The sequence below is a fragment of the Streptomyces sp. NPDC037126 genome (assembly GCF_055605965.1).
The window spans coordinates 1,016,760-1,071,564 of sequence record NZ_JBVJTD010000001.1; the positions used below are offsets into that span (position 1 = coordinate 1,016,760).

56 protein-coding genes, 1 pseudogene and 1 riboswitch (2 of these 58 only partly in view) are annotated in these 54,805 nt (G+C 73.1%); of the genes and pseudogenes, 30 read left to right on the forward strand and 27 right to left on the reverse strand.

The window, feature by feature from the left end; translation table 11 throughout:
* The 5 genes from ACZ7FF_RS04665 to ACZ7FF_RS04685 form a co-directional block, all read right to left on the reverse strand.
* A protein-coding gene (locus ACZ7FF_RS04665) for a cobyric acid synthase (RefSeq protein WP_470809434.1) crosses the window boundary here: on the reverse strand, window positions 1-992 show its 5' portion. It extends 517 nt beyond the left edge of the window; only the first 992 of its 1,509 coding nucleotides appear in the window; its start codon is at window positions 990-992; its stop codon lies off the left edge, out of view.
* Window positions 989-1,927 carry a cobalamin biosynthesis protein gene (locus ACZ7FF_RS04670; RefSeq protein WP_470809436.1) on the reverse strand — a complete coding sequence of 313 codons (939 nt, stop codon included), beginning with the start codon at window positions 1,925-1,927 and terminating at the stop codon, window positions 989-991. Before ACZ7FF_RS04670 ends, ACZ7FF_RS04665 begins: the two co-directional genes overlap by 4 nt.
* A 98-nt stretch (window positions 1,928-2,025) precedes the next feature.
* A riboswitch (cobalamin riboswitch) is annotated at window positions 2,026-2,167 on the reverse strand.
* A gap of 145 nt (window positions 2,168-2,312) precedes the next feature.
* On the reverse strand, window positions 2,313-2,540 hold the full coding sequence (locus tag ACZ7FF_RS04675) for a hypothetical protein (protein ID WP_470809438.1): 228 nt from the start codon (window positions 2,538-2,540) through the stop codon (window positions 2,313-2,315).
* 36 nt (window positions 2,541-2,576) lie between these two features.
* Window positions 2,577-3,836 carry an inorganic phosphate transporter gene (locus tag ACZ7FF_RS04680; RefSeq protein WP_470809440.1) on the reverse strand — a complete coding sequence of 420 codons (1,260 nt, stop codon included), beginning with the start codon at window positions 3,834-3,836 and terminating at the stop codon, window positions 2,577-2,579.
* 144 nt (window positions 3,837-3,980) lie between these two features.
* Window positions 3,981-4,745 (reverse strand): lysozyme, encoded by a 765-nt coding sequence (locus ACZ7FF_RS04685; RefSeq protein WP_470809441.1) that lies wholly within the window; start codon window positions 4,743-4,745, stop codon window positions 3,981-3,983.
* A gap of 195 nt (window positions 4,746-4,940) precedes the next feature.
* Here ACZ7FF_RS04685 and ACZ7FF_RS04690 point away from each other — a divergent pair, with 195 nt between their 5' ends.
* The 3 genes from ACZ7FF_RS04690 (at window position 4,941) to ACZ7FF_RS04700 (ending at window position 8,531) form a co-directional block, all read left to right on the forward strand.
* Window positions 4,941-5,609, forward strand: coding sequence for a class II aldolase/adducin family protein (locus ACZ7FF_RS04690; protein ID WP_470809443.1), 669 nt, complete (start codon window positions 4,941-4,943; stop codon window positions 5,607-5,609).
* Between the two features lie 229 nt (window positions 5,610-5,838).
* The gene (locus ACZ7FF_RS04695) at window positions 5,839-6,966 is read left to right on the forward strand and encodes an alpha/beta hydrolase (RefSeq protein WP_470809595.1); all 1,128 of its coding nucleotides are present in this window, start codon (window positions 5,839-5,841) and stop codon (window positions 6,964-6,966) included.
* Between the two features lie 158 nt (window positions 6,967-7,124).
* The gene (locus tag ACZ7FF_RS04700; RefSeq protein ID WP_470809444.1) at window positions 7,125-8,531 is read left to right on the forward strand and encodes a hypothetical protein; all 1,407 of its coding nucleotides are present in this window, start codon (window positions 7,125-7,127) and stop codon (window positions 8,529-8,531) included.
* Between the two features lie 16 nt (window positions 8,532-8,547).
* On the opposite strand, the gene ACZ7FF_RS04705 is transcribed toward ACZ7FF_RS04700, so the two are convergent.
* Window positions 8,548-8,961 carry a VOC family protein gene (locus ACZ7FF_RS04705; protein WP_470809446.1) on the reverse strand — a complete coding sequence of 138 codons (414 nt, stop codon included), beginning with the start codon at window positions 8,959-8,961 and terminating at the stop codon, window positions 8,548-8,550.
* Between the two features lie 249 nt (window positions 8,962-9,210).
* On the opposite strand from ACZ7FF_RS04705, the gene ACZ7FF_RS04710 reads away from it, so the two are divergent.
* The 3 genes from ACZ7FF_RS04710 (at window position 9,211) to ACZ7FF_RS04720 (ending at window position 12,298) form a co-directional block, all read left to right on the forward strand.
* Complete coding sequence (locus ACZ7FF_RS04710) at window positions 9,211-10,809, forward strand: ABC-F family ATP-binding cassette domain-containing protein (protein WP_470809448.1); 1,599 nt, start codon at window positions 9,211-9,213, stop codon at window positions 10,807-10,809.
* 335 nt (window positions 10,810-11,144) lie between these two features.
* Window positions 11,145-11,366 (forward strand): helix-turn-helix domain-containing protein, encoded by a 222-nt coding sequence (locus ACZ7FF_RS04715; protein WP_004002281.1) that lies wholly within the window; start codon window positions 11,145-11,147, stop codon window positions 11,364-11,366.
* Between the two features lie 128 nt (window positions 11,367-11,494).
* Entirely contained in the window at window positions 11,495-12,298 is an 804-nt protein-coding gene (locus tag ACZ7FF_RS04720; RefSeq protein WP_470809450.1) for an enoyl-CoA hydratase/isomerase family protein, read from the forward strand.
* A 24-nt stretch (window positions 12,299-12,322) separates the two neighbouring features.
* On the opposite strand, the gene ACZ7FF_RS04725 is transcribed toward ACZ7FF_RS04720, so the two are convergent.
* A complete protein-coding gene (locus ACZ7FF_RS04725) occupies window positions 12,323-13,048 on the reverse strand; it encodes a nucleopolyhedrovirus P10 family protein (RefSeq protein ID WP_470809452.1) in 726 nt (241 codons plus the stop codon).
* 87 nt (window positions 13,049-13,135) lie between these two features.
* Here ACZ7FF_RS04725 and ACZ7FF_RS04730 point away from each other — a divergent pair, with 87 nt between their 5' ends.
* Genes ACZ7FF_RS04730 through amaP form a run of 5 tightly spaced genes read left to right on the forward strand, consistent with a single transcriptional unit; the run spans window position 13,136 to window position 15,399 of the window.
* Window positions 13,136-13,606 carry an Asp23/Gls24 family envelope stress response protein gene (locus ACZ7FF_RS04730; protein ID WP_470809454.1) on the forward strand — a complete coding sequence of 157 codons (471 nt, stop codon included), beginning with the start codon at window positions 13,136-13,138 and terminating at the stop codon, window positions 13,604-13,606.
* Between the two features lie 38 nt (window positions 13,607-13,644).
* Window positions 13,645-13,839, forward strand: a complete 195-nt coding sequence (locus ACZ7FF_RS04735) for a hypothetical protein (RefSeq protein WP_470809456.1) — start codon at window positions 13,645-13,647, stop codon at window positions 13,837-13,839.
* A 4-nt stretch (window positions 13,840-13,843) separates the two neighbouring features.
* Window positions 13,844-14,203, forward strand: a complete 360-nt coding sequence (locus ACZ7FF_RS04740; RefSeq protein WP_470809457.1) for an Asp23/Gls24 family envelope stress response protein — start codon at window positions 13,844-13,846, stop codon at window positions 14,201-14,203.
* Entirely contained in the window at window positions 14,203-14,811 is a 609-nt protein-coding gene (locus tag ACZ7FF_RS04745) for a DUF6286 domain-containing protein (protein ID WP_470809459.1), read from the forward strand. Before ACZ7FF_RS04740 ends, ACZ7FF_RS04745 begins: the two co-directional genes overlap by 1 nt.
* 6 nt (window positions 14,812-14,817) lie before the next feature.
* Entirely contained in the window at window positions 14,818-15,399 is a 582-nt protein-coding gene (amaP, locus tag ACZ7FF_RS04750) for an alkaline shock response membrane anchor protein AmaP (RefSeq protein WP_470809460.1), read from the forward strand.
* A 5-nt stretch (window positions 15,400-15,404) separates the two neighbouring features.
* On the opposite strand, the gene ACZ7FF_RS04755 is transcribed toward amaP, so the two are convergent.
* The 7 genes and pseudogenes from ACZ7FF_RS04755 to ACZ7FF_RS04785 all read right to left on the reverse strand — a co-directional run bounded on the left by ACZ7FF_RS04755 (window position 15,405) and on the right by ACZ7FF_RS04785 (window position 20,700).
* Entirely contained in the window at window positions 15,405-16,160 is a 756-nt protein-coding gene (locus ACZ7FF_RS04755; protein ID WP_470809462.1) for an SDR family oxidoreductase, read from the reverse strand.
* A gap of 5 nt (window positions 16,161-16,165) precedes the next feature.
* Window positions 16,166-17,261, reverse strand: a pseudogene (locus ACZ7FF_RS04760) (glycoside hydrolase family 15 protein).
* Between the two features lie 80 nt (window positions 17,262-17,341).
* The gene (locus ACZ7FF_RS04765) at window positions 17,342-18,118 is read right to left on the reverse strand and encodes an SURF1 family cytochrome oxidase biogenesis protein (RefSeq protein ID WP_470809596.1); all 777 of its coding nucleotides are present in this window, start codon (window positions 18,116-18,118) and stop codon (window positions 17,342-17,344) included.
* Between the two features lie 70 nt (window positions 18,119-18,188).
* Entirely contained in the window at window positions 18,189-18,422 is a 234-nt protein-coding gene (locus tag ACZ7FF_RS04770) for a hypothetical protein (protein WP_452971716.1), read from the reverse strand.
* A 79-nt stretch (window positions 18,423-18,501) separates the two neighbouring features.
* Entirely contained in the window at window positions 18,502-19,485 is a 984-nt protein-coding gene (locus ACZ7FF_RS04775) for a DEDDh family exonuclease (RefSeq protein WP_470809463.1), read from the reverse strand.
* A gap of 150 nt (window positions 19,486-19,635) precedes the next feature.
* Entirely contained in the window at window positions 19,636-19,992 is a 357-nt protein-coding gene (locus tag ACZ7FF_RS04780; RefSeq protein ID WP_470809465.1) for a hypothetical protein, read from the reverse strand.
* Window positions 19,993-20,064: 72 nt separating this feature from the next.
* Complete coding sequence (locus ACZ7FF_RS04785; protein ID WP_470809467.1) at window positions 20,065-20,700, reverse strand: TetR/AcrR family transcriptional regulator; 636 nt, start codon at window positions 20,698-20,700, stop codon at window positions 20,065-20,067.
* A 102-nt stretch (window positions 20,701-20,802) separates the two neighbouring features.
* Between ACZ7FF_RS04785 and ACZ7FF_RS04790 the strand changes: the two genes are divergently transcribed.
* The 6 genes from ACZ7FF_RS04790 to ACZ7FF_RS04815 all read left to right on the forward strand — a co-directional run bounded on the left by ACZ7FF_RS04790 (window position 20,803) and on the right by ACZ7FF_RS04815 (window position 27,037).
* On the forward strand, window positions 20,803-21,606 hold the full coding sequence (locus ACZ7FF_RS04790; protein ID WP_470809469.1) for an acetoacetate decarboxylase family protein: 804 nt from the start codon (window positions 20,803-20,805) through the stop codon (window positions 21,604-21,606).
* Window positions 21,606-22,490, forward strand: coding sequence for an SDR family NAD(P)-dependent oxidoreductase (locus tag ACZ7FF_RS04795; protein WP_470809471.1), 885 nt, complete (start codon window positions 21,606-21,608; stop codon window positions 22,488-22,490). Before ACZ7FF_RS04790 ends, ACZ7FF_RS04795 begins: the two co-directional genes overlap by 1 nt.
* 12 nt (window positions 22,491-22,502) lie before the next feature.
* A complete protein-coding gene (locus ACZ7FF_RS04800; RefSeq protein ID WP_470809472.1) occupies window positions 22,503-23,786 on the forward strand; it encodes an amidohydrolase family protein in 1,284 nt (427 codons plus the stop codon).
* Entirely contained in the window at window positions 23,783-25,012 is a 1,230-nt protein-coding gene (locus ACZ7FF_RS04805) for an amidohydrolase family protein (RefSeq protein ID WP_470809474.1), read from the forward strand. Before ACZ7FF_RS04800 ends, ACZ7FF_RS04805 begins: the two co-directional genes overlap by 4 nt.
* A gap of 73 nt (window positions 25,013-25,085) precedes the next feature.
* A complete protein-coding gene (locus tag ACZ7FF_RS04810) occupies window positions 25,086-25,796 on the forward strand; it encodes a VIT1/CCC1 transporter family protein (RefSeq protein WP_470809476.1) in 711 nt (236 codons plus the stop codon).
* 191 nt (window positions 25,797-25,987) lie between these two features.
* Window positions 25,988-27,037, forward strand: a complete 1,050-nt coding sequence (locus ACZ7FF_RS04815) for a zinc-dependent alcohol dehydrogenase family protein (RefSeq protein ID WP_470809477.1) — start codon at window positions 25,988-25,990, stop codon at window positions 27,035-27,037.
* A 109-nt stretch (window positions 27,038-27,146) separates the two neighbouring features.
* Here ACZ7FF_RS04815 and ACZ7FF_RS04820 read toward each other — a convergent pair whose 3' ends face one another.
* Window positions 27,147-28,550, reverse strand: coding sequence for a CoA transferase (locus ACZ7FF_RS04820; RefSeq protein ID WP_470809479.1), 1,404 nt, complete (start codon window positions 28,548-28,550; stop codon window positions 27,147-27,149).
* A gap of 158 nt (window positions 28,551-28,708) precedes the next feature.
* Window positions 28,709-30,235, reverse strand: coding sequence for a S8 family peptidase (locus ACZ7FF_RS04825; RefSeq protein ID WP_470809481.1), 1,527 nt, complete (start codon window positions 30,233-30,235; stop codon window positions 28,709-28,711).
* 261 nt (window positions 30,236-30,496) lie between these two features.
* On the opposite strand from ACZ7FF_RS04825, the gene ACZ7FF_RS04830 reads away from it, so the two are divergent.
* The 3 genes from ACZ7FF_RS04830 (at window position 30,497) to moaA (ending at window position 33,622) form a co-directional block, all read left to right on the forward strand.
* Window positions 30,497-30,853: a DUF485 domain-containing protein gene (locus ACZ7FF_RS04830; protein ID WP_470809483.1), complete on the forward strand. Its 357-nt coding sequence runs from the start codon at window positions 30,497-30,499 to the stop codon at window positions 30,851-30,853.
* On the forward strand, window positions 30,850-32,475 hold the full coding sequence (locus ACZ7FF_RS04835) for a solute symporter family protein (RefSeq protein WP_470809485.1): 1,626 nt from the start codon (window positions 30,850-30,852) through the stop codon (window positions 32,473-32,475). Before ACZ7FF_RS04830 ends, ACZ7FF_RS04835 begins: the two co-directional genes overlap by 4 nt.
* A 157-nt stretch (window positions 32,476-32,632) precedes the next feature.
* On the forward strand, window positions 32,633-33,622 hold the full coding sequence (gene moaA, locus ACZ7FF_RS04840; RefSeq protein ID WP_470809487.1) for a GTP 3',8-cyclase MoaA: 990 nt from the start codon (window positions 32,633-32,635) through the stop codon (window positions 33,620-33,622).
* 24 nt (window positions 33,623-33,646) lie between these two features.
* On the opposite strand, the gene ACZ7FF_RS04845 is transcribed toward moaA, so the two are convergent.
* Together ACZ7FF_RS04845 and ACZ7FF_RS04850 are read right to left on the reverse strand one after the other, a co-directional pair.
* Window positions 33,647-33,874, reverse strand: coding sequence for a hypothetical protein (locus tag ACZ7FF_RS04845; RefSeq protein ID WP_470809489.1), 228 nt, complete (start codon window positions 33,872-33,874; stop codon window positions 33,647-33,649).
* A 228-nt stretch (window positions 33,875-34,102) separates the two neighbouring features.
* The gene (locus ACZ7FF_RS04850) at window positions 34,103-34,492 is read right to left on the reverse strand and encodes a DUF3099 domain-containing protein (protein WP_470809491.1); all 390 of its coding nucleotides are present in this window, start codon (window positions 34,490-34,492) and stop codon (window positions 34,103-34,105) included.
* 244 nt (window positions 34,493-34,736) lie between these two features.
* Here ACZ7FF_RS04850 and ACZ7FF_RS04855 point away from each other — a divergent pair, with 244 nt between their 5' ends.
* The gene (locus tag ACZ7FF_RS04855) at window positions 34,737-35,018 is read left to right on the forward strand and encodes a GlsB/YeaQ/YmgE family stress response membrane protein (RefSeq protein ID WP_470809492.1); all 282 of its coding nucleotides are present in this window, start codon (window positions 34,737-34,739) and stop codon (window positions 35,016-35,018) included.
* Window positions 35,019-35,110: 92 nt separating this feature from the next.
* Here ACZ7FF_RS04855 and tyrS read toward each other — a convergent pair whose 3' ends face one another.
* The 3 genes from tyrS to ACZ7FF_RS04870 are packed head-to-tail and all read right to left on the reverse strand — an operon-like array spanning window position 35,111 to window position 39,350.
* Window positions 35,111-36,379: a tyrosine--tRNA ligase gene (gene tyrS / locus ACZ7FF_RS04860; protein ID WP_470809494.1), complete on the reverse strand. Its 1,269-nt coding sequence runs from the start codon at window positions 36,377-36,379 to the stop codon at window positions 35,111-35,113.
* Between the two features lie 56 nt (window positions 36,380-36,435).
* The gene (locus tag ACZ7FF_RS04865; RefSeq protein WP_470809495.1) at window positions 36,436-37,830 is read right to left on the reverse strand and encodes a metallopeptidase TldD-related protein; all 1,395 of its coding nucleotides are present in this window, start codon (window positions 37,828-37,830) and stop codon (window positions 36,436-36,438) included.
* Window positions 37,827-39,350 (reverse strand): TldD/PmbA family protein, encoded by a 1,524-nt coding sequence (locus ACZ7FF_RS04870; RefSeq protein WP_470809496.1) that lies wholly within the window; start codon window positions 39,348-39,350, stop codon window positions 37,827-37,829. The genes ACZ7FF_RS04865 and ACZ7FF_RS04870 overlap by 4 nt, the downstream gene beginning before the upstream one ends.
* A gap of 249 nt (window positions 39,351-39,599) precedes the next feature.
* On the opposite strand from ACZ7FF_RS04870, the gene fabG reads away from it, so the two are divergent.
* The 3 genes from fabG to ACZ7FF_RS04885 all read left to right on the forward strand — a co-directional run bounded on the left by fabG (window position 39,600) and on the right by ACZ7FF_RS04885 (window position 41,633).
* Window positions 39,600-40,304, forward strand: a complete 705-nt coding sequence (gene fabG / locus ACZ7FF_RS04875; RefSeq protein WP_470809498.1) for a 3-oxoacyl-[acyl-carrier-protein] reductase — start codon at window positions 39,600-39,602, stop codon at window positions 40,302-40,304.
* Window positions 40,305-40,309: 5 nt separating this feature from the next.
* Window positions 40,310-41,077 carry an enoyl-ACP reductase FabI gene (gene fabI, locus ACZ7FF_RS04880; protein WP_470809499.1) on the forward strand — a complete coding sequence of 256 codons (768 nt, stop codon included), beginning with the start codon at window positions 40,310-40,312 and terminating at the stop codon, window positions 41,075-41,077.
* A 205-nt stretch (window positions 41,078-41,282) separates the two neighbouring features.
* Window positions 41,283-41,633: a hypothetical protein gene (locus ACZ7FF_RS04885; RefSeq protein ID WP_470809501.1), complete on the forward strand. Its 351-nt coding sequence runs from the start codon at window positions 41,283-41,285 to the stop codon at window positions 41,631-41,633.
* Here the strand turns inward: ACZ7FF_RS04885 and ACZ7FF_RS04890 are convergent.
* Window positions 41,611-42,303, reverse strand: coding sequence for a FadR/GntR family transcriptional regulator (locus tag ACZ7FF_RS04890; protein WP_470809503.1), 693 nt, complete (start codon window positions 42,301-42,303; stop codon window positions 41,611-41,613). The two genes, ACZ7FF_RS04885 and ACZ7FF_RS04890, sit on opposite strands and share 23 nt — an antisense overlap.
* 124 nt (window positions 42,304-42,427) lie before the next feature.
* Between ACZ7FF_RS04890 and ACZ7FF_RS04895 the strand changes: the two genes are divergently transcribed.
* The 4 genes from ACZ7FF_RS04895 to ACZ7FF_RS04910 all read left to right on the forward strand — a co-directional run bounded on the left by ACZ7FF_RS04895 (window position 42,428) and on the right by ACZ7FF_RS04910 (window position 44,867).
* On the forward strand, window positions 42,428-43,729 hold the full coding sequence (locus ACZ7FF_RS04895; RefSeq protein WP_470809598.1) for a CynX/NimT family MFS transporter: 1,302 nt from the start codon (window positions 42,428-42,430) through the stop codon (window positions 43,727-43,729).
* Between the two features lie 44 nt (window positions 43,730-43,773).
* Entirely contained in the window at window positions 43,774-43,893 is a 120-nt protein-coding gene (locus ACZ7FF_RS04900) for an SGM_5486 family transporter-associated protein (protein ID WP_453172273.1), read from the forward strand.
* 170 nt (window positions 43,894-44,063) lie between these two features.
* Window positions 44,064-44,270, forward strand: a complete 207-nt coding sequence (locus tag ACZ7FF_RS04905) for a hypothetical protein (protein WP_470809504.1) — start codon at window positions 44,064-44,066, stop codon at window positions 44,268-44,270.
* Window positions 44,271-44,348: 78 nt separating this feature from the next.
* Window positions 44,349-44,867: a SixA phosphatase family protein gene (locus tag ACZ7FF_RS04910; protein WP_470809506.1), complete on the forward strand. Its 519-nt coding sequence runs from the start codon at window positions 44,349-44,351 to the stop codon at window positions 44,865-44,867.
* A gap of 96 nt (window positions 44,868-44,963) precedes the next feature.
* Here ACZ7FF_RS04910 and serB read toward each other — a convergent pair whose 3' ends face one another.
* Both serB and ACZ7FF_RS04920 read right to left on the reverse strand, forming a co-directional pair.
* Entirely contained in the window at window positions 44,964-46,172 is a 1,209-nt protein-coding gene (gene serB, locus ACZ7FF_RS04915) for a phosphoserine phosphatase SerB (RefSeq protein ID WP_470809508.1), read from the reverse strand.
* Between the two features lie 419 nt (window positions 46,173-46,591).
* Window positions 46,592-48,424 carry a streptophobe family protein gene (locus ACZ7FF_RS04920; RefSeq protein WP_470809510.1) on the reverse strand — a complete coding sequence of 611 codons (1,833 nt, stop codon included), beginning with the start codon at window positions 48,422-48,424 and terminating at the stop codon, window positions 46,592-46,594.
* Window positions 48,425-48,665: 241 nt separating this feature from the next.
* Here ACZ7FF_RS04920 and ACZ7FF_RS04925 point away from each other — a divergent pair, with 241 nt between their 5' ends.
* The gene (locus ACZ7FF_RS04925; RefSeq protein ID WP_470809512.1) at window positions 48,666-51,221 is read left to right on the forward strand and encodes an ABC transporter ATP-binding protein/permease; all 2,556 of its coding nucleotides are present in this window, start codon (window positions 48,666-48,668) and stop codon (window positions 51,219-51,221) included.
* Between the two features lie 84 nt (window positions 51,222-51,305).
* Here ACZ7FF_RS04925 and ACZ7FF_RS04930 read toward each other — a convergent pair whose 3' ends face one another.
* From ACZ7FF_RS04930 to ACZ7FF_RS04940, 3 genes are all read right to left on the reverse strand, one after another.
* The gene (locus ACZ7FF_RS04930; RefSeq protein WP_470809514.1) at window positions 51,306-52,049 is read right to left on the reverse strand and encodes a transglycosylase SLT domain-containing protein; all 744 of its coding nucleotides are present in this window, start codon (window positions 52,047-52,049) and stop codon (window positions 51,306-51,308) included.
* A 325-nt stretch (window positions 52,050-52,374) separates the two neighbouring features.
* Window positions 52,375-53,433, reverse strand: coding sequence for an S-adenosylmethionine:tRNA ribosyltransferase-isomerase (locus ACZ7FF_RS04935; RefSeq protein ID WP_470809516.1), 1,059 nt, complete (start codon window positions 53,431-53,433; stop codon window positions 52,375-52,377).
* Window positions 53,430-54,125, reverse strand: coding sequence for an SDR family NAD(P)-dependent oxidoreductase (locus ACZ7FF_RS04940; RefSeq protein ID WP_470809518.1), 696 nt, complete (start codon window positions 54,123-54,125; stop codon window positions 53,430-53,432). Before ACZ7FF_RS04940 ends, ACZ7FF_RS04935 begins: the two co-directional genes overlap by 4 nt.
* Before the next feature lie 226 nt (window positions 54,126-54,351).
* Here ACZ7FF_RS04940 and ACZ7FF_RS04945 point away from each other — a divergent pair, with 226 nt between their 5' ends.
* A protein-coding gene (locus ACZ7FF_RS04945; RefSeq protein WP_470809519.1) for a GAF domain-containing sensor histidine kinase crosses the window boundary here: on the forward strand, window positions 54,352-54,805 show its 5' end (the start). The gene runs 692 nt beyond the window's last position; the window shows 454 of its 1,146 coding nt (coding positions 1-454); its start codon is at window positions 54,352-54,354; its stop codon lies off the right edge, out of view.

Consider the following 54,805-nt stretch of genomic DNA (forward strand, 5'->3'; position numbering starts at 1 on the left):
GCCCTGCGCACGAGGGCGTCCGCGAGCCCGCGCTCCCTCAGCCACTGCAGCGCCCGGACCGTGCCCCGGGTCCCCGGAACGACGACCAGGTCCGCGTCGGCCAGCTCCTCCGGCCGGTCCACGAAGCGCACCACGACGCCCGGTTCGGCGGCCAGCGCGTCGACGTCGGTGAAGTTGGACATCAGCGGGATCGCGCACACGGCGACCCGCAGCACGTCCTCGCCGAGCGGGGGAGCGACCGTGGACTCCCGGACGGTGCCGCGCAGCGACACCCGCAGCCCGTCCTCCTCGTCGATGCCGAGCCCGTGCCGGAACGGCAGTACGCCGTACGCCGGGCGCCCGGTGAGGCCCTTCAGCATCTCCAACCCGGGCTCCAGCAGGGAGACGTCACCCCGGAACTTGTTCACCAGGAACCCGGCGACCAGCTCCTGGTCCTCGGGCGAGAGCAGGGCGACCGTGCCGAAGAAGGACGCGAAGACGCCCCCGCGGTCGATGTCCCCGACCACGAGGACGGGCAACCGCGCGCCCCGCGCGATCCCCATGTTCACGATGTCGGTCCGGCGCAGGTTGATCTCCGCCGGGCTGCCCGCCCCCTCACAGATCACCGCGTCATACGTGCCCCGCAACTCGGCCAGGCAGTCCAGGACCGTGCCCAGCAGCCGCTGCTGGCGCCCCCCGTGGTAGCCGCGCGCGCTCAGCTCGCCCACGGGTCTGCCCAGCAGCACCACCTGGCTGCTCTGTTCACCGCCGGGCTTGAGCAGCACCGGGTTCATCTGCGCGGTCGGCTCGATCCGGCACGCCTGGGCCTGCATGGCCTGGGCCCGCCCGATCTCCGCCCCCTCGCGGGTCACGAAGGAGTTGAGGGACATGTTCTGCGCCTTGAACGGCGCGACCTTCACACCCTGGCGCACCAGCCACCGGCAGATCCCGGCCGTCACGACGCTCTTGCCGGCGTCGGAGGTGGTGCCGGCGACGAGGAGACCACCGCTCACTTCGCACGTCCCTTCACGAGTCGGCGCGCGGCGACCGTGGCGCCGAGCGCGAGCAGGCCGACGCGGCGGGAGAGCCGTACGGCCCGGTCGATGTCGGTGACCCGGACGGCCCGTCCGCCGCCCAGCACGGGGCGGTGTTCGACACGGCCGCCGTAGGAGAGGGTCCCGCCGAGGCGTACGCCGAGGGCGCCCGCGAAGGAGGCCTCGACGGGCCCGGCGTTGGGGCTCGGGTGCTTCGCCGCGTCGGCCCGCCACGCCCGTACGGCGCCGCGCGGGTCGGGTCCGGCCAGCGCGGCGAGTACGGCGGTCAGCCGGGCCCCCGGCCAGCCGGCGACGTCGTCGAGGCGGGCCGAGGCCCAGCCGTAGCGGCGGTGGCGCGGGGACCTGTGACCGACCATCGCGTCGAGGGTGTTGACCGCGCGGAACCCGAGCAGCCCGGGCACCCCGGCCACGGCGCCCCACACCAGGGCGCCCACGACGGCGTCGGAGGTGTTCTCGGCGACGGACTCGACCACGGCCCGGGCGATGCCGTCGGCGTCCAGGGCCTGGGGATCCCGGCCGCACAGGTGGGGCAGTCGGGCCCGGGCCGCCTCGACGTCCCCCGCCTCCAGGGCGCGCCCGACGGCGCGCGCCTCCCGGGCGAGGGAGGTGCCGCCGACGACGGCCCAGGTGGCGGCGGCGGTCAGCGCGACGCCGGCGAGGGGGGAGGGGCGTACGGCGCGCGCGGCGACCGTGCCGAGGGCTACGGCGCCGCCGGCGCACACGACGGTGTGCAGCGCGCCCCAGCCGCGGTGGTCGTGCCACAGCGCGCCTTCCACGGCGGCGGCCGCCCGTCCGAACACGGCGACCGGATGCCCGCGGCGGGGGTCGCCGAGGAGCAGGTCACCGAGAAGGCCGGCGGCGGCGCCGTACGCGTAAATGCGATCGGCACCCATCGGCTCAGCCGGCCGTGGGCGCGGAAGCGGTCCTGGTACTGGTCCTCGGGCAGCCGAGCATCGCGATACGTGTCCTCACTCAGGGTGTCCGCGCCCTGGTACGGCGAGATCCGGCGGCGAGAGTTCCTGGCTCCCGGGGGTTCTTCCCCGGTGACAGTGGCGGGACCGCGCCGGATTCGCACCGGCTTCCTCTTCTGCCGCCGTAGATGGCCTGGGCAGTCCACCACGCACCCGGAACGGCCGTCAACTTGCCGTTGACCTGCGAGGGGAGAGTGTGCCGATCCCCACACCGCGGTGCCTGCGGGTACGAAAGAGGCTCCCCGCCACACCAGGTGGAGGGGAGCCTCTCGGGACTGCTCGGTCGTGCCTCGGGCCTGATGCCCGGTCAGGCCTTGACCACGATCAGGTAGAAGCCGTACGCCACCGCCGCCGCGCAGGCCGCGAAGCAGACGTAGGCGCCGGTGACGGCGAGGGCCGCGGAGTCGCCCTGGGACGAGGCGCGTTCGCGCCGGGCCAGGCCCCTGATGCCGAGGGTGAACAGGGCCACCAGGCCCACGGTGGCCACGAGGCTGACGCCGAAGACGGAGCCGATGGCCGCCCAGTCGATCTTCATGGGGATGCTTCCTTAGTAACCGGAGGAGTGACCGGGTCAGACGGTGGCGGCCGGGGGAGCGGCCGGGGCGGCGGTGGCCGGTTCGGCGGCCGGGGAGGGGATCGTGGCCGTCAGGCCCTCGGCGACCGTGCCCACGGGGGGCGGGGTCACCGCGGCGATGGCGGTGGTCACCACGCCGGCCGGCTCCGCGGTCCCGTCGACGGCGTTGACGTTCGTGTGGTCGATGACCTCGCGGCGGGAGAGCTTCCAGATGGTGGCGCTCGCGGCGACCAGGAAGACGGCGACGACGGCGGTGCCCCAGCCGCCCAGGCCGGTGACGGTCTCGGCGCCCGCGCCGACCAGGGCGGCGGCCGGCAGGGTGAGCACCCAGGCGACGGCCATGCGGGTCGCGGTGGACCAGCGGACCACACCGCCCTTGCGGCCCAGGCCCGCGCCCATCACCGAGCCGGAGACGACATGGGTGGTGGAGAGGGAGAAGCCGAGGTGGGAGGAGGCCAGGATGGCGGTCGCGGCGCTGGTCTGGGCGGCGAAGCCCTGGCGCGGCTCCAGGTCGGTCAGGCCCTTGCCCATGGTGCGGATGATGCGCCAGCCGCCGATGTAGGTGCCGAGCGCGATGGCCAGGCCCGCGGAGAGGATCACCCAGGTGGGAGGGTTGGAACCGGGGGCGATGGCGCCGCCCGTGATCAGCGCGAGGGTGATGACGCCCATCGTCTTCTGCGCGTCGTTGGTGCCGTGCGCGAGGGAGACCAGGCCGGCGGAGGCGATCTGGCCGGCGCGGTAGCCCTTGCGGGTGGCCTCGCCCTCGTCCTTGCCGCCGACACCGTAGGAGAACCGGGTGGCCAGCATCGAGGCGATGCCCGCCACCACCGGCGCGGCGACCGCCGGGAGCAGCACCTTGGTGACCAGCACGTCACCATGGACGGCGCCGAGGCCCGCGGAGGCGACGGTGGCGCCGATCAGACCGCCCATCAGGGCGTGGGAGGAGCTGGAGGGCAGCCCCACCAGCCAGGTCACCAGGTTCCAGAGGATCGCGCCGACGAGCGCGGCGAAGATGACCTCGGGACGGATGCCGGTCTCGTCGACGAGACCTTTGGAGATCGTGTTCGCGACCTCCACGGAGAGGAATGCGCCCACCAGATTGAGGGCGGCGGACATGGTCACCGCGATCCTGGGCTTCAGGGCGCCTGTCGAGATGGTGGTGGCCATCGCGTTCGCGGTGTCGTGGAAACCGTTCGTGAAATCAAACGCGAGTGCGGTTACCACCACAATCGCGAGGATCAGCGAGAAGCTTTCCATTTACCCAGGCAATCGTTCGAGGTCGTTGGCTGGACGAACGTAGGCAACCTGGGTGAACGGAAGATGAACTGAGTCGGGCATCGGGGTGTCCATGACGGGCGATCGGGATTCCGCTTGCGGATGCGGGTCCAGGCGCCCCTTGGGCTACCAACCCCGCGCGAACGCCCGCAGGCTGCTCGCCGGGCCGTTGAAGAGATTCTGGTCACCCGGCAGCCCGCCGCCGGTGCCGTACTGCCAGATCGTCCAGTAACGCCAGCCGCCCGGCAGCGTCCCGGGATCCGAGCTGCCGTGCCGCGCGATCCACAGCGCGTGGCGGGAGGCGAAGGCGCTGCTGTCGCCGGTGCACAGCTTCCACCACTCGGCCGTGGTGTAGATGACCGGGCGGCGGCCGGTCTCCCGCTCGATCTCGTCACTGAACGACCAGATCCAGCGGATCATCCGCTCCCTGCTCAGCCCGTAGCACTTCTGCTGTTCGTTGTACGGGTTGTACTCGATGTCCAGCGCCGGCGGCAGCGTCCAGCCGTCCGCCCGCCAGTCCCCGCCGTTGCGCACGAAGAACTCGGCCTGCCGGGCGCCGGAGGACCTGTCCGGCAGCGCGAAGTGGTACGCGCCCCGGAGCAGGCCCGCCTCGCGCGCGCCGTCGTACTGCGCGTCGAAGTAGGGGTTGCGGTAGTCGGTGGACTCGGTCGCCTTGACGTAGACGAACCGCGCGCCGTCGTCCTGCGCGGCCGGCCAGTCCACCTGCTTCTGGTGGGACGACACGTCGTGCCCGCGGGGCAGGCCGTCGGCCCACCCGGCGGGCCCGGCCGGGTGGGCCGAGGCGGTCGTGGCGCTCGCGAGGGCGAGCCCCACCGCGGCCGCCACGAGCACACCGGCGCGGCGGCGGAGGAAGGTGCGTTCACGGGCCATGTGCCGTCTCTCCCGGGGTGGCGGACGACCCGGTCGTCCGGCGGGCAAGAGGGATCATTGAAGGCCCGCCGATCACCGCGGCGGCACTGTATTTCTGGCGTTTCGCGGTGAGATCCCCCGTTCGGGGGCACGGCTTCGCACGACCGAAGCGCCCGTACGCCCGCCCGCCGACGGGCCGGCTGGCAGGATCGCCGCATGACCGAACAGCGGCGGGACGCGGACGAGGAAGCGGCGCACCTGTGGGCGGCACTGGTCGCGACGGCACGCCGGAGCGTCGCCGACGGACTGGTCGTCGGCACCTCCGGCAACGTCTCCGCGCGCCTCGGGGACCTGGTGCTGGTCACCCCCTCGGGCGTGCCCTACGACCGGCTCACCCCGGACGACATCACCGGGTGCGACCTCACCGGGCGCCAGGTGCTCGGCACGCTGGTGCCGACCAGCGAACTGCCCATGCACCTCGCCGTCTACCGCACCACCGACGCCCGCGCGGTCGTCCACACCCACGCCGTGCACGCCACCGCGGTCTCCACGCTCGTGCCCGAACTCCCCCCGGCCCACTACATGACCGGCGCCCTCGGCGGCCCCGTCCGCGTCGCCCCCTACGCCACCTACGGCACCGACGAGCTCGCCGGGAACATGCTGCGCGCCCTCGCCGGCCGCTCCGGCTGCCTGCTGCAGAACCACGGCACCGTCACCTACGGCGCCACCCTCGACCAGGCCTATGACCGCACCGCCCAGCTGGAGTGGATGTGCCGGCTGTGGCTGACGGCGTCCTGCGTGCCGGGCCTGAGCCCGTCCCTGTTGTCGGAGGCACAACTGGCCGAGGCCGGGGAACGTTTGAAGGGATACGGCCAACGGAGGTGACCCCTTGTCGCGCAATCCCCTCTTCCGCTCCCTCCCCGCGCTCCGCGGGACCACGGGTCCGCTCGCCGCGCTCCGCGGCACCACCGGCCCGCTCGCCGCGTTCCGCGGCAACGGCGCCCGCCCGCGACGTGCCGCGCCCCTGCCGCCGAAGCGGCCCGCACCACTGCGGCTGTCGCCCGGCCCGGCCCTCCGGCTGGCCGCCCGCGGCGACGCCCACGACACTGGACCCGTGCGCACCGTCAAAGCGACCGCCGCCGCGCTCACCGCGGTCCTGGCCGCCGGCGCGGCATCCGTCGCCGCCGGCAGGCTCGCCAGCGACGCCGCGCTGAAGGCCGCCCCGGGCCGGCCGCTGCCCACCGAACCCCGCCTCACCGTGCACGGCACGACCGCCGGCCAGATCACGCTCACCCGCGACCTGGCCTCCCTGCGCCCCGGCACCTACGGCCTCGCGGGCGACGGCTCCCACGCCGTCGTCGGGCCCGTCCTGGAGGCGGCCCCGCACAGCGCCGACACCGTCGTGCGCCGCCTCGACCGGGTCACGCACGGCACCTTCGCCCCCGGCGACACCGTCTGGCTCACCCCGAACCTGTACGTCGGCAACCCGGGCGCCGCCCTCGGCCTCGACCACGCCGACGTCGACGTGCCCGGCGAACTCGGCGCCCTGCCGGCCTGGTTCCTGCCCGGCCAACGGGACACCTGGGTGATCGCGGTGCACGGCCTCGGCACCACCCGCGAGCACGCCATGAACGTCATGGGCGCGCTGCACAGGGGCCGCCTGCCCGTCCTCGCGCTCGCCTACCGCGGCGACCTCGGCGCCCCGCGCCCGCCGGACGGCCTGAACCACCTCGGCGAGACCGAGTGGCGGGACGTGGACGCGGCGATCCGCTACGCCGTCCGCTACGGCGCCCGCCGCGTGGTGCTGCTCGGCTGGTCCACCGGCGCCACCATGGCCCTGCGCGCCGCCGAGCACTCCCCGGTCCGCGAGCGCATCGCCGGGCTGATCCTCGACTCGCCGGTGCTCAGCTGGGAGGCCACGCTGCGCGCCCTCGCCCACGCCCGCCACACCCCGCAGCCGCTGCTGCCGCTCGCGGTCCGGGCCGCACAGGGCAGGGCCGGGCTGCACGCCGACCGGGTCGCCGAGATCACCGACCCCGACCGGCTCACCGTACCGACGCTGATCATCCACGGTCCCGGCGACCAGGTGGCCCCCTTCGAGTACTCCCGCCGCCTCGCCGCCCGCCGCCCCGACCGGGTGACCCTGCACACCGTGCGGAACGCTCCGCACGCGGCGATGTGGAACCCGGACCCGAAGGAGTACGAGGAGCGCCTGCGCCGCTTCCTGACGCCGCTGGTGTGAGGCCCGCCTGCCCCGGTGCCGGACATTCCGTTTAAGGCTGTACGACCGGCCGGATCCCGTCCACCCGGGGCGCGTCGGACCCGGTGCGTTGGCCAGCCCCGTCGCCCGCCGTGACATTCCGTTTGGGTTTTCTGACCGTCAACCGGAAGACTGCACTCGTGACGTCCCGTATCCCGCGCGACTCCAGGCTCCGACTCGTCCGACCGCGACCCCTGGCCGCCGCCCCCAGAGCTGTGAACCAGCGGCGCCCGCGCCGCCCCGCACCCCGGCCGCCGGAGGGCACCCCGGCCCCGGCGGAACTGGCCGGAATGGCCCGCACCGGGCTGGCCGGCGCGGTCCGTGTCGCCCGCTGGGCCGACGCCGCCCTCGGCCCCGGCCGCGACGACGCCACCGACGACGGCAAGGCCACCCTCTCCGACACCACCGCCGAGCGCGCCGCCGCCGACCTCGGCCTGAGCGCCGGCCGGATCCGCGCCGACTGGGACACCGCACGCCTCGCCGGACTCGTCGAGGTGCACGGCGACAGCGCGCGCCCCGGCTGGCGCCTGCGCGCATGGGACCGTGACGACAGCGCCGTGCTGCGCGGCTGGGTCGCCCTCTTCGACGCCTGGTCGCTCGCCCGCCCCGAGCCCGAGGGACACGAGCCGGCCGCCGTCGCCGAGGTCGTCTCGGCCATGCCCCAGGTGCTCTCCTTCCTCCAGCTGTCCGCCGGGCCCGTCCCGGTCGAGCAGCTCCTGGACCTGCTCCAGCAGCGCGTCACCGAGCTGCGCACCGAGCGCTGCGAGATCTCCTACGGGCCCGGCGCCGAGCAGCCCGCGGCGGCCGACCCCGCGCCCGCCGCGGACGCCCCCCTCGCCCCCCTCCTCGACTGGGCGCTGGGGGCCCTCGGCTCGGTCGGCGCCCTCACCTGCGGCGACGGCCAGGCCACCCTCACCCCGCTGGGCAGCTGGGCGGTCTGGGTCAAGCTCGAGCAGATCTGCGTGGCCGCGCAGAGCCCCGCCGGCAACATCGAGCAGTCCGCCGAGGACATGCTCCGCGGCTGCGCCCAGCTCCGCCCCAACGCGGCCCGCGCCGAGTACCGCGCCTGGCTCGCCGCCCGCACCGTGGGCAGCGCCGTCACCGAGCTGCTCGACGCCGCCCGGGGCGAGGACGCCCTGCTGCGCGGCCTGGCCTTCGAGGCGCTGCGGGTGGTCGGCGCTCCCGCCGAGCCCGACGTGCACTCCGTCGTGGACGAGCCGGCCCTGCGGCCGTACGCCCTGCTGTGGCTCGCCGAGCACGACGGCGTCGACCCCGAGGACGCCCACGAGGTCCTCACCCGCGAGGAGGCCACCTGGCTATGGGTGGACACCGCCGCGGCCGTCGCCGATCACGGTGAGGCGCCGATGCTGGTCCGGCACCTGGAGTCCGCGGTGCAGCCCACCGTCCCCCAGCTGCTCGACGAGGTCCGCGCCGTCGGTCACCCGCGCACCGTGCAGGTCCTGGTCGCCCTCGCCGCCGCCCACCCCGACCCGGCGCTGGCCAAGGCCGTGCGCCGGGCCGCGTTCCAGGTGCACACCGGGGGATGAGCGGGGCGGGGGAGGCTCAGACGCCGACCTCGGGGGCGTACGTCCCGAAGCTCCAGATGTTGCCCTCGGTGTCCCGGGCCATGTAGTCCCGCGAGCCGTAGTCCTGGTCCGTCGGGGGCATCAGGATCTCCACGCCGTGCTCCACGGCCCGCTGGTGGTGGGCGTCCACGTCGTCCACCACGACGTACACCCCGGCGGGACCCGCGTCCTTCATCGCCGCGTCGAACAGTCCGCCGCGGCCCTTGGAGCCGAGCATCACCGCGCCGTTTCCCTGGACCAGCTCAGCGTGCATCACCGTGCCGTCCTCCGTCTCGTACACCGAGAGCTCGGTGAAGCCGAGGGCCTCCGTGAGCTGCCTGATCGCCGCCTTCGCGTCCGCGTACAGCAGCGTGGGACAGATACTCGGCCGTCCACCACCCGTGCCTGCCATGCCGATCACCCCTTCGCGCGTCGGTTCCGTGGCCTGCAACCGAGTCTCGCAGCCGCCACCGACAACGGCCCCGGCCGCGCGTCCACCCGGTGACGATCTTCCGGTGCGCGGCCCGAACGTGCGGACGTAGAAAAACAGCTTGCACGGCCCCGTTAGACTTGTCCGCATGGCCATTCTCCTCGCGCATTAGACAGCGGGAACGTCCTCAGCCGCCCACCCGCCAATCCCTGTACGCCCTGGAGTCTGTCCGTGATCTCCGCCTCCGGTATCGAGCTGCGCGCCGGTGCGCGCGTCCTCATCGAGAACGCAACCTTCCGAGTCGCCAAGGGCGACCGCATCGGCCTCGTCGGCCGCAACGGCGCAGGCAAGACCACCCTCACCAAGTGCCTGGCCGGCGAGGGCATCCCCGCCGGCGGCACCATCACCCGCTCCGGCGAGGTCGGCTACCTGCCGCAGGACCCCCGCACCGGCGACCTCGACGTCCTCGCCCGCGACCGTGTCCTCTCCGCCCGCGGCCTGGACGTGCTGATCCGCAAGATGCGCGAGAACGAGCAGCGCATCGCCAACGGCCAGGGCGCCACCCGCGAGAAGGCGCTCAGGCAGTACGAGCGCCAGGAGACCGAGTTCCTCACCAAGGGCGGGTACGCCGCCGAGGCCGAGGCCGCCACCATCGCCGCCGCCCTCAACCTGCCCGACCGGGTGCTCGGCCAGCCCCTGCACACGCTCTCCGGCGGTCAGCGCCGCCGTATCGAGCTGGCCCGCATCCTGTTCTCGGACGCCGACACCCTGCTGCTCGACGAGCCGACCAACCACCTCGACGCGGACTCGATCGTCTGGCTGCGCGACTACCTGAAGACCTACCGCGGCGGCTTCATCGTGATCTCCCACGACGTCGACCTGGTCGAGACGGTCGTCAACAAGGTCTTCTACCTGGACGCCAACCGCTCCCAGATCGACGTCTACAACATGGGCTGGAAGCTCTACCAGCAGCAGCGCGAGGCCGACGAGAAGCGCCGCAAGCGCGAGCGCGCCAACGCCGAGAAGAAGGCCGCCGCGCTGCACTCGCAGGCCGACAAGATGCGCGCCAAGGCCACCAAGACGGTCGCCGCGCAGAACATGGCCCGCCGCGCCGACAAGCTGCTGGCCGGCCTGGACGCCGTACGCGTCTCCGACAAGGTCGCCAAGCTCCGCTTCCCGGAGCCCGCGCCCTGCGGCAAGACCCCGCTGACGGCCGAGGGACTGTCGAAGTCGTACGGCTCGCTGGAGATCTTCACCGACGTCGACCTGGCCATCGACAAGGGCTCCCGGGTGGTCATCCTCGGCCTCAACGGCGCCGGCAAGACCACCCTGCTCCGGCTCCTCGGCGGCGTCGAGCAGCCCGACACCGGCGAGGTGATCGAGGGCCACGGCCTCAAGCTCGGCTACTACGCCCAGGAGCACGAGACCCTCGACCCCGAGCGCACGGTCCTGGAGAACATGCGCTCGGCCGCGCCCGACATGGACCTGGTCGAGGTCCGCAAGGTGCTGGGCTCGTTCCTGTTCTCCGGCGACGACGTCGACAAGCCCGCCGGTGTGCTCTCCGGCGGTGAGAAGACCCGTCTCGCCCTGGCCACCCTGGTGGTCTCCTCGGCGAACGTGCTGCTCCTCGACGAGCCGACCAACAACCTGGACCCCGCGAGCCGCGAGGAGATCCTCGGCGCCCTGCGCACCTACAAGGGCGCGGTCGTCCTCGTGACCCACGACGAGGGCGCCGTCGACGCGCTCCAGCCCGAGCGGATCATCCTGCTGCCGGACGGCGTCGAGGACCTGTGGGGCTCCGACTACGCCGATCTCGTCGCCCTGGCGTGATCGAAAGCCTGATCCACGGAGTATGGATCATTCGGCCGAGTCGTGATCCATCATCTGTGTGAGATCTCCTCGTATCGAGGTGTGTCGTACACCGATTTCGCGGCCGATCCCTTGTCTCCCAAGGGGTCGGCCGTTTCGCGTCCCTGACCTGGCACTTCGCGAATCCACCCGTTCGGCCCCACGGACACGACCCCGCTGAATCGTGCATTCCGCTTGTGGGGATCCACTCCTGTCGTCACAACGATGTCTCACCGACCTTGCCGAATGGGTGGCCATCGCGCCCCGGAGGGGTGATCATGAGGAGACCAGAGCGCACTTCCCATGAGGAGGCACGGGTGGCCGAGACTCTGAAGAAGGGCAGCCGGGTGACCGGCGCCGCGCGCGACAAGCTCGCGGCAGACCTGAAGAAGAAGTACGACTCCGGTGCGAGCATCCGGGCGCTGGCCGAGGAGACCGGCCGCTCGTATGGCTTCGTGCACCGGATGCTCAGCGAGTCGGGCGTCACGCTACGTGGGCGTGGCGGAGCGACCCGGGGCAAGAAGGCCGCATCGTCCTGACTCCGGGCGGCCCATCGGCTTCGATGGTGGCCACCCGGTCGGCGGACTGATCGACCGGGTGGTTACTGTGCAGTCACTTAGCATGCCGTACGGCAATGCGTGATGACCGCACCCATCGGAGGCGCCCCATGGCTTCGCCCGACCAGGACCTCGCTCCTGTACTCGACAAGGACGGCGTACGGCTCACCGTCGACGACACGCTCGCCACGGTGACGCTGAACAACCCGGCCAAGCGCAACGCGCAGAGCCCCGCCCTGTGGCGCGCGCTCACCGAGGCCGGCCGGCTGCTGCCGGGGTCCGTCCGCGTCGTCGTGCTGCGCGGCGAGGGCAAGTCCTTCTCCGCCGGGCTGGACCGGCAGATGTTCACTCCGGAGGGGATCCCGGGCGAGCCGACCTTCACCGATCTCGCGCGCCGTGACGACGCCGGGCTCGACGCGACCATCGCGGAATTCCAGGAGGCGTTCACCTGGTGGCGGCGGAACGACATCGTCTCCATCGCCGCCGTCCAGGGGCACGCCATCGGTGCCGGATTCCAGCTCGCGCTCGCGTGCGACCTGCGGGTCGTCGCGGACGACGTGCAGTTCGCCATGCGCGAGACCAGCCTCGGCATCGTCCCCGACCTGACCGGCACACACCCGCTGGTCGGGCTGGTGGGCTACGCCCGCGCGCTGGAGATCTGCGTGACCGGGCGGTTCGTGGAGGCCGACGAGGCGGTGGCGAGCGGGCTCGCCAGCATCGCCGTGCCCGCCGGCCAACTGGACGACGCGGCACGGGACCTGGCCGCCGCGCTGCTGGCCCCGCCGCGCGACGCCGTGGTGGAGACCAAGGCGCTGCTGCGCGGTGCGGCCGACCGCAGCTACGACGAGCAGCGCGCCGCCGAGCGCGCCGCACAGGCCCGTCGGCTCCGGGACCTGGCGGGCGTCGGCGAATGACCCGCTGACCGGCCGGGCGGCGGGTCAGCCGACCGCGGTCACCAGCACCGCCACCGTCGGCCGGTCCGCCAGCGCCTCCCGCACGGCCGCCCGCACGCCCCGGGCCACGTCCACGGTCCGGTGGTCCGGGCCGGCCGCCAGTTCCACGCGGACGTGCCGGTGGGGGAGGGCGGCGTCCTCCGTGCGCCCCTCGATGCGCACCGCCCGGCCCAGTCCGCCCAGTGAGCCCGTCAGCCGGGTGACCCCCGGGACGGCCAGGGCCGCCGCGGCCGCAGCGGCCTCGTCCGGGTCCGTGGCCTCGCGCGCGGCCTGCGGCAACGGCGGGCGCACCGCCGCCGGTTCCCGGCCGCCCTCCTCCAGCAGCTCCGTGACCCGGAGGTCCACCTCCGTCACCTCCAGGCCGAGCAGCCCCGTCGCGGCCGTCGCCAGCACCAGCCGGAGCCGGGAGGCCGCCTCCGGGAGCGGCTCGGCCGGCCCCGCCGCGAAGTCCGCCGTCACCCGGAGGGAGCCCGGCGGCAGCGCGCTCGGCGGAGCCGGCACCACCGGCTCGTACGCCTCCGGCGCATCGGCGAGCGCGATCCGCAGCCCGCCCAGCCGCACCCCGGGCATCTCGTCCGCCGCGGCACGCGCCAGCACCGCCCTGGCCGCCGCCTCCGTGATCCACGCCCCGTCACGCGGCCCGCCGAGCGGCAGCAGCCTGCCGAGTCCCACCTGATGCCGTACGACCTGTGTCCACGCGTCCGCCGTCATTCCTCCAGCCTGCCGTATCCCCGGCGCGCAGACGGGCAACCTTGCTTACGGTGGTCGGAGGAAGACGACCGAAAGGGACGTACGGCGATGACCCACATGACGACGACTCCCGAAGGCGAACCCGAGCCGCAGGCGACGACACGCAGGACCGTCAAACGCGGCGGCGGCGATCCGGCGACCCGGGGACGGACGACCATCGCCGACGGAGTGGTGGAGAAGATCGCGGGCCTCGCCGCCCGCGAGGTGGTCGGCGTGTGGGCCATGGGCAGCGGCTTGGCCCGCACCTTCGGCGCCGTGCGCGACCGGGTGCCCGGCGGCACCAGATCCGTGACCCGTGGCGTGAAGGCGGAGGTGGGCGAGGTCCAGACCGCGCTCGACCTGGAGATCGTCGTGGAGTACGGCTTCTCGATCGGCGAGGTCGCCCACGCGGTGCGGGAGAACGTGATCGGCTCCGTGGAGCGGATGACCGGACTCGAGGTCGTCGAGGTCAACATCGCGGTCAGCGACGTCAAGCTGCCCGAGGAAGAGGAAGAGGAACCGGAGCCCCGGATCCAGTGACCGCCGACCCCGCACGCTGACGAGCTGAGGAGCGCTGCATGAGCATGGCCATGATCGGCTTGATCGCCGGAATGGGGCTGGGCTTCGCCGGGTACTTCGGCGGTTTCGCCGCCTTCCTGCTGGTGGCGGCGCTCGGGGCCGTCGGGTTCGTCGTCGGCCGCTTCGCCGAGGGTGACCTGGATCTCGGGGACCTCTTCCACACCCGTGACGGCCGGCGCGACCGGCGGGGGTGACCGGGTGACCGCCGAGACCGGCACGCTGAGCCGCCCGCCGGCCCCCGTGCCGCCGGGCGAACGCGGCGCCACCCGGATCGCCGACCGGGTCGTGGCGAAGATCGCCTCCCAGGCGGCCCGTGAGGCACTCGCCCCGCGGCCCGCGAACGCCGCCGCCCCGCACGCCACGGTCGTGGTCCGCCATGACGCGGCCCGCGTCCGCGTGGACGTCGAACTCGACTACCCCTGCGACATCGGCGCCCGCTGCGCCGCCGTGCGCCGCCAAGTCATCGAACGGGTGGGCGGGTTGGTGGACATGAGGGTGTCCGAGGTCGACGTCCGCATCGAGCGGCTGCACCGTCCGGCCGCACCGGGGAGGGCGTGATGGGCGAGGAACCGGGCACCACCACCCTCGACAAGTCCGCGGGGCCCGACGCGCCCGCCCCCGGCGGCAGCGGCCGCTTCTGGTCGCCGCGCCGCGTCCCCGCGGGCATCGTCGCCGTGCTGATCGCGGCGGGCGCGGGCCTGCTGCTCTACGACGTCGTCTCGGTGCGCACCCACCACCCCGCGATGCGGTGGCGCCGGGTGCTGGCCCGCGAGTTGGCCGCGCGGCCGCTGGACGACACCTATGTGGTGGCAGGCGCGGCCGTCGCCGCCGCTCTCGGCCTGTGGCTGATCGCCCTCGCCCTCACCCCCGGCCTGCGAGCCCTGCTGCCGATGCGACGCCCGCACCCCGAGGTCCGCGCCGCGCTCCGGCGGGACGCGGCGGCGCAGGTGCTGCGCGACCGGGCCATGGAGCTGTCCGGCGTACGGGCGGTACGGGTGCGGATGCGCAGGAGGAAGGCCCGGGTCCGTGCCGTCTCGCACTTCCGCGAACTGGAGGACGTGCGCGCCGACCTGCTCGGCACGCTCACCGAGGCGGTGAAGGGCCTCGGCCTGACCCGGCCGCCCAGGCTCTCCCTGCGCGTGACCCGGCCCGGACGGAAGGGGTGAGGGAGGATGCGCAAAGGCGGCGTCAACCGCGTGCTGCTGGGCCTGGTGGGCCTGATCCTGCTGGTGCTCGGCGGGGCGGTGCTGGCCGTCGGCCACGGTGTGCGGCCGCCCTCCTGGTGGATCCAGGCCGGCCCGCACGACGTGCTGCTCACCCGGGCCGAGCGCACCCACTGGAGGGGGGCCGGCTGGTGGTGGCCGGCGGTCATCGCCGCCCTCTCCGTGATCTTCCTGCTCGCCCTGTGGTGGCTGACGGCGATCCTGCGCCGGCACCGGCTCGGCGAGGTCCTCGTCGACACCGGCGACGGCGAGGGCGCCTCCCTGCGGGGCAGCGCCCTGGAGAGCGCCCTCACCGAGGACGCGGCCGCGCAGCGGGGCGTGGCCCACGCCCGGGTCCGGCTGCGGGGCCGTCGTACGCGCCCCACCGCACGGGCCGCGCTGGAGCTGGAGCCGGAGGTGGACCCGGCGGAGGCCCTCGGCGACTTCACCGGCCGGGCGCTGGCCCACGCGCGTGAGTCGGCCGGGCTGGCCTCACTCCCGGCGGAGGTACGGCTGAGAGCGGTGCGGCACCGTGCGGAACGGGTGACCTGACCGGCTCAGAAGCCGTGCCTCATCCCGCCGTCCACGGGCAGCATGACCCCGGTCAGATAGGAGGCGGCCGGGGACAGCAGGAACGCCGAGACCTTCCCGAACTCCTGCGGCGCCCCGTACCGCCGCAGCGGGATCCGGGACACGTTGGCGGCGCGGGTGGCCTCGGGATCCGCCGACAGCCCGTCCAGTTCGCGCACGCGGTCCGTGTCGATGCGCGCCGGCAGCAGGCCCACCACGCGGATGCCCCGCGGTCCCAGCTCGTCCGCGAGGGACTTCGCGAACCCGGCGAGCCCCGGCCGCAGCCCGTTGGAGATGGTCAGCGCCGGGATCGGCTCGTGCACCGAGCCGGACAGCACGAACCCGATGACGCCGCCCTCCTCCAGCTCGGCCGCCGCCGCGCGGGCGAGGCGCACCGCGCCGAGGAACACCGACTCGAACGCGCCGCGCCACTGCTCGTCGGTGTTGTCGGCGAGGAACCCGGGCGGCGGGCCGCCCACGCTCACCAGCACCCCGTGGAAGGCGCCGAAGTGCTCGCGGGCGGCCGCGATCAGCCGCTCGGGGGCTTCCGCGTCGGCGTTGTCGACGGCCACGCCCACCGCGTTCGGGCCCAGTTCGCCGGCGGCGTCGGCGACCCGCTTCTCGTCCCGGCCGGTGATCACCACCTTCGCGCCGTCGGCGACGAGCTCGCGCGCGGCGGCGTTGCCCAGCCCGCGCGTGGCCCCGGTGACGATGTACACCCGGTCCTTCAGTCCAAGATCCATGGTTCCTATCCTGCCTGGTCGTCTCCGAACAGCGTGAGGGCGGTGTTCACCAGGCCGAGATGGCTGAAGGCCTGGGGGAGGTTGCCGAGCCGGCGGCCGGCGTCGGGGGTCGTACTCCTCGGCGAGCAGGCCCACGTCGTTGGCCACGCCCACCAGCCGGTCGAACAGCTCCCGTGCCTCCTTCGTCCGGCCGGTCAGATGCAGTGCGTCGACGCCCGGGCCGCCGGGGGCCTCGGCGTCGTACCGGCGCAGGAAGCCGCCGCGGCCGAGGTCGTCGCGGATCGCGTCGACCGTGCCCACGACCCGCGGGTCGTCCGGGGGCAGGAAGCCGACCCGCGGGATGAGCAGCAGGGCGGCGTCGAGCTCGCGGGAACCGTAGTACTGGGTGAAGGTGTTGCGCCCGGAGTCGTAGCCCTTCTCGCACGCCTCCCGGTGGACCTCGTCCCGCAGGGCCCGCCAGCCCTCCGGGTCGCCGTCGGGTTCCCGATGCCGCTCCAGCGTCCGCACGGCGCGGTCGGCGGCCACCCACTCCATCACCTTGGAGTCGTGCGAGGGGTGCCAGGTGAGCACGAACGCGACCCGGTCGCCCGCGCCGACGGTGAACTCGGAGCGGGTGCAGTAGCCCTCGCCCCAGGTGCGCACCGCCGGCTCGGCGCGCAGCCACACGGAGTCGGGGCCCGCGACGGCCACCCGGTGGCCGTCGGAGCGGCGCATCCAGGGCATGACCGAGCCGTAGTCGAAGCGGAGGCGCAGGGTGCTGCGGACGGTGACCCGACCGCGGACGCCCTCCACGATCCGTACGACGTCGGGTGCGCGCTCGCGCTGCGGCATCAGGTCGGTGACGCGCACCGCGCCGTCGGCGGTCTCCCACTCGGTGTCCAGGACGAGGGTGTCGGGCCGGTAGGCGCGCCGGGTGCAGCGGTCGGCGCCGTCGGGGGCGATGCGCCAGTGGCCGTGGTCCTCGTCGCCGAGGATCCTGGCGAAGCACGCGGCGGAGTCGAAGCGGGGCAGGCACAGCCAGTCGATCGAGCCGTCCCTGCCGACCAGGGCCGCGGTCTGCTCGTCACCGACGAGGGCGTAGTCCTCAATGCGCGCGTTCACGGGATGCGGTTTCCCTGGGCGCCGAGGGGCCAATCAGGGGTGCGCCGAGGGGCGAGGCCACCGCGGGGCCCGGAACGGGCTCACACGGTGGCCGGTTCGCTCTCCTGCTGCGCGGCCTTGGCGGCGGCCTCCTCGCGTTCGCGGATCTCGCGCCGGACCAGGAACCACCAGCCGACCGGGACGCCCGCGGCGAACAGCCACCACTGGATCATGTACGCGTAGTTCAGCGGGGCGTCCTCGCTGCCGGGGTCGGAGATCTGCTCCGGGGAGCCGCCCCTGGGCGCCGGCGCCGTCTGCTCGACGTAGCCGCCGAGCACCCGCGCGCCTAGCCGGTGCGCCTCCTCGGCGCTGTTGATCAGCATGATCTGCCGGTCGGGGAGGCCCTTGACGTTCTTGATGCCGCTCGCCGCGGTCGTCTCGTCGGCCATCAGCCGCCCGGTGACGGTGGTCCGGCCGGCCGGCGGGGCGGGGATCTTCGGGAAGGCGGTCTGCGCGCCGTTGGCCGGGATCCAGCCGCGGTTGACCAGCAGCACCTTGCCGTCGTCGAGGACGAACGGGGTGAGCACGTGGAAGCCGACCTCGTCGTCGTCGTTGGTCCGGCGCCGGACCACTTCCTCGCGCGCGGTGTCGAAGGTGCCGGTCGCGGTGACCGTGCGGTACTTCTCCGTGCGGGTCACGGCGTGTCCCGGGGACGACAGCTGCTCGACCGGGACGGTCCTGGCGTGCAGCGCGGCGGAGACCAGGTCGTTGCGGGCGGTGCGCTCCTGGTACCGGTGCTGCTGCCAGAAACCCAGCCTTATCATCGTCGGGATCAGCGCGATCGAGACGATCGTGAGGATCACCCACTGGCGGGACATCAGGAAGCGGTAGCGGTGCACCCCACGACGGTACATCCGGGCCGCGGGGTGCAATCGGGCGGGTACCGGGTCACACCCGGTCGACGACCCCCGTCCTCCCTTCCGCGCGTGCGCAGTGCGCTCCGCAGTACCAGTGGCCCTCCACCTCCACGCCCTGCCCGATGATCTGCACCCGGCAGTGCTCGCAGATCGGGGCCATGCGGTGGATGGCACAGGAGAAGCAGTCGAAGACGTGCACCGAGCCCTGTGCGTGGACCTCGAAGGTCATTCCGTAGTCATTGCCGCAAACTTCGCATGTCGCCATGCGCCACAGGGTGAGCCGTCACCGACGGGCGGGCGAGCGGACGCCGGGTGAGTCGTGGGCCAATCACCCGTTCGTACGATCATCCGTCCGCGGGTTCGACATCCCTGAGCAGCTGCCCGAACGCGGCCTCGTCCACCACCGGGGTGCCGAACTGCCGCGCCTTGACGGTCTTGGAGGTGCCCGAGTCGGGGTCGTTGGTCACCAGCAGACTGGTCAGCCGGGAGATGCCGGACGCCACGTGCAGCCCGGCCTCGGTCGCGCGGTCCTCCAGCAGCTCCCGCTCGGTCGAGGTGTCGCCGGAGAAGGCCACCCGCATGCCCTGTTTGAGGCGTTTGCCGTCTTCGTAGCGACCTGGGTTGGGATGGGGGCAGGCAGGCCTTTTGCGGGAGGGGCGCCAAGTGCCGGGACGGTAACCGCCGTAGCCGCCGGAGGACTGCCGGGGCACCGGCCGGTCCGACCACTCCGTCAGCGGGCGGCACTCCAGCAGCGGCAGCCGTACGCCGCCCGCCGCCGCGGCCCGCAGGCTGGGCCGGAACGCCTCCGCCAGCACCCGCGCGTCGTCCAGCGCGTGGTGCGCCCGCTGCTGCACCACCCCGAAGTGCGCCGCCAGCGACTCCAGCTTGTGGTTGGGCAGCGGCAGCTCCAGCTCCTTCGACAGCGCGATGGTGCACAGCCGCTGCCGCACCGGCGCCTCGCGCTCCGCGCGCGCGTACTCACGCGCGATCATCTGCCAGTCGAAGACGGCGTTGTGTGCGACGAGCACCCGGCCGTCCAGGCGGGCGGCGAACTCCTCGGCGATGTCCGCGAACAGCGGCGCCCCTTCGAGCACCTCGCTCGTCAGGCCGTGTATCCACACGGGTCCCGGATCGCGCTCGGGGTTGACCAGCGTGTACCAGTGGTCCTCGACCTCGCCGCGCGCGTCCAGCCGGTAGACGGCCGCGGAGATGATCCGGTCGTTCCGGGCAAGGCCGGTGGTCTCCACGTCAACGACCGCGTATCCCTTCGGATACGCGGCCGGCCACTGGGTGGGGGAGGACACTGCGGTCGCACGGTCTTCGAGCATGGTCATTGAGGATACGGGCCGCGACCGACACCGCCGCCCCCCCGGTGCCGGCCGCACGGCCCCGCCCCGGCCGTGCGCTCGGCCGACGCACACACGTGCTACCCGGAAGGTGGCGTCCGGGACGGACGGTTCGGGCCGTCCCGGCGGGCGTCAGCCGAGCGCCGCGACCAGGTCCCCGGTGGTCGGCTGCGCCAGACCGCAGCCGACGGCAGGCCCCGGCGGCAGCCGGTGCGGCTCACCGGTCGCGCGGTCCGGGGCCACCCCGCCGTGCACCAGGGCCGGCAACACCCGCTTCTTCGCGGCCGCTTCGCCCGCGAGGGTGCCGGCGTCCGCCGCGCCCCGGACCGGCTCCCGCCGGTCCGGCTCCGTCGGGGCCCGCACCCGGCAGGCGAACCCGGTGTCCGCCTCCCCGCCGCGGCGTCGGTGGTGCCACAGCTCGTCGGCCGTGCCGGGGCCGGGGTGCGCGCCGTACGACGAGCGCCTCGTCGCCGCGCGGCCGCGTGCCACACCGTGAGGGGCCCGGCGCCGGGCGACCCGCGGCGCCCGCCGGGCCCGCGCCCGCCGCGGACGCCCCCTCCGTCACCCCCGGCGCGGCGCCAGCAGCGACCGCACCAGGGCCCGAACGGCCGTCAGGAACAGCCGTTCCGGGTCCACCGGGCGGGCCAGCGCACGGGCCAGCGCGGGGTCGTCCCCCGCGGCCCCGGCGCTCCACAGCACCTCCTCGCCGGGGTGCTGCGCGGGCGCCCGCTCACGGTTGCGCTCGACCAGCACGTGCCCGACGACCTGGAACTGCACCGCCCGGACGAACTCGGCGGCCCGCGCGCCGCGCAGCCCGGCCGCGTGCGCCTCGCGCACCAGGGCCTGCTGGGCGGGCAGGAACATCCGCTCGGTCAGGCCCCGCTCGTGCACGAGGGCCACCAGGTGCGGATGGTCGCGCAGCTGCCGGCGCAGCGCGCGGGCCACGCAGACCACGCGCTGCTCGGGCGTGCGCCCGGCCGGGCGGATCTCACCGAGGCCGGCCACGGTCCGCTCCACGAGCGCGTCCAGCAGCGCCTCCCGCCCGCCGACGTGCCAGTAGATCGACGTCACGGCGGTGCCCAGCTCGGCGGCCAGTTTGCGCATGGTCAGGGCGTCCGGGCCGTGCTGCCGCACCAGCCCCGCGGCGGCGTCCAGCACGGCCTCCCGGCTCAGCGCGCTTCTCGCCCCGCTCGGCATGATCCCTCCAACTCCCGTACGCACACGGGCCTTTACCCCTCACGAGGTCTGCTGTAACTGTGTTACAGATGACGGTCCGTCAGAAGAAGGGCGGTGCGGCGCATGGCAGGCGCACGCGTACGGTACGGAGCACGGACCGAGCGGGAGATCGCCGCCGCGCGCAGCGCGGGCGCGCGGCTTCCCGACATCTGGTCCACCGGGGTGGTGGCCGTCTGGGAGACCGATCCGGACGCGGTCGCGGCGGTACTGCCACCACCCCTCAAACCCGCCGGCAGCCCGCTCGTCCGGGTGAACATCAGCAAGGTCGACCTGCCCGGATACCCGCTGGGCGCGGGCTCGTTCGCGGTCGCCGCCGCCCACGGCACGGTCGAGGGCTGGTACCCGCTGGTCATGCCGATGACCCACGAGCGCGCCCTCACCGGCGGCCGCGAGGTCTTCGGGGAGCCCAAGAAGCTCGGTGAGGTGGCCGTCGGGCGCGACGGATCCGCCGTACGCGCCTTGATGGCACGGCAGGGCGTCACGTTCGTGGAGGTGAGCGGCACCGTCGCCGGCGACCTGCCGCTGCCGGAGCCCGCCCGCCGGACGGACTTCTACTTCAAGTTCCTCCCCGCCGTGGACGGTTCCGGCTTCGACACCGACCCCGTGCTCGTGCACTGCGTCCGCAACGAGAAGGTCCGCCGGCTGGAACGGATCACCGGGGACGTCGTCCTGCGCGAGTCGCCGTACGACCCCGTGGCCGACCTGCCGGTGCTGCGCCTGCGGGGGATCACCGTCGGCGAGAAGACCAGCGACCAGAGCGGCCGGGTCGTCGAACGGGTCGACGCGCAGGCCCTGCTGCCCTACGTCCACCAGCGTTACGACGACCCCCTGCACGTCCTCGACGCGCCGCCCGAGGGGAGCCGCTGATGGACCTCGAAGCCGGACAGGTCGCCGTCGTCACCGGAGCGGCGAGCGGGATCGGCCTCGCGCTGGCCCGGCGGTTCGCGGCCGAGGGCCTGAAGGTGGTCCTCGCCGACGTCGAGCCGGCCGCCCTGGACAGGGCCGCGGCGGACCTGCGCGCCGAGGGCGCCGACGTGCACGCGCGCGTGACCGACGTCGGCGTGCGCGAACAGGTCCTGGAACTGGCGGAGTCCGCGTACGACACCTACGGCACCGTGCATGTGCTGTGCAACAACGCGGGCGTCGGCTCGGGCGCCGAGGGCCGGATGTGGGAGCACGAGCCCAACGACTGGAAGTGGGCCTTCGCCGTCAACGTGTGGGGCGTCTTCCACGGCATCCAGGCGTTCGTGCCCAGAATGATCAAGTCGGGTCGACCCGGTCATGTGGTCAACACGTCCTCCGGCGACGGCGGCATCGCGCCCCTGCCCACCGCCTCCGTGTACGCGGTCACCAAGGCGGCCGTCGTCACCATGACCGAGTCCCTCTACGCCCATCTGAAGGCCGAACACGCGCGCGTGGGCGCCTCGGTGCTCTTCCCGGGGCCGCACATGCTGCGCACCGGCCTGTGGGAGTCGTACCGCAACCGCCCCGCCCGCTACGCCAAGGAACGCCCGCGCAGAACCCCGTACCGCAGCCTCGACCAGTGGGAGGCCGCCATGCACGCGGCCGGCCGTGAGGTCCGGTTCACACCCGTCGAGGAGGTCGCCGGCCTCGCCCTGGCCGGCATCCGCGCGGACCGCTTCTGGCTGCTGCCCGAGAGCGAGCACAGCGACGCGCAGATCCGCGCGCGGGCCCGGTCGATGCTGGACCGCGCGAACCCGTCGTACCTCGAGAGCTTCGTCCTGGACTGAAGGGGGGTCCCCGTGACCGACCAGGACCCGTACCTGATCATCTCCTCCGACTGCCACGCCGGGCTGCCCACCGAGCGCTACCGGCCCTACCTGGAGCCCCGCTTCCACCGGGAGTTCGACGAGTTCCTCGCGGGCCGCGACCGGCGCCGCGAGGAGATGACCCGGCTCGGCATCCGCAACGAGGCCTTCGCCGACAAGTGGTTCCACGACAACGAAGAGGGTCTGCGCGGCGGTTGGGAGACCGCGCAGCGGCTGAAGGAGCTGGACGGTGACGGCGTGGCCGCCGAGGTCGTCTTCCCGGACGCCGACGCCGTCGACAGCCGTACCGCCGCGCCCTTCGGCGTCGGGCTCGGCCTGACCGGCGACCAGGACCCGGAACTCGGCATGGCCGGCGCCCGGGCGCACAACCGCTGGCTCGCCGACTTCGTCTCCGAACACCCCGAACGGCACTGCGGGGTGGCCCTGCTGCCCGTCACCGCCCCGGCGGAGGAGGCCGTCGCCGAGATCCGCCGGGCCCGGGAGTCCGGCCTCGGCGCCCTGATGATCCCCTCGATGTGGGCCGACAAGGAGCCGTACCACGACCGCCGTTACGACCCGGTGTGGGCCGCCGCGGCCGAGTGCGCGATGCCGGTGCTCACCCACTCCGGCGCCGCCCCCCGCCACGAGTACGGCGAGCACCTCGGCATCTACGTCTCCGAGGTCACCTGGTGGCCGGCCCGGCCGCTGTGGTTCCTGCTCTGGTCCGGCGTCTTCGAACGGCACCCGGGCCTGCGGTTCGGCGTCGCCGAGTCGGGCTGCTGGTGGCTGCCGAACCTGCTGTGGTTCATGGACCGCCTCTACCTCGGCGCGCACGGCGGCAAGAAGCTCTCGCCGTTCGCGGAGCTGAAGCGCCCGCCGCACGAGTACCTGGACCGGCAGGTGTTCGTCTGCGCCACCAACACCAAGCGGCGCGAACTGGCCCAGCGCTACGAGATCGGCGTCGACAACATCCTGTGGGGCAGCGACTTCCCGCACCCCGAGGGCACCTGGCCCGACACGCGCGCGTGGCTGCGCCGTACCTTCCACGACATCCCCGTCGCCGAGACCCGCCGGATGCTCGGGCTCGCCGCGGCCGAGGCCTTCGGCTTCGACACGGACCGGCTGGCCCCGCTGGCCCGCCGGATCGGCCCGACCCCCGCCGACCTCGGCCAGAGCGCCGACCAGGCGGCCGTGGAGGCGTCCTGGTCCCGCTCGCGCGAGACGGGCCGGCACTGGCTGACCGGCCACGACTTCCCGGACCTGGGGGTGACCCGGTGAGCGACGACCGCTACACGGTGATCTCCGCCGACTGCCACGCGGGCGCCGACCTGCTCGACTACAGGCCGTACCTGGACAAGCGCCACCACGACGACTTCGACGTCTGGGCGGCCACCTACGTCAACCCCTACGAGGACCTGCTCGCCGACTCCGCCGACCGGAACTGGAACTCCGGGCGGCGCCTGGCGGAACTGGAGGCCGACGGCATCGTCGCGGAGGTGGTCTTCCCGAACACCATCCCGCCGTTCTTCCCGTCCAGCTCGCTCATGGCCCCGCCGCCCGGCGCCGAGGACTTCGCCCGGCGCTGGGCCGGGCTGCGCGCGCACAACCGCTGGCTGGCGGACTTCTGCGCGGACGCGCCCGGCCGTCGTGCGGGCGTCTTCCAGATCCTGCTGGGCGACGTGGAGGAGGCCGTCAAGGAGATCCGGTGGGCCGCCGCCGCGGGACTCAAGGGCGGTCTGATGCTCCCCGGCACCCCGCCCGGCTCCGGTCTGCCCGAGCTGTACTCGCGGACGTACGACCCGATCTGGGCCGCCTGCGCGGAACTGGGCCTCCCCGTCAACCACCACGCGGGCTCGGCCTCCCCGCCGCTCGGCGAGGAACCGGCCGCCCGCGCGGTCTTCATGGTGGAGACCACCTGGTTCTCCCACCGCGCCCTGTGGCACCTGGTCTTCGGCGGCGCGTTCCGCCGCCACCCGGACCTCAGGCTGGTCCTGACCGAGCAGGGCTCCGGCTGGGTCCCCGGGGTGCTCGGCATGCTGGACTACTACCACGGACGCCTCGTCGCGGCGGCCTCCCGGGCGGACACGGCGGAGTCCAGGTTCGGCGCCGGGCTCGCCGAGGGCATGGGCGCGCCGCCGTCCGAGGTGTGGCGTGACAACTGCTTCGTCGGCGCCAGCTTCATGCGCCCCCACGAGGTCCCCCTGCGCGACCGCATCGGCGTCGACAAGATCATGTGGGGCAGCGACTTCCCGCACGACGAGGGCACGTTCCCGTACACCCGCGAAGCCCTGCGCCATGCCTACGCGGGCGTGCCGCGCGCGGAGGTCGCGGCCATGGTCGGCGGCAACGCGGCCCGCGTCTACGGCTTCGACCTCGGTCTCCTGGACGCCGTCGCGGCGAAGGCGGGCCCCACGGTCGCGGAGATCGCGGAGCCGCTGGGGGAACCCCCGGCGGACGCGACCAGCCCGGCGTTCGCACGGGGGGCGTCGCTGCGCGTGTGGTGACGGGTCCCGGCAGGTGCCCTCCGGAGAGCGTCGGTACGGCACGGGCGCCGCCGGGGGTGCGATCCTCCCTGCTGTGACGGAACCGACCCACGACGAGAATCACGGGGGCGCGCTCGGCTCGCGGCTGAACTGGCTGCGGGCCGCCGTGCTCGGCGCGAACGACGGCATCGTCTCCACCGCGGGCCTCGTCGTCGGCGTGGCCGGCGCGACGCAGAGCCGGGCCGCCCTGCTCACCGCGGGACTGGCCGGGCTGCTCGCCGGTTCGATGTCCATGGCGGCCGGCGAGTACGTCTCCGTCTCCACCCAGCGCGACTCCGAGCTGGCCGCGCTGGCGATGGAGAAACGGGAACTGCGCGAGCAGCCGGAGGCCGAGCTGCGGGAGCTGACCGAGCTGCTGCAGGACCGCGGCCTGTCCCGGGAGGTGGCCCGGGAGGCCGCCGAGCAGCTCACCGAGCGGGACGCGCTGCGGGCCCACGCGCGCGTCGAGCTGGGCATCGACCCGGACGAGCTGACCAACCCCTGGCACGCGGCCTGGGCGAGCTTCCTGGCCTTCACCGCGGGCGCGCTGCTGCCGCTGCTGGCCATCGTCCTGCCCCCGGCCGGGCTGCGGCTCCTGGTCACCGTGGTCTGCGTCCTCGCCGCGCTCGTCCTCACCGGCTGGAGCAGCGCCCGGCTCGGCGCCGCCGACGCGAAACGGGCGGTGCTGCGCAACGTGGTCGGCGGGGCGCTCGCCATGGGCGTCACCTACGCGGCGGGCAGCCTGCTGGGCGCGGCCGGGGTCTGAGCCGCCACGGGGGCAGGGTGGGGGGCGGCCCCGCGGGCCCCGGCGGGCGCACCGGGAGTGCCCCCGCCCAGGTCGGCCGCCCGGTTCGCCGCCCCTGGCCGCGCGGCGCCCCGCGGCGACGGCGTACCGTGAGGTGCGCTCGACCACCCCCCGAGCGCACCGCACGATCCCGCACGAGAAGGACCCTCGACATGCGCGCGACCACCATCCACGCCCCCTACGACATGCGCGTGGAGGACGTCCCCGAGCCCGTGGTGCAGCTGCCCACCGACGCCGTGGTGCGGGTGCTGCGCGCCTGCATCTGCGGCAGCGACCTGTGGGCCTACCGCGGCGAGGCGGCCCGGCAGCCGGGCCAGCGCATCGGGCACGAGTTCCTCGGCATCGTGGAGGAGACCGGCTCCCAGGTGGGCACCGTCCGGCGCGGTGACCTGGTCGTCGCACCCTTCATGTGGTCCGACGGCGTCTGCGACTACTGCCGCGAGGGCCTGACGACGTCCTGCGAGCACGGCGGCTTCTGGGGCTCGGTCGGCTACGACGGCGGCCAGGGCGAGGCCGTGCGGGTGCCGTTCGCCGACGGCACCCTCGTCCAGCTGCCCAAGGAGGCGGCCTCCGACGAGCACCTGCTGTCCGCCCTGCTGACCCTCTCCGACGTGCTGGGCACCGGCCACCACGCCGCCCTCGGCGCGGGCGCCCGCCCCGGCGCCACGGTCGCCGTGGTCGGCGACGGCGCGGTCGGCCTGTGCGCCGTCCTCGCCGCCAAGCGGCTCGGCGCCGAGCGGATCATCGCCCTGGGCCGCCACGAGGTCCGCACCGACATCGCGCGCCGCTTCGGCGCCACCGACGTGGTGGCCGAGCGCGGGGACGCGGCCGTGGAGGCCGTGCGCGAACTCACCCGCGGTCAGGGCGCGCACGCGGTCGTGGAGGCCGTCGGCACCGAGCAGTCCATGCGGACGGCCGTCAACGTCACGCGCGACGGCGGCGCCATCGGCTTCGTGGGCGTGCCCCACGGCAGCGGCACCGGCCTCGACCTCGGCGTCATGTTCGACCGGAACATCGCCCTGCGCGGTGGCGTCGCCCCGGTCCGCGCCTACATCCCGGACCTGCTGCCCGACGTCCTCGACGGCACGATCGACCCTTCGCCGGTGTTCGACATGACCGTCGACGTCGAGGGCGTCCCCGCCGGCTACAAGGCCATGGACGAGCGCACGGCCCTCAAGGTGCTCGTCACCAACGACCACTGACCGCGGGCAGCGGCCGGTGGCGGCCGGGCCCGGCGGATCGGCGGCGTCGGGGCCGTGAGCCCCGCGGCGACCGGGAACACTCGCCGTACGCCCGCGGCCGCCCGCGCCCTCACTCCCAGCGGGCGGCGTCCGATCCCCAGGGCACCGGGGGCCGCGCCCAGTCGGCCGGGCCGCCCGTGAAGGACACCGGTGGCAGGGCGTGCCGCACCCGGCCGAGCGGGCCGTCCGCCTCGGCGAGCCAGGCGTCCGGGCCGTCGTAGGGCGCGGCGGCGGCCCGGGCGTCGTGCGGCGCACCGGTGGCCGGCACGGGCCGGATCCCGTCCGTCAGCCAGTGCGCGGTGCGGGTCAGCGCCAGCCGGACGATCCTGCTCCCGCCGTCGTACGACTGCTCGGTCAGCGTCCGCAGCACGGCTGCCGCCAGCAGATAGCCGGTGCCGTGGTCCAGGGCCTGCGCGGGCAGCGCGCCGGGCTCCCGCGCCGAGCCCTCGGTCGCCGCGATGCCGGTCGCGACCTGCACCAGGCTGTCGAAACCGCGCCGCCCGCCCCACGGCCCGTACGCGCCCCACGCCGACACCTGCGCCACGACCAGCCCGGGGCGCCGTTCGGCCAGCGCCCGCGGGGAGAGCCCGAACCGGTCGAGCGCGCCGGGGCGGTAGCCGGTGACCACCACGTCCGCCGAGGCGAGCAGTTCCTCGAAGGTGTCACGGGCGGCGCGCAGGTCGAGGGTCGTGGACCGCTTGCCGAAGCCCGTGTCCGCGTGCTGGTCGGAGAGCTCGGGCAGCCAGGGCGCGTCCACGCGCAGGACGTCCGCGCCCAGCAGGGCCAGGGTGCGGGTGGCGACCGGGCCCGCCAGCACCCGGGTCAGGTCCAGGACGCGCAGCCCGGCGGCGGGCAGCAGGGGAGCGGCGGCGGGGTCGAGCGGCGGGAGCACGCGCGCGGGGGCCTCGGTGGGTCGCTCGCGCTCCACCAGGGGCCGGGCGGCCACCTGTACGGCCTGCTCGGTCGCCTGCCACTCCTTCGGGGTGCGCAGGGCCACCGCGAGACCGCCCGCGCCGTTGACCGTCTCCTCCACGCCGAGCGCGGAGCGCCCGGCGAGCCGGCCCGCCACGTCCTCGGCACGGGCCTCCTCGGGAAGACCCAGTGCGCCGAGCAACCGCGCCCGGTGGTGCGGGTAGTTGGCGTGGGTGCGCACCCATCCGTCGGCCGTCCGCCAGAACCGGGACAGCGGCGCGAAGGAGACCGGCGCCCGTCCGTCGACCCGGAGGAGGCGCTCGCTGTGGAAGGCGGCCGCGACGGCGCCGTCGTCGACCCGGACCCCCGGCACCCCGGCGAGACCGGCCCGGCGCGCCCCCAGCTCGGCGGCGGCCAGCGCGCACGCACCGACGCACGCGCGCGCCAGCGAGAGGACGGGAAGGCGCGCGCCGAGCGCGCCGGGCCGCTCGACCGTCGTGACCCGGGAGACGAGGGCGGGGTCGCCGCCCAGTGCGGTCCATGCGAACGCGATGTCTGTCATGACAGCACTATGCATTATTGATTGAATCAATATGTGGCTAGTGGAGCCGCGCCTCCTTCCGGACGTCCTACGGCCGCGGCTCGCACCCCTGTGCGAGGGTCGGCCGGATCATGTCGTACGGGTGGGCGGCCGGGACGCGGACCGCCCACCCGGGCCCGCTACTTGACGGCGCGCAGCGCGTTCACGACGCCAAAGCCGTAGAAGCCGTTGACGCGCTTGCCGCCGACGCAGGTCGCGTCCACTACCCCGTCGCCGTCGCCGTCGTAGGGTGCCCCGGGACAGCCCGGGTTGTCCGCCTCGGCCTTCAGCAGGGCCTGCAACTGGGCCGGAGTGGCGTGCGGGTGGGCCGACTTCAGCAGCGCGGCCACCGCGGCCACGTGCGGGGCGGCCATCGAGGTGCCCTGCAGGAAGCCGTACTGGCCGTTCGGCAGGGTCGACAGGATGCGGCCGTTGTGCGACGGGGTGTCGGGGATCTGGTACTTGTCGCCGCCCGGCCCCGCCACGTCGATCACGCCCCTGCCGTAGCTGGAGTAGTACGACTTGGCGCCCTTCACGCCCACCGCGCTGACGGTGACCACGCCCGGCAGCTGGGTCGGCACGTCGAAGCACTCGTGCGGGTCGACCGTCCGGGTCCCGGGCGTGGAGTCGTCCGGGCTGGAGGCGTCCACGAGCGCGTGCGCGTCCAGATCGTCGTTGGAGTTGCCCGCCGAGGCCACGTTGAGCGTGCCCTTGCGCTGTGCGTACGCCTGTGCCCTGTTGACCGCGTCAACGATGGCACGTTGATCGGGGTCGTCCATGCAGTTGTACAGCCAGGGATCAACGTAGTAGCTGTTGTTGGTGATCTGGATGCCGTGGTCGGCGGCGAACACGAAGGCGCAGACCACGCTCTCCGGGTAGAACAGCGAGTTCGCGTCCGGCTGGGCCACCGTGATGCTCGCGACCCGCACGCCCGGCGCGACCCCCGCCACCCCCGTGCCGTTGCGGGCCGCGGCTATCTCACCGGCCACATGGGTGCCGTGGTAGTGGTCGGCGTCCACCGGCCGCCACGCGCCGTACGTCGTGTCCGCCCTGCCGCTCACGCAGTTCGCCGACTGGGAGGCCGAGAAGTTCGGGGCGATGTCGGGATGGGTGTCGTCCACGCCGGTGTCGATCACCCCGACGGTCACGCTCCTGCTGCCGGGGTCGATCCGTGCGGCCTGGTCGGCGCCGATCGCCCGCAGATCCCACTGGTCCGCCTCCAGCGGCTCCTCGCCGGGCGCCGCGTCCCGGGCGAGCCGCGCGGCCTCCGCCTTCGACAGCACCTGTACGGCGCCCTCGTCCGTGGTGCCCGCCGCGCTCAGTGGAGCGGTACGCGTGGCGCCCGCCGACTCCACCCCGCGCACCGCGCGCATCCTGCGGGCGAAGCCGGGGTCGGCGGAATGGACGACGAGCACGCCGATCCGGTCGTAACCGGCCACGAGAGTACCGCCGTTGCGGACGACCTCCCGCCGTACCGACTCGATCGTGCGGTGGTCCGTCCTGGTGTTGACCACGTACGCGAACTCCGGACCGGCCACCGCCCGCACGGCCGTGGCCCCGGCGGGCGCCGCGGAGGCCGCGGAGGGCAGGAAACCGAGCGAGGCGGTCAGGGACAGCACGACCGGCACCGCGAGCGCGAGCCGGCGTCTGGAACGCAGATGAGCCATGGGTTCTCCACATCATCCGGATACAGAACCGCCCGAGACACGGATCGGTGCTCGGGCAGGTACATGGCGGGTGGTGCAGGCAGAAGCTATCCCCCCGGCTCAGCGATCGGCAATGACTTGGCAATGACTCGCCAAGACCGCTTGCGAAAGAAACTCATAGGACTTGAACCGGTCCTCGCGTGGCGCCGTGGACCTCGGCAGGGAGCGCTAGCACCATCGAGCCCCCGGTCGTAATGGCATCCGCAAACGCGAGGAGACTCCGTGGCCACCGAGACACCGCCCCCCGCGACACCGGGGGTCCCGCTTCCCTCCACCGAGGAGTTCACAGAAGTGCAGCAGAGCGCGGAGTTCGGTGAACTGCGCCGTGCCCACCGCTCGTTCGCCTTCCCGCTGACCGTCGCCTTCATCGCCTGGTACCTGCTCTACGTGCTGCTCTCCAACTACGCGGGCGGCTTCATGGGCACCAAGGTGGCGGGCAACGTCAACGTGGCCCTGGTCCTCGGTCTCGCCCAGTTCCTGACCACCTTCCTCATCGCCTGGTGGTACGCCCGGCATGCCGCCACCAGGCTCGACCCCCGGGCCGAGGCCATCAAGTCCCGGACGGAGGGCGGAGCATGAGCCCCGCGGCGCACACCCTGCTGGCCGCCGGCGAGGCGAGCCAGCACCGGACCCTGATCGTCACCCTGTTCGCGGTCTTCGTCGCCGCGACCCTCGTCATCACGGTCTGGGCCGGCCGCCAGACCAAGGACGCCGCCGACTTCTACGCCGGCGGCCGCCAGTTCACCGGCTTCCAGAACGGCCTCGCCGTCTCCGGCGACTACATGTCTGCCGCGTCCTTCCTCGGCATCGCCGGCGCCATCGCCCTCTTCGGCTACGACGGCTTCCTGTACTCCATCGGCTTCCTGGTCGCCTGGCTGGTGGCCCTGCTCCTGGTCGCCGAGCCGCTGCGCAACTCCGGCCGCTACACCATGGGCGACGTGCTCGCCTACCGGATGCGCCAGCGGCCCGTCCGCACCGCCGCGGGCACCTCCACCATCGTCGTGTCGATCTTCTACCTGCTCGCCCAGATGGCCGGCGCGGGCGTGCTGGTGTCGCTCCTGCTCGGCATCACCAGCGACGGCGGCAAGATCGGCATCGTCGCCCTGGTCGGCGTCCTGATGATCGTGTACGTCACCATCGGCGGCATGAAGGGCACCACCTGGGTCCAGATGGTCAAGGCGGTGCTGCTGATCATCGGCGCCCTGCTGCTGACCTTCCTGGTCCTCCTGAAGTTCCACTTCAACGTCTCGGACCTGCTCGGCAAGGCCGCCGACAACAGCGGCAAGGGCGCGGCGTTCCTGGAGCCCGGACTGAAGTACGGCGCCACCGGGACCACCAAGCTGGACTTCGTCTCGCTCGGCATCGCCCTGGTCCTCGGCACGGCGGGACTGCCGCACATCCTCATCCGCTTCTACACCGTGCCGACCGCGAAGGCGGCCCGTAAGTCGGTCATCTGGGCGATCGGCCTGATCGGCACCTTCTACCTGATGACCCTCGCCCTCGGCTTCGGCGCGGCCGCGCTGATCAAACCCGCGGAGATCATCGCCTCCAACAAGGCGGGCAACACCGCAGCCCCGCTCCTCGCCCTGCACCTCGGCGGAGTGGGCTCCGACTGGGGCGCCGTCCTGCTCGCCACGATCTCCGCGGTCGCCTTCGCGACCATCCTCGCCGTCGTCGCCGGCCTCACCCTCGCCTCGTCCTCCTCCTTCGCCCACGACATCTACGCCAACGTCATCAGGAAGGGGCAGGCCACCGAGAAACAGGAGATCGGCGCGGCCCGCTGGGCGACCGTCGGCATCGGCGCCGTCTCCATCGTCCTCGGCGCCCTCGCGCGCGACCTGAACGTGGCCGGCCTGGTCGCCCTCGCCTTCGCCGTCGCCGCCTCCGCCAACCTGCCCACCATCCTCTACAGCCTCTTCTGGAAGCGGTTCACCACCACGGGTGCCCTGTGGTCGATCTACGGCGGCCTGGTCACCGCGGTCGGCCTGGTGCTGTTCTCGCCGGTGGTGTCCGGCAGCCCGGCCTCGATGTTCCCGGAGGCCGACTTCCACTGGTTCCCGCTGGAGAACCCCGGGATCATCTCCATCCCGGTCGGCTTCCTGCTCGGCGTCGTGGGCACCCTGTTGTCGAAGGAGGTCCCGGACGCCGGCAAGTACGCCGAACTGGAGGTGCGGTCCCTGACCGGCACCGGAGCGCACTGACACGTTCGTACGAAGGCCGTGTCGGCCGGGACTGTACGGTCCTACGACACGGCCGCGTCGTACCTCGTCGGATCGGGTCGCTGTCGTTGTCAGCCGTGTCACGTAGGCTCGCAGGTAACGGAAGACGAATGCTCCGGCAACGAGGGAGGGGGCCCACGTGCTCATCGACACCTACGGCCGAGTGGCCACCGACCTGAGGGTCTCGCTGACCGACCGGTGCAACCTGCGCTGCACGTACTGCATGCCCGAGGAGGGCCTGCAGTGGCTGGGCAAGCCCGACCTGCTCACGGACGACGAGATCGTCCGCCTCATCGACATAGCGGTCCGGATGCTCGGCATCGAGGAGGTCCGTTTCACCGGGGGCGAGCCGCTGCTGCGCCCCGGCCTGGTGGGCATCGTCGAGCGCGTCGCCGCGCTCGCCCCACGCCCCCAGATGTCCCTCACCACCAACGGCATCGGCCTCAGGCGCACCGCGACCGCCCTGAAGGCGGCCGGTCTGGACCGGGTCAACGTCTCCCTCGACACCCTCCGCCCGGACGTCTTCAAGACCCTCACCCGCCGCGACCGGCACAAGGACGTCATCGAAGGCCTGGAGGCCGCCCGCGAGGCGGCCCTCACCCCGGTCAAGGTCAACACGGTCCTGATGCCGGGGCTGAACGAGGACGAGGCCCCCGACCTGCTCGCCTGGGCCGTGGAGCACGACTACGAACTGCGGTTCATCGAGCAGATGCCGCTGGACGCCCAGCACGGCTGGAAGCGCGAGGGCATGGTCACCGCCGGGGACATCCTCGCCTCCCTGCGCACCCGCTTCGACCTCACCCCCGAGGGCGCCGCGGCCCGCGGCTCGGCGCCGGCGGAGCGCTGGCTGGTGGACGGCGGCCCGCACCGGGTCGGCGTGATCGCCTCGGTCACCCGCCCGTTCTGCGCGGCCTGCGACCGCACCCGCCTGACCGCCGACGGGCAGATACGCACCTGTCTGTTCGCCACCGAGGAGACCGACCTGCGCGCCGCCCTGCGCTCCGGCGCCCCGGACGAGGAGATCGCCGGCATCTGGCGCCAGGCGATGTGGGGCAAGAAGGCGGGCGCGGGACTGGACGACCCGTCGTTCGTGCAGCCGGACCGCCCCATGTCGGCGATCGGCGGCTAGAGCGCCCAGGCCGGGAGGCGGCGGCTAGGAGTCGCCTGCCTCCTCGGCCGACTGCCACTGCGCGAGCGACACGACGTCCTTCAGGAATCCCCGCACCCCGAGGAACTGCGACAGATGCTCACGATGTTCCTCGCACGCAAGCCACGTCTTGCGCCGCTCCGGCGTGTGGATCTTCGGGTTGTTCCACGCCAGCACCCACACGGCGTCGGCGCGGCAGCCCTTGGCGGAGCAGATCGGGTTCTCGTCACTCACGGGTTCGTCTCGGGTTCTTCCCACGAAAAAGGGTGCAGAACAAGGCGACGCCGAGCAGCCACGGGGGGAGCTGCCCGGCGTCGGTCCGTCGCTCCGACGGGGGATGCGGAGCGCGTACGCAGTATGTCACGGGTCACCCGCCGACCGGCAGCGGAACTGCACGATTGATCTGAGCTTTTCTTGAGCTTGACGGGGGGTCGCGTTCCGCTTCCGCCACGTCCGACGTGGTCACCCGGGGTCGGGCCGCTCACCGTGCACACCGGCCGCCGGATTCGTCGGCACGTCGTCGGCCTCCGCCTGTTCGTCCTCCGCCCGGCGCGACGTGATCATCGGGCGCATGGGCACGGTGACGAACGTCGAGGGAAGAGAGGGCGGCCTCTCACGGCCCGCGTTCGCGATCACCACGGCGATGTAGGGCAGGACCGCACCGGCCACCAGGGCCACGATCGCCACGTACCGCTCGACGTTCCACAGCGTGGCCGCGAGGATCACGGCCATGGTGCGGATCGTCATCGAGATCACGTACCGCCGCTGCCGGCCGCGCACGTCCTCGGCGAGTCCCGTCCGGGCTCCCGTGATCCGGAACACCTGGACGTTGCCGTCGTGCTGTTTCCGCATCACTTTCCACCATCCGCCCGCATCGGACTCTTCCCCCGGTCCGCACCTCGTCCGGCGCGGCGGGGAACCACCGCCGGAACAACTCCACGTTACGCCGCGGCCGCGCCGCCGACGAGACCGGGTCGCCCCCTGCCAGCGACGACGCGGCCGCCCCGGCGCGCACGCGGGAACCCGACATGCGCCGTACGGCGGACCGACCCACACTGACCGTGATGCTCACGTCGATCCGTACGAGGAGGCAGCCATGGGCTGGTTGTGGGCGATCATCGTGGGATTCGTGCTGGGCCTCATCGCCAAGGCGGTCATCCCGGGCAAGCAGCACAGCCCGCTCTGGCTGACCACCATCTGCGGCATGCTCGGCGCCATCGCGGGCAACGCCGTCGCCCGTGCCCTCGGCGTCGAGACGACCCGGGGCATCGACTGGAGCCGGCACATCTTCCAGATCGTGGCGGCGATCATCATCGTGGCCGTGGTCGACGCCCTCTACATGGCGACCCTGGGCAAGCGCAAACAGCAGCAGGCCTGAGCAGGCGGCGCCCCGACCCAAGCGGGGCGCGGGGGTCGCGCGCGAAGGAGCGGCGAACGCCGTACCCCGCGGACCCCCACGCCCCTACGGTGTCATGCGCCCGTGACCTCGACCGCGGCCAGGTTCCGCTTGCCGCGCCGCAGCACCAGCCAGCGACCGTGCAGCAGCTCCTCCCGCCCCACGACGGCGTCCTCGGCGGCGACCTTGACGTTGTTCACGTAGGCCCCGCCCTCCTTCACGGTCCGCCGCGCCGCGGACTTGCTGGCGACCAGTCCGACCTCGGCGAACAGATCCACCACCTGACCAGGCTCGGCCACCCGGACGTGCGGCAGCTCGGACAGCGCGGAAGCCAGCGTCCGCTCGTCCAACTCCGCCAGCTCACCCTGGCCGAACAGCGCCTTGGACGCGGCGATCACCGCGGCCGTCTGCTCGGCGCCGTGCACCAGCGTCGTCAGCTCCTCGGCGAGCGCGCGCTGCGCGGCCCGGGCCTGCGGACGCTCCTCGGTCTGCCGCTCCAGCTCCTCGATCTCCTCGCGCGAGCGGAAGCTGAAGATGCGCAGGAACTTCGAGACGTCCCGGTCGTCGGCGTTGACCCAGAACTGGTAGAACGCGTACGGCGTGGTCATCTCGGGGTCGAGCCACACCGTGCCCGACTCGGTCTTGCCGAACTTGGTGCCGTCCGCCTTGGTGATCAGCGGGGTGCCGAGCGCGTGCACCACGGCGTCCGGCTCGGTCCGGTGGATCAGGTCGGTGCCGGAGGTGAGGTTGCCCCACTGGTCGCTGCCGCCGGTCTGCAGGGTGCAGCCGTAGCGCCGGTACAGCTCCAGGAAGTCCATGCCCTGCAGGATCTGGTAGCTGAACTCGGTGTAGCTGATGCCCGCGTCGGAGTTGAGCCGCCGGGAGACGGCCTCCTTGGCGATCATCTTGTTGACCCTGAAGTGCTTGCCGATGTCCCGCAGGAACTCGATGGCCGACAGGCCCTGGGTCCAGTCCAGGTTGTTGACCATCACCGCGGCGTTCGGGCCCTCGAAGTCCAGCAGCGGCTCGATCTGCGCGCGCAGCCGCTCCACCCACTGGGCGACGGTCTCCGGCGCGTTCAGCGTGCGCTCCGCGGTGGGCTTCGGGTCACCGATCAGACCGGTGGCCCCCCCGACCAGGCCCAGCGGGCGGTGACCCGCCTGCTGGATGCGGCGCATCGTCAGGATCTGCACCAGGTTGCCGAGGTGCAGACTGGGCGCGGTCGGGTCGAAGCCGCAATAGAACGTGACGGGACCGTCCGCGAACGCCTTGCGCAGTGCGTCCTCGTCCGTGGAGAGGGCGATCAGCCCCCGCCACTTCAGTTCGTCGACGATGTCCGTCACGGTTCTCGTGTCTCCTAGGTGATCATGGGGCAGTCGGGTGACAGCCGACTACGAGGTTATACGCCCTGACTGACAGAACTCATGTTGAAATCGGGGACCCGCAGCGCCGGCATCGCGGCCCGGGTGAACCAGTCGCTCCACTCGCGCGGCAGCGTCCGCTCGGTGCGGCCCGCCTCGGTGGCCCGCCGCAGCAGCTCCACCGGCGACTCGTTGAACCGGAAGTTGTTCACCTGGCCGGTCACCTCGCCGTTCTCCACGAGGTAGACGCCGTCCCGGGTCAGGCCCGTGAGCAGCAGCGTCGCCGGGTCCACCTCGCGGATGTACCACAGGCAGGTCAGCAGCAGCCCGCGCCCGGTGTCCGCGACCATCTCCTCCAGGGAGCGGTCGTTCCCGCCGTCCAGGATCAGGTTCCCCGGCGCCGGCGCGACCGGCAGCCCGGTCAGGGCGGCGCTGTGCCGGGTCGTCGTCAGGTGCCTGAGCCCGCCCTCGCCGATCCAGTCGGTGGCGCGCGTCGGCAGGCCGTTGTCGAACACCGACTGGTCGCCGCCGGAGGAGTGGGCGACCACGAAGGGCGCGCACTCCAGGCCCGGCTCGTTCGGGTCGCTGCGCAGGTTCAGGGGCAGCTCGGAGAGCTTCTCGCCGATCCGGGTGCCGCCGCCCGGCCGGGAGAACACCGTGCGTCCCTCGGCCGCGTCCCGGCCCGAGGCCGACCACAGCTGGTAGATCAGCAGGTCGGCGACCGCGGTCGGCGGCAGCAGCGTCTCGTAGCGGCCCGCGGGCAGCTCCACGCGCCGCTCGGCCCAGCCCAGGCGCACGGCCAGCTCGGCGTCGAGGGCGCCCGGGTCGACGTCCTTGAAGTCACGGGTGGAGCGGCCGGCCCAGGCCGATCGCGTGCGGTCGGGCGACTTGGCGTTCAGCTCCAGGGTGCCGGTCGGCTGGTCGTGCCGCAGCCGCAGGCCCGTGGACGTCCCCACGTACGTCGACACCAGCTCGTGGTTGGCGAAGCCGTACAGTTCCCGGCCGCCGGCCCGCGCGCGTGCGAAGGCCTCGCCGAGCGCCGGGGCGAAGTCGGCGAACACCGCGGAGGAGGTCTCGGCGGGCGCGTCCGCGAAGTCCGGCGCCTGCGGCACGTCCGTGACCAGGGGCTGCGCGTCCTCGGCGGGCCCGGCCCCGCGCGCCGCCCGCTCGGCGGCGCGCACCAGCGGCTCCAGCTCCTCGGCCGTGACGGCCGAGCGCGAGACGACGCCGGAGGCCGTGCCCTCCGCGCCGTCCACGGTCGCGATCACCGTGAGCGTACGGCCCCGCGTCACACCGTTCGTGGTGAGCGCGTTGCCCGCCCAGCGCAGGTTGGCGGTGGAGTGCTCGTCCGCGATGACGACGCAGCCGTCGGCCCGGGACAGCGCGAGGGCCTGCTCGACGACCTCGTGCGGCTTGTTGGAACGGGCGCTCATCGACCGGCCTCCTGCGTGGTGTTGAGGATGTTGACGCCCCGGAAGAGGGCCGAGGGGCAGCCGTGGGACACGGCGGCGACCTGGCCCGGCTGGGCCTTGCCGCAGTTGAAGGCGCCGCCGAGCACATAGGTCCCCGGACCGCCCACCGCCGCCATCGACCCCCAGAAGTCGGTGGTCGTCGCCTGGTAGGCGACGTCCTTCAGCTGCCCGGTGATCCGCCCGTTCTCGATCCGGAAGAAGCGCTGCCCGGTGAACTGGAAGTTGTACCGCTGCATGTCGATCGACCAGGACCGGTCGCCGACCACGTAGATGCCCCGGTCCACGCCTCCGATCAGGCCCTCGGTGGACAGCCCCGCGGGGTCCGGCCGCAGCGACACGTTGGCCATGCGCTGCACCGGCACATGCCCGGGGGAGTCGGCGAACGCGCACCCGTTGGACCGCTCGAAACCGGTCAGCCGGGCGATCCTGCGGTCCAGCTGGTAGCCCACCAGCGTGCCGTCCTTCACCAGGTCCCAGGACTGCGCCTCGACGCCCTCGTCGTCGTACCCGACGGTCGCGAGCCCGTGCTCGGCGGTGCGGTCGCCGGTGACGTTCATCAGCTCCGAGCCGTACGCCAGCTTGCCGAGCTGGTCGAAGGTGGCGAAGGAGGTGCCGGCGTAGGCGGCCTCGTAGCCCAGCGCCCGGTCCAGCTCCGTCGCGTGCCCGATGGACTCGTGGATGGTCAGCCACAGGTTGGACGGGTCGACGACCAGGTCGTACAGGCCGGGCTCCACGCTCGGCGCCCGCATCTTCTCGGCGAGCAGCCCCGGGATCTGCTCAAGCTCCGCGTCCCAGTCCCAGCCGGTGCCGGTCAGGTACTCCCAGCCACGCCCCACGGGCGGCGCGATGGTCCGCATGGAGTCGAACTCCCCGCTCGACTCGTCGACCGACACGGCCGTGAGCTGCGGGTGCAGCCGGACCCGCTGCTGGGTGGTCACCGTGCCGGCCGTGTCGGCGTAGAACTTGTTCTCGTGCACGGTGAGCAGCGAGGCGTCCACGTGGTTGACGCCGTTCGCCGCCAGCAGCCGCGCGCTCCACTCCGCCAGCAGCCCCGCCTTCTCCTCGGCGGGCACCGAGAACGGGTCGATGTCGTACGAGGAGACCCACGTCCGGTCCGCGTGCACCGGCTCGTCGGCGAGCTCCACCCGCTCCTGCGAGCCCGCCGCCTTGATCACCTGCGCGGAGAGCTTGGCCATGGCGACCGCCTGCGCGGCCACCCTGGCGGCCGCGTCCATGGTCAGGTCCACCCCGGACGCGAACCCCCACGTACCGCCGTGCACGACCCGGACCGCGTACCCGAGGTCGGTGGTGTCCGACGACCCCGCAGGCTTGGCGTCCCGCAGCCGCCAGGAGGCGCTGCGCACCCGCTCGAACCGGAAGTCCGCGTGCTCGGCCCCGAGCGCACGCGCGCGGGCGAGCGCGGCGTCGGCCAGGGCCCTGAGCGGCAGCGCCGTGAAGGCTTCGTCGATGGAATGAGGCACCGAGGTCTCCCTGCTGTCGTGGCCTGTCGGATCCGATCATGTCGCGCGGGCGGCCCGGGGGACCACACCCTTTCGCTTCCGGACCGGCACATTCTGTAGGGATCCGACAGGGACTGTCCCGCGCCACTGTCGGTGCCCGATTGCCCACGGGCACGGCGGTACCGATAGGTTTTCGAGGAAGCCGCCTGTCATCCAGGTGTTCGGGCGGGTTGTCGGACATCTGCAGACCGCTATCGAAAGGGTGATCCGTTGAGCCGCTCGGTTCTCGTCACCGGAGGCAACCGGGGCATCGGCCTCGCCATCGCCCGGGCATTCGCCGACGCCGGGGACAAGGTCGCGATCACGTACCGCTCGGGTGAGCCGCCGGCCGGTTTCCTCGCCGTCAAGTGCGACATAACGGACCCGGAGCAGGTGGAGCAGGCCTACAAGGAGATCGAGGACCAGCACGGTCCGGTCGAGGTCCTCGTCGCCAACGCCGGCGTCACCAGGGACCAGCTCCTGTTGCGCATGTCCGAGGAGGACTTCACCTCGGTCATCGACACCAACCTCACCGGTACCTTCCGCGTCGTCAAGCGTGCCAACCGCGGCATGCTGCGCGCCAAGAAGGGCCGCGTCGTCCTGATCTCCTCCGTGGTCGGACTGCTGGGCTCGGCGGGGCAGGCGAACTACGCCGCCTCCAAGGCCGCCCTGATCGGCTTCGCGCGCTCCCTCGCCCGTGAGCTGGGTTCGCGCAACCTCACCTTCAACGTCGTCGCGCCCGGCTTCGTCGACACCGACATGACCAAGGTGCTCAGCGACGAGCAGCGCGCGAACATCGTGTCGCAGGTGCCGCTGGGCCGTTACGCGCAGCCGGAGGAGATCGCCGCGACGGTGCGGTTCCTCGCCTCGGACGACGCCTCGTACATCACTGGAGCCGTCATCCCCGTTGACGGCGGACTGGGAATGGGTCACTGATCAACATGAGCGGAATCCTCGAGGGCAAGCGCGTCCTGATCACCGGGGTGCTGATGGAGTCCTCCATCGCCTTCCACACCGCCAAGCTCGCGCAGGAGCAGGGTGCCGAGATCATCCTCACCGCGTTCCCGCGGCCCACGCTGACCGAGCGCATCGCCAGGAAGCTGCCGAAGCCGACCAAGGTCATCGAGCTGGACGTCACCAACGACGAGCACCTCGGCCGGCTGGCCGACGTGGTCGGCGAGGAGCTGGGCGGCCTCGACGGCGTCGTGCACTCCATCGGCTTCGCGCCGCAGGACGCGCTCGGCGGCAACTTCCTGAACACGCCGTTCGAGTCGGTGGCCACCGCCATGCACGTCTCGGCGTACTCGCTGAAGTCGCTGACGATGGCCTGCCTGCCGCTGATGCAGAACGGCGGCTCGGTCGTCGGCCTCACCTTCGACGCGCAGTTCGCGTGGCCGCAGTACGACTGGATGGGCCCGGCCAAGGCCGCCCTGGAGGCCACCAGCCGTTACATGGCGCGCGACCTGGGCAAGCAGAACATCCGCTGCAACCTCGTCTCGGCGGGCCCGATCGGCTCCATGGCCGCCAAGTCCATCCCGGGCTTCAGCGAGCTGGCCTCCGTGTGGGACAGCCGCTCCCCGCTGGAGTGGGACCTGAAGGACCCCGAGCCGGCCGGCCGCGGTGTCGTCGCCCTGCTCAGCGACTGGTTCCCGAAGACCACCGGCGAGATCGTCCACGTCGACGGCGGTCTGCACGCCATCGGTGCCTGACCACCACGGCCGCTTCGCGGCCGGCGCGGACCGACGAGGCCCGTGAGCGAAGAGGCCCGCACCCCGCCCGGGGTGCGGGCCTCGCCCGTGCCGGGCCCGTCACCCGTTCGGGCCACCGGCCGGGCGCCCCGCCGACCGGGCGGCGCACGCTGATTACGCGTTCATCCGGCGTGTCCCTCCGCAGCGCGGCCGAGGAGGTCCCTTTGTGCGCCTGTCCCGCAGTCTGGCCCCGCTGACCGTGGCCCTGGCCCTCGTGCTGTCCCTGCCGTACGAAGCGATGCCCCACGCGCGCGCGGGCGACGGGAAGCCGCCCGCGCCGGACCTGTTCGGCGCCGCCTGCCGTACGGCCGTGCACGGCTCCCACGTGATCGCCTACTGCCACAACCCCTATGCCGACACCGACCGCGTCCGGCTGCACATCGAGTGCGCCCGCTGGTGGGACATCGACGTCGACAGCGCTCCGGCGGACACCCCGCCCGCCATGACCGTACGGCTCTCCGGACGGTGCTGGAAGGAGGTCGGCTCGGCGTGGATCAGCCACCAGAAGGTGGGCTGATCCTGCCCGGACGGCACTGGAACGGATAGCCCGCGGCCTCTTCCTCCGCCGCCTCGGCGTCACCCGTGCGGATCGCGTCCATGAGCCGTGTGTGGTCCATGTACGTCTCCGGTGTCAGCTCCGCACCGACGTCCGCGCGCAGCCAGTCCCGCATCACCTCGCCGAGGTCCGCGTACATCGCCGTCATGACGTCGTTGTGGGAAGCGGCCACCACGGCGAGGTGGAACGTGGCGTCGGCCGTCACGAAGGCCTCCGCCTCGCCCGTCTCCCAGGCCTCCTCGCGCCGCGCCAGCAGCGCGTCCAGCTGCTTGAGGTCCTTCTCGGTGCGCCGCTCGGCGGCGAGCTTGGCGGCGGCGGACTCCAGCGTCGAGCGCAGTTCGGCGATGTGCCGCGGGTCCGCGCCGGCGAACCGGCGGTGCATCACGCCGGCCAGCTCGCTCGTCGCCACGACATAGGTGCCCGAGCCCTGCCGGATGTCCAGCAGACCGTTGTGGGCGAGTGCGCGGACGGCCTCGCGGACCGTGTTGCGGGCGACCCCGAGCTGCTCGACCAGTTCCGGCTCGGTCGGAATGCGTGCGCCCACCGGCCACTCGCCGGAGGTGATCTGGTTGCGGAGCGCGGCGATGACCTGCTCGGACAGCGCCGATCGGCGCGGGTGGCTCAGGGGCATGGCACACCTTCGCACGAGGGACCCGGGCGCGGACGCCCCGGGGATGGACAGTCAATCATCCCATGATTCTATGATGGGTCTCATGGCTGGTGAGGAAATGCGGACAGTGGACACCCGTACGGCGATGACACCGACCGGACGCGGTACGGGAGCCGCGGCGAGCACAGACGAGAGGAAACCCGGCGCGGCGCCGGCGCGCCCGTGGATGATCCGTCTGGTGATCGTCGGCATCGTGCTGTCCGCGCTCAACCTCCGCCCCGCCATCACGAGCCTCGGCGCCCTCCTGGAGGAGGTCCGCGGCGGGCTCGGCATGAGCGGCAGCGTGGCCGGGCTGCTCACCTCCGTGCCCCCGCTGTGCTTCGCAGTCTTCGGCGTGACCGCGCCCCGCCTGGCCCGCCGCTTCGGACCGGGCGCCGTGGTGTGCGCCGGCATGGCCGCCATCACCGCGGGCCTGCTGATACGCCCGTACGTCGGGAGCACCGGCGGCTTCCTGGCCGCCAGCGCGCTCGCCCTGATGGGCATCGCCGTCAGCAACGTGCTGATGCCGGTCATCGTCAAGCGCTGGTTCCCCGACCGGGTCGGCTCCATGACCGGCCTCTACTCGATGGCCCTCGCCCTCGGCACCTCGCTCGCCGCCGCGGTGACCGTGCCGCTGACCGACGCCATGGGCGGCAACTGGAAGTCCGGACTCGCCGTCTGGGCGGCCGTCGCCGCCGCGGCCGTCCTGCCCTGGCTGCCGCTGGTGCGGGAGCGCGGCACCGCTCCCGCCGAGGAGCCGGGACCCTCGCCCGCTGCCCGGCAGGACCAGCCCCCGCTGCGGATGGCCCGCAGCCGCACCGCCTGGGCGCTCGCCGTCTTCTTCGGCCTCCAGGCCACCGCCGCCTACATCACCATGGGCTGGATGGCCCAGATCTTCCGGGACGCCGGCGTCCCGGCGGGCACCGCGGGCCTGCTGCTCGCCGTCACCATGGTGATGGGCGTGCCGCTGGCCTTCGTCATCCCGCGCGTCGCCGCCCGGCTGCCCCATCAGGGCCCGATCGTGCTGGTACTGGGCGTGTGCGGGCTCGCCGGGTACGCCGGCCTGTACTTCGCCCCGGCCGCCGGATCCTGGGCCTGGGCGGTGCTGCTCGGCGTCGCCAACTGTGCCTTCCCGCTGGCGCTCACCATGGTCGGCATGCGGGCCCGCAGCGGCCCGGGCGTGGCCCAGCTGTCCGCCTTCGCGCAGAGCACCGGCTATCTGATCTCCATCCCCGGCCCGCTCCTGGTCGGCGTGCTCTACCAGCACAGCGGCGGCTGGGGCCTGCCGATCGCCCTGATGGCGGGCCTGATGCTGCCCCAGATGGCGGTGGGCTTCATGGCCGGCCGCGACCGCACGGTGGAGGACGAGGCGGCCGGTACGGCGGCGGCCGACACGGCCGGGCGCTGACCCCCGCGGGCACGGAAGCGGGGCAAGGGTGCGAGACTGTGCGCATGCAGCCTGTGCTCGAGCCGAACCCGCAGAACGGCCAGAAGAAGATGCTGATCGTCTTCGGCTCGTTCTTCGCCATCTTCGTGATCATCGCCGTCATCGCGACCCTCGCGTCCCCGTGACGGCCACCCTCGCGGCGGATGCTGGGGCTGTCCCCACCATCCCCTAGGGGGAAAGGGTCAGGGTCAACTGGGTGGAACTCCGGATGGGTTGGCGGCACCGGATTCCGTAGCTTCGAGAGGTGGCCGCGCGAGGCGGTCACCGGCCCACTCGGAGACCCCCGGAGGCGATCATGCCGGCCCGCACCCACTCCCGGCCCCACCCGGCGACCTCGGGCGGCGTCGACATCCGGCTGCCCTGGTGGGCCCTCGCCCTGCCCGCGCTCGCCTTCATCACACTGCTGCTGCTGATACTCAACCCGGCGGACGCGCACGCGGCGAGTGACGGCCCGGCCGTCGCCCACCTCTTCGAGCGCGTCCAGCAGGTCCTCGCGCGCTGACCAGGAGCCCCCTCGGGCGGCGAATCCGCATGTCAACTCCCTGCGCCACGTGGCCTGTTTCATGCGAAGCTGGGACCCATGAGCGTCGCAGAACCCCGCAGGATCGCCCTCTTCCGGCATGCGAAAGCCGACTGGCCCCAGGTGTCCGACCACGAGCGCCCGCTCGCCGAGCGGGGCCGCAAGGACGCCGCGGTCGCCGGACGCAAGCTGACCGACACCGGCATCACCTTCGACCTGGCCGTCTGCTCCACCGCGACCCGGACCCGCGAGACCTGGAAGTTCGCCGTCCACGAACTGACCCACCGGCCGAAGACCGTCTACGAGGAGCGGGTCTACGAGGCCTCGCCCGGTGAACTGATCGCCGTGCTGAACGAGGTCCCGGACGATGTCAGGAACGTGATCCTGATCGGCCACAACCCGGGCGTGCACGGCCTCGCCGACATCCTGGCCGGCTCCGCCGAGGGCGACGCCCGGGACCGGATGAACAGCCGCGGCTTCCCGGCCGCCGCCTTCGCGCTCCTGACCTTCGACGGCCCCTGGAAGAGCCTGGAGCCGGGCGTGGCCACCCTCGCGGACTACTGGGCGCCCTCGGAGTGACCCGGAGCCCGACGCCGTAGCGCACGGCGCACCCGGCACGGCGAAGGGCCCGGCACCCCAGGGGCGGCCGGGCCCTTCCGCGTCCGCCGCTCCGGTTCAGCCCTCGTCGTGGGTGTCGGCCGCCTCGACCTCTTCCCGGGTGACGCCGAGGAGGTAGAGGACCGTGTCGAGGAACGGGAAGTTCACCGCCGTGTGCGCCGCCTCGCGGACCACCGGCTTGGCGTTGAAGGCGACACCGAGGCCGGCCGCGTTCAGCATGTCCAGGTCGTTGGCGCCGTCACCGATCGCCACCGTCTGGGACAGCGGCACCCCGGCCTCGGCGGCGAACCGGCGCAGCAGCCGGGCCTTGCCCGCCCGGTCCACGATCTCGCCGGTGACCCGGCCGGTCAGCCTTCCGTCGACGATCTCCAGCGTGTTGGCCTGGGCGAAGTCGAGCCCCAGCCGCTCCTTCAGATCGTCCGTGACCTGCGTGAACCCACCCGAGACGACACCCACCTGGTAGCCCAGCCGCTTCAGCGTGCGGATCAGGGTGCGCGCGCCCGGGGTCAGCCGGACCTCGTTGCGCACCTTCTCCACCACCGAGGCGTCCAGCCCCGCCAGCAGGGCCACCCGCGCGTGCAGCGACTGCTCGAAGTCCAGCTCGCCCCGCATCGCCGCCGCCGTCACCTCGGCGACCTTGTCTTCGCAGCCCGCGTGCGCGGCGAAGAGCTCGATGACCTCGTCCTGGATCAGGGTGGAGTCCACGTCCATGACCACCAGCCGCTGTGCGCGCCGGTGCAGGCCCGCCGAGACGACCGCGACGTCGACACCCAGTGCCGCCGCGTCCGAGGCCAGGGCCGTGCGCAGCGGCTCGGTCTCCACACCCGAGACGGCGAACTCCACGGCGGTCACCGGGTACTTGGCGAGCCGGAAGATGCGGTCGATGTTGCCGCCGGCCTTCGCGATACGGGCGGCGATGGCGGCGGTCGACTCGGCGGTGAGCGGATGGCCGAGGACGGTCACCAGGGAGCGGCCGAGGCCGCGGGGACGGTTGTCGCCCCGCCCCGAGATGATCTCCGCCTGCATCTTCATCGACTCGGCCCAGCTGTGCACGGTGGCCCGCAGGTCGCCCTCCACGCCGGTGGGCGGCTGGCTGACCAGCGCGCACAGCACCAGGCGGCCCCGGGTGACGACCTGCTCGATGTCGACCACGTCGACGGAGTAGGCGGCAAGCGTGTCGAAGAGGCCGGCCGTGATGCCCGGCCGGTCCTTGCCGAAGATCTTGACGAGGAGAGTGGGAACCTCGGGAGTCTGCGAAGCGCTCATGGTGTCACCACCGTATCCGGCACCCAGTGCCGCACGCCGCCGAGGTCCGCCTGACGGACACGGAACAATGAGTGGCGGTCCGATGTCGTGGATCTTGCCAGGGGGAGACCCGCCGGAAGACGGTACGCCCCCTCGCGCACCGCCGCGCGCGGCTCCACCACGACTCTCCCACGGCCGCGCCCCGGGGGCAGCCCCGTACGGCCACCCGGGCCACCGGAACGCGGCCCGCCCGGCTCCGCGCGGCACGGCGCACGCACCGGAGCCCACGGCGCCGGCACGCCGTTCCCCGCCTCCGGAGCCGCTTCCGTGTCGGTGCGTGCCTTACCGACCCCGGCAGGCCCCGCACGCCGACCGGTGTCCGCGAGCCGCCGCGCTCACTCCGGGGTCACGGAGCCGCCGCGAAGCCGGCGCCTGACGGTTCAGCCGCGCCGCGGCGGCCTCCCCGGAGGGGGTGGTGGGGGAGGCGGCGGGGGCCACTCGGAGCCGTCCGGGCCCTGAGGGCGTTCACCCGGCCGGGGCGCCGGACGGCGCCGGGGACGTGGGGGAGCCGGGCCGAGCGGACGGGCGATGGTCGGGGCGCCGTACATGTCGTTCCCGGTCGGCGGCGGGGCGTCCCGCGGCTCCTGGCGCACCTGCTCAGGCACCTGGAGGTAGGGGTTGGCGTCCGGGTTCGGCGGCCGGTACGGCCTGCGAGGCACGTAGGGACCGGCGTCGCCGCCGTCCTCGGCACCGCCGACACGATCCACACCGCCGACACTGCCGGCATCGCCGACACCGCGGGCACGGTCTGCACCGGCCGCACCGCCGCCCCCACCTCCGCCGCCCCCACCTCCCTCAACCCCCGCCCAGAGCCCCACCCCGCTCCGTGCCGCCCACGTCGCGCGGGTTCCCGCCGCCCCGGTCGCCCGGGCCAGCAGCGCTCCGGCCGCTCCCGCCCCCGCGCCCCACAGGGCGCCCAGGAGGAGCGCCATGCCCAGGTGGCCGTGCAGTTCGATGCCCGCGCCGAAGGCGTCGAAGCCGAGGACGGACAGGGAGGCGCTCGCGGACACGTCCGTCAGCCAGGCCAGCAGGGGCAGGGCGAGGGCGGTCGTGACACCGAGCCGCAGCGCGCAGCGGCCGGCCAGGCCCAGGGCGCCGTCGGCGGGTGGGGCCACCGGCGTGCGTACGGCCGTCAGCACCCCGGCGAGCAGCATCATGACGACCGCCGCCACCACCAGCAGCCACACCCGCCCGTCCAGGTCCGCCAGCCGGCCCACCGTCACCGGCTGGTCGGAACGCGCGCTGAGCAACTGGTCCAGCGGGTGCGGGAGCACCTTGCCGAGTTCACCCGTGGCCCTGCCGTCCCAGGGGACGAACAGACCGAGGGGGATGCCGAGCCAGACGCCGTTCGGCGCGCCGAGCAGCGCCGCACCGGCGATCCGCCGGGGATGGTCGTCGCCGATCGCCGCGTAAGCCGCCGCCGCGCACCCGGCCGCCACGGCCGTCAGCAGCACGGTGACGAGCGCCGAGGCCGCCGGCCGTACCACCCGGTGCACCGCGCCCCAGCCCGGCGGCAGGGGGGTGCGGCGGGAGGCGAGCAGCGCGACCAGCAGGACACCGGCGCACCAGCCGAGGCCGCCGAGCAGGGTGGCCGAGGTGTCCACGGTGAAGCCGACCGCGGCCTTGGCGTGGATCAGATCGCCGATCCGGTCCGGCAGCAGACCGCTCACGTCGCCGAGCCCGGGAACGTTCAGTCCGCCGCCCTTGCCGCCCGAGCCGGGCAGCCGGTCGAGGCCGAGCGAGCCGCCGTCGAGGGTGATGACGTCGTGGCCGGCCCAGGCGAGGCCGCCCAGTACCGCCACGAAGAGCACGACCACCGCGCCCGCGCGGACGAGGAGTTCGGCGGGCGCGATCACAACTGAGGCCGTGCGCAACGACCGCAGGAAGAACCACGACAGCAGCAGCGCACCGACCAGGCTCACCCCGAGTGGCGTGATCTCGATGGCGGTGTGCGCCTGGCCGCCGGTCAGCCCGAAGGCGGACACATCGCCCGACGGCGACACCGAACCACCTGCCCCGAGCGCCACAACGGCCGCCGTCATGGGGCCTAGTGAGCCCTCGGCGTCGGCACGGAGCAGATGCAGACCGAGCGCGGCCGTACCGGCCATCCCTATCAACGCCCAGCTCACCGCGGCGATCGCGGACAGCAGGACGTCCGTCCAGGGCAGCGCCCCGCCGTGGCCCGCGCGCCCGGCGTCCGTGGCAGACCTCATGGCAGACCCCCCGATCCGCGGCGCGGCACCGCAGCCGCGCTTGTCCCCCCTCGCGGGGATTACCACTCTCCGGCCCGGTTTCAACCCCGTCAACGGCGCGAGTTGAAGCGCGTGAGGGCGCTCGTGGCAAGGCCCGGGTTTCGGTCAGAGGGCCGGGCCTGAAATAGTTCCCCACGATGTTCGACATCCCTAGACTCCCTGTGATGGGGGAAATTCGGGGGACAACTCAGTGGGGCATGGAGTGCCGGAACTCGTACTGGAATCAAACGGACGTACCTGGACGCTCGACCCGTCCAGGCCATACACCCTCGGCCGCGATCCGCAGGGTGACATCGTCTTCGACGACGCCAGGGTCTCCTGGCGACACGCCACGGTCAGCTACAACGGCCGCAGTTGGGTCATAGAGGACCACGGCAGCACCAACGGCACGTTCGATCAGGGGCAGCGGATCCAGCAGACGGAGATCGGTCCGGGCTCGTCGCTGCACCTCGGCAACGCGACGGACGGACCGCGGCTGAACCTCTCGGCGGCCGCGGTGAGCCGGCCGCAGCCGGCGCCGTACGCCGCGCAGGGCGCCGGGGCGCCCGGCTGGGCTCAGCAGGCCCCGCCGCAGGCGGTGCCGCAGCAGCGGCCCGCGCACCAGCAGGCCCCGCAGGCCGACTGGCAACAGCCGCAGCAGGCGCCCGCGTTCCCGCAGCAGGCCGGTCCCGGGGAACCGCACGCGCAGCAGACGCCCGGTGGGGGCGCGGGGGCGCCGCCGGTCTACGGCGACCGCAGCCCGACCACGTTCCACCAGTTCTCGCTCGACCGCGTGATGCGCATCGGCCGTGCCCTGGAGAACGACCTGGTCGTCTCCGACCTGCAGGTCTCCCGGAACCACGCCGAGTTCCACGCCACGCCGGACGGCCGGCTGGAGATCCGCGACCTCGGTTCGCACAACGGCACCTACGTCAACGGCCAGCCGATCCCCAAGGGCGGCTCGGTGCAGCTGGGCCCGGCCGACATCGTCGGCGTCGGCCACTCCACGTTCCGGATCGTCGGCGACCGGCTCGAGGAGTTCGTCGACACCGGTGAGGTCTCCTTCTCCGCGCGCCATCTGACCGTCACCGTCGACGGCGGCAAGCAGATCCTGAAGGACGTCTCCTTCGGCGTCCCGGAGAAGTCGCTGATCGCGGTCATCGGCCCGTCCGGCTCCGGCAAGTCGACCCTGCTCAAGGCGCTCACCGGCTACCGGCCCGCCAACCAGGGCGAGGTGCTGTACGACAACCGCAACCTGTACAAGCAGTTCGCGGAGCTGCGCCAGCGCATCGGACTGGTCCCGCAGGACGACATCCTGCACAAGGAGCTGACCGTCAAGAAGGCCCTGAAGTACGCGGCCAAGCTGCGCTTCCCGGCCGACACCACCGCGCAGGAGCGCGACGCCCGCATCGACGAGGTGCTGCGCGAGCTGAAGCTGGACGTCCACAAGGACAAGAAGGTCACCTCCCTCTCCGGTGGCCAGCGCAAGCGTGTGTCGGTGGCCCTGGAGCTGCTCACCAAGCCGTCGCTGATCTTCCTGGACGAGCCGACCTCCGGTCTCGACCCGGGCATGGACCGCGATGTCATGCAGTTGCTGCGCGGCCTCGCCGACGACGGCCGTACGGTCCTGGTGGTCACCCACTCGGTGGCCGAGCTGGCACTGTGCGACAAGCTGCTGGTGATGGCGCCGGGCGGTGCGGTGGCCTACTTCGGCCCGCCGGAGGAGGCGCTGAACTTCTTCGGCTACGACAGCTGGGCCGACGTCTTCTCCGCCTTCGAGAACTACCGCGACTACGACTGGGCGGGCCGCTGGAAGGGGTCGCAGCACTACCAGATGTACGCCGCGGACATCGACGCGGTCGCCCCGCAGGCCGTACACATGCCCCCGCCGCAGGCGATCAAGCCGCCCAAGCCGCAGGCGTGGGGCTCGCAGCTGATGACCCTGGTCCGGCGCTACGTGTCGGTCATCGTCTCCGACAAGGGCTTCCTGGCGCTGACGGTGATCCTGCCGGCGGTGCTGGGCGCGGTCAGCCTGCTGATCGACCACAAGCACGGCCTGCTGGTCAACCCGACGGTCAACCCAAGGACCGGCCTGCACATCCCGAACGGCACGGCCACCACCGTGCTGCTGATCCTCGCGGTCGGTGCGTGCTTCGCGGGTGCCGCGAACTCCGTGCGTGAGCTGATCAAGGAACGGGTGATCTACGAGCGGGAGCGCGCGACCGGCCTGTCCCGGTCGGCGTACCTGATGTCCAAGGTCGTCGTGCTCGGCGCCGTCACGGTGCTGCAGGGCCTGATGGTCGGTGTGATCGGCTTCTCCAGCCGCGAGATCCCCGACCAGGGCGTCGTCCTCGGCGGCTCCACGCTCGTCGAGCTGTGCCTGCCGATCATGGCGCTCGGCTTCACCTCGATGATGTTCGGCCTGGTGATCTCCTCGCTGGTGAAGACCGCCGAGAAGACCATGCCGCTGCTGGTGATGTTCGCGATCATCCAGGTCGTCTTCACCGGCTGCCTCTTCACCCTGCACGGCACGCTCGGCGTCAACGAGTTCTCGTACCTGATGCCGTCGCGCTGGGCGGTGGCCGCGGCCGGCGCCACGCTGGACTTCAACAACATCGCCCCGAACACCGACGACCCGACCAGCACGGACCCGCTGTGGAACCACACGGGCGGGGCCTGGGTCATGGACATGATCGCGCTGATCGCGCTCGGTGTGGTCTGCGGCTTCTTCGTGGCGCGCTTCCTGCGCCGCCACGAGCCGGAGGTCATGCGCAAGTAACCGCGCCCGCGACAAGGCCGAAGGGCGGCACCCCCTGAGGGGTGCCGCCCTTCGGCGTCACGTAGCTGAGGTCCGCGCCAGCCCTCAGTACGCGCTGTTGACGTTGTCGATCGAGCCGTACCGGTGCGCCGCGTAGTTGGCGGCGGCGGTGATGTTCGCGACCGGGTCGTAGATGTTCATCGACGTGCCGGGCACGTGGTACGCGTTGAAGGTGGGCTGGATCACCTGCAGCAGGCCCTTGGAGGGGATGCCGTTGACGGCGTTGACGTCCCAGTTGTTGATGGCCATCGGGTTGCCCGAGGACTCACGCATGATGTTGCGGTGCAGGCCGCTGTAGGAGCCCGGGATGTGGTTCTGCTGCATGATGTCCAGCGCCTGGCGGATCCAGCCGTCCAGGTTGTTCGCGTAGGTCTTCGCGGCGACCGGCTGGATGTCGAGGCGCTGCGTGGACCGGGTCGCGGTGGAGGCGGTGCGGTCCTGCGCGGCCTTCTTGGCGGCGGCGTCGGCGGCGGCCTTCTTCGCGGCAGCCTCGACGCGCTGCTTGGCGGCGGCCGCGTCGTCGGCCTTCTTCTGCGTCGCGATGCTGTCGAGCTTGAGGCTCTGGGTCGCGAGCTGGTCGGTCACCGTGCCCTTGACGTTCTGCAGGGTGGTGGTCGAGGCGACCTGGGCGCTCGCGGCGGGCGCACCGGTGGTGACGGTCTCGGCGCTGCTGGGCACGGCCGAGAGGGCGATGGCGGCGGTGCCGAGGGCCGCGACACCCGCGACGGCGAACTTGTGCTGCTTGGTCAGACCGAGACTATGAGCACGGGTGAGGATGTTCTTGGGCATGGCTGATGGACCTCTTCGTTGGCGCGGAGGTCGCTCCTGCGTCCGCCGGGGGAATCGGTTCCTCCCACACGAACGCCGCGGATCGGAACCCACGGCGCTGAGCGACGGAAGCAATTCTTAGCGGGCGCAAAATGCCCTGGCAAAGACGTGACGTACGATCCTGGATAGTGGATCAGGGAAGTGCAAAACGGGACAGACAGGACCGTCTGCCCCGTTCATGTGGACGGCTTTATCTCCTATGCCCTTTCGTACGTGATCTGGACCCTATGCTCGGGCTCACACCGCGGACGCGGACCTCTCACGAGGAGTTGCCGCCGCAACGCTCTCAGTGAGCGTCCTCATCCGGCAGGATGAGATGGACGTCGCCGAACTCGTGCCACAGATAGAGCCCGCGCAGCGCCTCCTCGTAGGCACGGCCGACCGCGGCCCGCCCGGCGACCGCCTCCAGCATCAGCAGATGCGAGGCCTCCGGCTCGTGCAGCCCGGTCAGCAGCCCGTCCACCACCCGCACCCCGCGCTCGGGCGTGACCACCAGATCCGTCCACCCCCCGGCCGCCCGCACCACCCCGTCCGGCCCCGCCGCCGACTCCACGGCCCGCACGGCCGTCGTACCGACCGCGATCAACCGCCCTGCCCCGGCCCGCACCGCGTTGATCAGCCGCGCCGACGCCTCCGGCACGGAGAACCGCTCCGGGTACGGCGGCTCGTGCGCCTCCGCGGACGCCACCCCCGTGTGCAGCGCGACCGGCGCGAACTGCACCCCCCGGCTCACCAGCTCCGCCACCAGCCGCGCGGTGAAGGGCCGCGCCGCACTCGGCATCTCCGCGCTGCCCGGCCCGTCCGGCGCAGGCAGCGCGAACACCGTCTGGTACACCTCCAGCGGCTGGTCCCGCTCCGTATAGGAGTAACGAATGGGCCGCCCGTGCTCCCGCAGCAGCTCCAGGACCCGCGTTCCCTCGGCCCGCGCCCACCACAGCCGCTCCCCGCGCGCGCTCAGCGGCTCCTCCAGCACCAGCCGCGCCCCGCCCGGCAGCCCCACCTTCGTTCCCGCACGGGTGCCCGTACGCGCGCGCGTGGTGCCGCGTCCGTCCGGCTCCCGCAACTCGACCGCCCAGCGCCCGTCGTCCCCGAGGGTGGAGAAGTGCACCACCACGCGCGCGTGCCCGAGCCGCCCGTCCACCGCCGCGGCCAGCGTGGGCGAGGTGTTCACCACCAGCAGGTCCCCGGCCCGCAGCAGCAGCGGCAGCTCCCGGACGGTGCGGTGCGCCACCTCGGTGCCCCGCGACACCAGCAGCCGCACGGCGTCCCGGTCCAGGCCCGGCCCCCGCTGCTCGACCGGCACGCGCGCGGAGCGCCCCCCGGGCACCCGCACCAACGTCGTCATCGCCCCTCCACCAGAGCCGGCGCCGCGTACCGCCCACTGGCCGGCCGCTCGTCGAGCAGTCGGAGGAACGCCGGTACGACACCGCCGGGCGCCGGCCGCGGACCGCCGTCGCCGGGAACGGCCGCCGCGTACAGGTCGGTCGCCATGTCTCCGGGGTCCACCGCCCACACCCGCAGGCCCGGCTCCTCCACGCCCAGCACCGCCGCGAGCCGGTCCAGGGCCGCCTTCGAGGCGCCGTACCCGCCCCAGGTCTCGTACGCCTCGGCCGCCGCGTCCGAACTGACCGTGATCACCGTGCCCGCCGCCGACGCCCGCAGCAGCGGCAGCGCCTCCTGGACCAGGCCCAGCGCGGCCGTCACGTTCACCTCCAGCGCCCGCCGCAGCCCCTCCAGGGGCAGCTCACCGAGCCGCACCAGCGGCTCGGCGCCCAGCGCGCTCGCATTGCTCACCAGCAGATCGAGGCCCCCCAGCCGCCGCGCGGCGGCCACCAGCGCGGCCCGGTGCCCGGCGTCCGTGACGTCCCCGGGCAGCGCCTCCACCCGGGTCCCGTGCCCGGCGACCGACTCGGCGGCCTCCTTCAGTGCCCCACCGCCCCGCGCATCCAGCACCAGATCCCAGCCGCGCGTGGCCAGCGCCCCGGCGAGCGCCCGCCCTAGCCCCTTCGACGCCCCCGTGATGACCGCTACCGGCATGACTACCGTCCCCTCGTCGCCCACCGCCGCGTTCGGCGGTGGGACCAACGTAGGAACGCCACCGTCCCGGCCGCCTCGGACGCGGGCCGCACACCGCGGGGGTCCTTCGGCGTACGCCGCCCGCCCCGGCCGGGGGACCTACCCCGCCGGGCCTAGGACCTGAGGACCGGTCCCGGCCGCCACCGGTCCGATCCGCGCCGTCACACCCCGCCGGTACCGTGAGGACATGAGTCACGGCCCCCGGTCCGGCCTCGCCGCGGTGAGTTCCGCGCTGCTGGCCATGAGCAGGCACCTGGAGGTGCGCGACGTCCTCAAGACGATCGTCGCCTCCGCCCGCGAACTCCTCGACGCGCAGTACGCCGCCCTCGGCGTCCCCGACGACCACGGCGGCTTCGCCCAGTTCGTCGTCGACGGTGTCAGCGACGCCCAGTGGAAGGCGATCGGCCCCCTGCCCCGCCAGCACGGCATCCTCGCCGCGATGCTGCGGGAGGCCCGCCCCGAGCGCCTCGCCGACGTGCGCGAGGACCCCCGCTTCGAGGGCTGGCCCGCCAACCACCCCGAGATGGCCGACTTCCTCGGCCTGCCCGTCCGCGACGGCGACGAGGTCATCGGCGCGCTCTTCCTGGCGAACAAGAACTGCCCCAGGCCCGGCGGGGGGTGCGGCTTCACCGAGGAGGACG

Coding starts and splice junctions, on each gene's coding strand:
- ACZ7FF_RS04670 (WP_470809436.1), bottom strand. CDS start 1,927: ATGGGTGCCGATCGCATTTACGCGTACGGCGCCGCCGCCGGCCTTCTC.
- ACZ7FF_RS04675 (WP_470809438.1), bottom strand. CDS start 2,540: ATGAAGATCGACTGGGCGGCCATCGGCTCCGTCTTCGGCGTCAGCCTC.
- ACZ7FF_RS04680 (WP_470809440.1), bottom strand. CDS start 3,836: ATGGAAAGCTTCTCGCTGATCCTCGCGATTGTGGTGGTAACCGCACTC.
- ACZ7FF_RS04685 (WP_470809441.1), bottom strand. CDS start 4,745: ATGGCCCGTGAACGCACCTTCCTCCGCCGCCGCGCCGGTGTGCTCGTG.
- ACZ7FF_RS04690 (WP_470809443.1), top strand. CDS start 4,941: ATGACCGAACAGCGGCGGGACGCGGACGAGGAAGCGGCGCACCTGTGG.
- ACZ7FF_RS04705 (WP_470809446.1), bottom strand. CDS start 8,961: ATGGCAGGCACGGGTGGTGGACGGCCGAGTATCTGTCCCACGCTGCTG.
- ACZ7FF_RS04720 (WP_470809450.1), top strand. CDS start 11,495: ATGGCTTCGCCCGACCAGGACCTCGCTCCTGTACTCGACAAGGACGGC.
- ACZ7FF_RS04725 (WP_470809452.1), bottom strand. CDS start 13,048: ATGACGGCGGACGCGTGGACACAGGTCGTACGGCATCAGGTGGGACTC.
- ACZ7FF_RS04730 (WP_470809454.1), top strand. CDS start 13,136: ATGACCCACATGACGACGACTCCCGAAGGCGAACCCGAGCCGCAGGCG.
- ACZ7FF_RS04735 (WP_470809456.1), top strand. CDS start 13,645: ATGAGCATGGCCATGATCGGCTTGATCGCCGGAATGGGGCTGGGCTTC.
- ACZ7FF_RS04745 (WP_470809459.1), top strand. CDS start 14,203: ATGGGCGAGGAACCGGGCACCACCACCCTCGACAAGTCCGCGGGGCCC.
- amaP (WP_470809460.1), top strand. CDS start 14,818: ATGCGCAAAGGCGGCGTCAACCGCGTGCTGCTGGGCCTGGTGGGCCTG.
- ACZ7FF_RS04755 (WP_470809462.1), bottom strand. CDS start 16,160: ATGGATCTTGGACTGAAGGACCGGGTGTACATCGTCACCGGGGCCACG.
- ACZ7FF_RS04765 (WP_470809596.1), bottom strand. CDS start 18,118: ATGTCCCGCCAGTGGGTGATCCTCACGATCGTCTCGATCGCGCTGATC.
- ACZ7FF_RS04770 (WP_452971716.1), bottom strand. CDS start 18,422: ATGGCGACATGCGAAGTTTGCGGCAATGACTACGGAATGACCTTCGAG.
- ACZ7FF_RS04775 (WP_470809463.1), bottom strand. CDS start 19,485: ATGCTCGAAGACCGTGCGACCGCAGTGTCCTCCCCCACCCAGTGGCCG.
- ACZ7FF_RS04785 (WP_470809467.1), bottom strand. CDS start 20,700: ATGCCGAGCGGGGCGAGAAGCGCGCTGAGCCGGGAGGCCGTGCTGGAC.
- ACZ7FF_RS04790 (WP_470809469.1), top strand. CDS start 20,803: ATGGCAGGCGCACGCGTACGGTACGGAGCACGGACCGAGCGGGAGATC.
- ACZ7FF_RS04795 (WP_470809471.1), top strand. CDS start 21,606: ATGGACCTCGAAGCCGGACAGGTCGCCGTCGTCACCGGAGCGGCGAGC.
- ACZ7FF_RS04815 (WP_470809477.1), top strand. CDS start 25,988: ATGCGCGCGACCACCATCCACGCCCCCTACGACATGCGCGTGGAGGAC.
- ACZ7FF_RS04820 (WP_470809479.1), bottom strand. CDS start 28,550: ATGACAGACATCGCGTTCGCATGGACCGCACTGGGCGGCGACCCCGCC.
- ACZ7FF_RS04825 (WP_470809481.1), bottom strand. CDS start 30,235: ATGGCTCATCTGCGTTCCAGACGCCGGCTCGCGCTCGCGGTGCCGGTC.
- ACZ7FF_RS04835 (WP_470809485.1), top strand. CDS start 30,850: ATGAGCCCCGCGGCGCACACCCTGCTGGCCGCCGGCGAGGCGAGCCAG.
- ACZ7FF_RS04850 (WP_470809491.1), bottom strand. CDS start 34,492: ATGCGGAAACAGCACGACGGCAACGTCCAGGTGTTCCGGATCACGGGA.
- ACZ7FF_RS04855 (WP_470809492.1), top strand. CDS start 34,737: ATGGGCTGGTTGTGGGCGATCATCGTGGGATTCGTGCTGGGCCTCATC.
- ACZ7FF_RS04865 (WP_470809495.1), bottom strand. CDS start 37,830: ATGAGCGCCCGTTCCAACAAGCCGCACGAGGTCGTCGAGCAGGCCCTC.
- fabI (WP_470809499.1), top strand. CDS start 40,310: ATGAGCGGAATCCTCGAGGGCAAGCGCGTCCTGATCACCGGGGTGCTG.
- ACZ7FF_RS04890 (WP_470809503.1), bottom strand. CDS start 42,303: ATGCCCCTGAGCCACCCGCGCCGATCGGCGCTGTCCGAGCAGGTCATC.
- ACZ7FF_RS04895 (WP_470809598.1), top strand. CDS start 42,428: ATGACACCGACCGGACGCGGTACGGGAGCCGCGGCGAGCACAGACGAG.
- ACZ7FF_RS04900 (WP_453172273.1), top strand. CDS start 43,774: ATGCAGCCTGTGCTCGAGCCGAACCCGCAGAACGGCCAGAAGAAGATG.
- ACZ7FF_RS04905 (WP_470809504.1), top strand. CDS start 44,064: ATGCCGGCCCGCACCCACTCCCGGCCCCACCCGGCGACCTCGGGCGGC.
- ACZ7FF_RS04910 (WP_470809506.1), top strand. CDS start 44,349: ATGAGCGTCGCAGAACCCCGCAGGATCGCCCTCTTCCGGCATGCGAAA.
- serB (WP_470809508.1), bottom strand. CDS start 46,172: ATGAGCGCTTCGCAGACTCCCGAGGTTCCCACTCTCCTCGTCAAGATC.
- ACZ7FF_RS04920 (WP_470809510.1), bottom strand. CDS start 48,424: ATGAGGTCTGCCACGGACGCCGGGCGCGCGGGCCACGGCGGGGCGCTG.
- ACZ7FF_RS04930 (WP_470809514.1), bottom strand. CDS start 52,049: ATGCCCAAGAACATCCTCACCCGTGCTCATAGTCTCGGTCTGACCAAG.
- ACZ7FF_RS04935 (WP_470809516.1), bottom strand. CDS start 53,433: ATGACGACGTTGGTGCGGGTGCCCGGGGGGCGCTCCGCGCGCGTGCCG.
- ACZ7FF_RS04940 (WP_470809518.1), bottom strand. CDS start 54,125: ATGCCGGTAGCGGTCATCACGGGGGCGTCGAAGGGGCTAGGGCGGGCG.